The sequence below is a fragment of the Rhodococcus sp. APC 3903 genome (assembly GCF_030407755.1).
In the GTDB taxonomy this organism is placed as follows: Bacteria; Actinomycetota; Actinomycetes; order Mycobacteriales; family Mycobacteriaceae; genus Rhodococcus_F; species Rhodococcus_F erythropolis.
Map to the genome: position 1 here is coordinate 158,194 of NZ_JASDCV010000012.1, position 56,321 is coordinate 214,514.

Consider the following 56,321-nt stretch of genomic DNA (forward strand, 5'->3'; position numbering starts at 1 on the left):
AGGGGAAAACCGCCACTCTGTTGTTTGTTCAGTCCTTGACCTTCGCCATCGCCAGAACGTCGAGACGCTTGTCGAGTTCTTCCTCGCTCAGCTTGTCCGGGACGAGTCCGCGCTCGATGACGACCTGGCGGATCGTCTTCTTCTCTTTGAGCGCCTGCTTCGCGACGGCCGCGGCTTCCTCGTAACCGATCGCCGAGTTGAGGGGCGTCACGATCGACGGTGACGATTCGGCGAGTGTCTTGAGGTGCTCCTCGTGCGCGATCAGTCCGCTGACACACTTGTCGGCGAACAGTCGAGAGACGTTGGCCAGCAAGGTGAACGACTCCAGCAGGTTGCGTGCCATGACCGGGATGTAGACGTTGAGTTCGAACGCTCCGGCAGCGCCGCCCCACGCGATGGCGGCGTCGTTTCCGATCACCTGAGCCGCAACCTGAGTGGTTGCCTCGGGCAGGACCGGGTTCACCTTGCCGGGCATGATCGAGCTACCCGGCTGCAGATCGGGGAGTGCGATCTCGCCGAGTCCGGTCAGCGGACCCGATCCCATCCACCGAATGTCGTTGGCAATCTTCGTCAGTGAGACTGCGATGGTCCGCAGCGCGCCCGATGCTTCGACCAGTCCGTCGCGCGCGGCTTGCGCTTCGAAGCTGTTCTTCGCCGGAGTCAGCGCGTCGACGCCTGTCGACTTGACCAGCTCAGCAACAACTTTGGGGCCGAATCCATCCGGAGCATTGAGACCGGTGCCGACTGCTGTTCCGCCGATCGGCAACTCGCCGAGGCGGGGGAGTGTTGCGTTGACGCGCTCGATGCCGGCCTCGATCTGACGTGCGTAACCGCCGAACTCCTGACCGAGCGTGACCGGCACAGCGTCCATCAGGTGGGTGCGTCCGGATTTGACGACGGTCTTCCACTCGGACGCCTTCGTGGCGAGTGCAGCGTGCAGATGTTCCAGCGCCGGAACAAGATCGGTGACCGCTGCTTCGGTAGCTGCGACATGCGTGGCGGTGGGGAAGGTGTCGTTGGAGGACTGCGACATGTTCACGTGATCATTGGGGTGTACGTCCACACCGGCGGCCTTCGCGATGGACGCGATGACCTCGTTGGCGTTCATGTTCGAGCTGGTTCCCGAGCCGGTCTGGAAGACGTCGATGGGGAACTGATCGTCGTGCTTGCCTTCGGCGATCTCGTTCGCGGCGGCGATGATTGCGTCGGCCTTGTCCGCGTCGAGCAGTCCGAGGTCCTTGTTGACCTGCGCGCACGCTGCTTTCAGCAAGCCCATTGCGCGGATCTGGGTGCGCTCGAGTGGGCGCCCGCTGATCGGGAAGTTCTCGACTGCACGCTGGGTCTGTGCCCGCCACAGTGCGTCGATGGGCACCCGAACTTCGCCCATGGTGTCGTGTTCGATTCGGAACTGTTGATCGTTGCTCTCCGTCATGGCTCCACATTGCCACTTTTGGAGGGCGGGTAGGGGACTACGTCCCCCGTGAGCGGTTAAGGAGTGCAGGGACTCCCTAACCGCTCACGGGGCGGAGCCCATCAGAACGTCGGGGGAACCGCGCCCTCTTCGCCGTCGAAGTCGACGGAGCTGTACTCACGCAGCTTCTCGAGACGGTGGTACGCGTCGATCATGCGAACGGTGCCGGACTTGCTACGCATCACGATGGACTGCGTGCTGGCGCCGCCGCCGTAGTAGCGGACACCGCGCAGCAGGTCACCATCGGTGACGCCCGTGGCGCAGAAGAATACGTTCTCGCCGGAGACGAGATCTTCGGTGGTCAGGATCCGATCGAGATCATGACCGGCGTCGATGGCCTTCTGGCGCTCTTCGTCGTCGGTGGGTGCGAGCTTGCCCTGCAGCGATCCACCCATGCAGCGCATGGCTGCTGCGGCGATGATGCCCTCAGGCGTTCCGCCGATGCCGACGAGCATGTCGGTGCCGGACTCGGGACGCGCTGCGGCGATGGCGCCGGCAACGTCACCGTCGGAGATCAGACGGATACGAGCGCCGGTGTCGCGCACGTCCTGGATCAGCTGGTTGTGACGCGGGCGGTCCAGGATGCAGATCGTGATGTCGGAGACCGACGCCTTCTTGACCTTGGCGACGCGCTTGATGTTCTCGGCGATCGGTGCGCTGATGTCGATGACATCTGCAGCATCCGGTCCGACAGCGATCTTCTCCATGTAGAACACGGCCGACGGATCGAACATCGCGCCGCGCTCGGCAACAGCCAGAACGGAGATCGCGTTGGGCATGCCCTTGGACATCAAGGTGGTGCCGTCGACCGGGTCGACGGCGAAGTCACAGTCGGGACCGTCGCCGTTTCCGACCTCTTCGCCGTTGAACAGCATCGGCGCTTCGTCCTTCTCGCCCTCACCGATGACGACGATGCCGCGCATCGAGACGGAGGAGACGAGCTGACGCATAGCGTCGACGGCTGCTCCGTCGCCGCCTTCCTTGTCGCCGCGGCCTACCCAGCGGCCGGCAGCCATAGCACCGGCTTCGGTGACTCGGACCAATTCGAGTGCGAGGTTACGGTCCGGGGTCTCACGATGAGTGCTGCTGGCCGTCATGTGCGGTGCCTCCTGGCGCGGTCGCGGTCGACGGGGTGTGTCGACGCAGTGGTTTCTTCAGGCGTCATTGTCCCAGATGGGAGCGGCTACGTGCGCTGTCGGGTCGCCGCTGCGACGTTTTGTCTCGCTCGAAGGGGACCGGGAATCGTATCTACTGCGCAGTACCTGGATACTGGGGGTGTGGCATCGAAGAAACCCCGCATTCTCGAAGACAACAAAGACATGGTCTGGTCTCTCGTACCGTTGGTGCTGTTCTGCATCATCATTGCGGGCATCGCCAGCCAGTGCACGTTCAGTCCTGGCGGCCCGACGCAGGGGCCTATCCCGAGCGTCGACGTGGACGCTGCTCTGAACTACGACGCGAAGGAACTCGGATTTCCCATCCGTAATCCCGGTGTTCCGGACGGGTGGACCCCGAACTCCGGCAGTCGCAAAATCATCTCCGGCGACGGTGGCGGAGATTCGAGCACTGTGGGATTCATCACGACCAGCGGTCGCTACATTCAGCTGACACAGAGCAACGCCGAGGAATTCCCGTTGGTGTCACACGTTGCCGGTGGACAGCGATTCGCGACCGGAGTCGAGACCGTCGGCGCCGATACGTGGAACGTCTTCGGCGGCGAAGGTGTCGAGTCGATCTGGGTCACGGACGTCGGGGATGTTCGCCTGTTGCTCACGGGCGCGGCGACGCCGGACGAGTTCCGGATTCTTGCCGAGAAGGTCGGCGCAGCGCAGCCGATCACGCCATAGGATTTCCGGTCGGAGCGGACGTTACTCGTCCGCTTCGGCCAGAGCCTTTTCGACGCGAGCCCTGGCGCCGGCCAAATGCTCTTCACAGCGCTTGGCCAACGCTTCGCCTCGCTCCCACAGTGAGAGTGACGCGTCGAGGTCCAGGCCGCCCTGTTCGAGAATCTTCACGACGCTCACCAATTCGTCGCGGGCTGCTTCGTAGCCGAGTTCGTTGATGTCGGTGTCGGTGGCGTTGCTCATTTTTCTCTTCCAATCACTGCGGCGCGAACGGCGCCGTCTGCAAGTCGAACTCGAATCTGGGTTCCGGGTGGCGCGTCCTCGACCGAGCGCAGAACCTCCGGATCGCCGTCGGCGACAACACGTTGCACGACTGCGTACCCGCGGGCCAGCGTCGCGGCGGGGCCGAGAGTGGTGAGCCGGGCGCGCAGATGCTCGATCGTTCGGGACTCGGAGTCGATCAACCGAGTCACATCGCGTCGCCCGGCGGCCTGGAGCCTTTCGACCTCTTCGGCGCGACGGTCCACCGCGAGCAGCGGTGATGCCATGACCGGTCGAGTGCGCAACTGTTCGATCAGATGAGACTCACGCTTGACCCAGCTGCGCAGTGCCGCAGCGCTGCGGTCACGAAGATCGGCAACCAGAGCAGCTTCCGCAACCGCGTCGGGTACGACGCGCTTGGCCGCGTCGGTGGGTGTGGCTGCGCGCAGGTCGGCGACGTGGTCACTGAGCGGGCTGTCCGGCTCGTGGCCGATGGCACTGACGATCGGCGTCGTGCAGGCCACGATGGCGCGGCACAGCGCTTCGTCGGAGAACGGCAGGAGATCCTCGACGCTACCGCCGCCGCGAGCGAGGATGATGACGTCGACTACCGGGTTGGCGTCGAGTTCCTTCAGCGCTTCGATGATCTGGGGAACAGCAGTGGGGCCCTGCACGGCGGTGTTACGCACCGCGATAGCCACTGCGGGCCAACGACGGTGGGCGACCGAGACGACATCCTTTTCGGCCGCGCTGGCTCGGCCCGTGATCAGGCCGATCGTGCCGGGCAGAAACGGAAGAGGCCGTTTGAGTCTCGGATCGAACAAGCCCTCCGCGGCGAGCAAGGCGCGCAGTCTCTCGATGCGGGCCAGCAGCTCACCGATACCCACGGCGCGAATCTCGGTGACACGCAACGACACCGTTCCGCGTCCGGTGTAGAACGAGAGCTTGCCGAACATCACGACACGCGAGCCCTCGGTCAACGGCACCGGAGAGTTGTGCAACAACTGTGGTGAGCATGTGATCGACAGCGACATGTCTGCCGACGGATCACGCAGAACGAGAAAGGCCGTTCGGGTACCGGGGCGTGCATTGATCTGGGTGATCTGACCTTCGACCCAGATGCTGCCGAGTCGATCGATCCAGCCGGCGACCTTGGCGGAAACCGTGCGGACCGGCCACGGCTGTTCAGCGCTGCTGGCGCCGGACGATCGCTGCGATGAAGCGGGGGGCGTTGCGGAAGTCACTTTGCCTTGGCTGTGGTGATGCGGTTGGTGAGCATGGTCTGGAACGGTGCGCGGGCGAGCGTCGCATTCTCGTAGTCCAGGACGGCGGTCAGCTCGTCGATGCTGAGCGTACGGATGCGCGCACGGAGCTGTGCGAGTGTGAGGTTGGGGTAGTCGAGTTCGGTGACGATCTCGGGCTCTTCGGCAGGTCCGTCCGTCGTAGCTGCCGCGGATTCGGACTCGGCGCCGGGTGCGGGCTCCTCGATGGGGGCAGTCGGCTCGAGCGAGTAGAGCGCGAAGCGTCCGGCGTTGGTCGGGGTGTCAGCGGTGGTCGACCCGGTGGAAGACGCCGAGTCCGCGGGAGCGTCGGCGTCTTCGTCGAAGACCGCCCACTCGGGCTGTTCGTCCTCGGAAGACCAGTTGATCAGTGCAAATGCCTGATCGCCCTTGATCGCCAACGAGGTGATCGACTGCTGCACGCGCATGCTTGTCTGCAGCATCTGGCTCACGGCGGTCATCGGCAGGGCGACAGCGGTGGTGGGCAACTTCTTTGCCTCTTCCATCGCGGTGACGGCGAGTCCCGCGGCAACGCGCGCCACGAACGGTGGTCGGATCATTCCCACAGCTTGCCGCAAAGCTCCGACAATCGGTAGCCGACTTGCCTGTGACGGCCGTACTCGTTTACTTCGGAACCTTCGATCGGAGCCCGAAACCGAGGTGTTCACGTTTGCCGGAGTGTCTCACGTTCGAGGTGCCAGTAGGCTGGTCACATGTCTTCGGCTGTTCCTCTCAATCTCGGTATCGCGCACTCGGCTGATTCGCCGTCCACCCGCAAGGGCAGCGCCAAGCGCGTGCTCCTCGCCGAGCCTCGCGGCTACTGCGCCGGCGTCGACCGCGCGGTCGAGACCGTCGAGAAGGCGCTCGAGAAGCACGGCGCACCCATCTACGTGCGTAAGGAGATCGTCCACAATCGCCACGTCGTCGAGACGCTCGAAGATCAAGGCGTGATCTTCGTCGACGAAACCGACGAGGTTCCGGAAGGATCACTCCTCGTGTTCTCGGCGCACGGTGTGTCTCCGGCCGTCCACGACTCGGCCGCCGAGCGGAACCTGCGCACGATCGACGCTACGTGCCCCCTGGTCACGAAGGTGCACCAGGAAGCAAAGCGATTCGCTCGCGACGATTACGACATTCTCCTCATCGGCCACGAAGGCCACGAGGAGGTCGAGGGCACCGCAGGTGAGGCTCCCGATCACGTCACCATCGTCGACGGCCCGGATTCGGTCGACTCGGTCACGGTTCGGGACGAGGCGAAGGTCATCTGGCTTTCCCAGACCACACTGAGTGTCGACGAGACGATGCAGACTGTCGCGCGCCTGCGTGAGCGTTTCCCCAATCTGCAGGACCCGCCGTCCGACGACATCTGCTACGCCACGCAGAACCGTCAGGTCGCGGTCAAGGCGATGGCCCCCGAGTGCGATCTCGTGATCGTGGTGGGTTCACGGAACTCGTCCAACTCGGTTCGCCTCGTCGAGGTCGCACTCGGGGCGGGCGCTGCCGCGTCGTACCTGGTCGACTACGCCCGTGAGGTCGATCTCGCGTGGCTCGAGGGTGTCCAGACCGTCGGCATCACATCGGGCGCATCAGTGCCCGAGGTGCTCGTGCGCGGCGTGATCGAACTTCTTGCCGAGCACGGATACAACGACGTTCAGCCCGTCACCACAGCCAACGAGACCTTGGTGTTCGCTCTTCCCCGTGAATTGCGAGCAGCGCGCACGTCCTAGAACAAGAAAATGCGGGGCACCTTCCATCTGGAAGGTGCCCCGCATTTTTTGCTACTGGGCTCGTCTGTCAGGGCTCTTCGCGATCGCGATACCGAACTCGCGGCGGCGGATACGCGGGAAGATCGACTCCGGGTGGGCGGCGGCGAGGGGGCAGCGGCGGCGATACGTCGTCACCCGATGCGAAGAAGGGCTCCATCCGCTCCTCACGCCTGGGCGACGGAGCGGGCTCGGGCGCCCGGCGGCGACCGTACGACGGGTAGTCGTCGTCTGCTGTCGGTCTACTGTCCGGCTGAGGGCGACGCGTAGGCGGTTGGTGCGTGCGATCGACCCTGGGCGGCAGGGGGCTTCTCCGGGGCGGCAGCGGGCGATCGTCTTCGATCGGTTCGCGCCGGGGAGCGCTTCGGTAAGCGGGCTGTTCGTCCACCTCGGGGGCGCGGCGACGCGGGGGCCCGGGGACGGGCGCGTCCGAGACTCTGCGGCGACGCCCGGTCTCGGGTGCGGATTGTTCTCGCGTGGCAGCCGCAGAGGAGTCTCGAGTGGCGGTGGCCGAGCGGCGGGAGCGGGTCGAGCGCGCAGGCCCGGTGGGACGCTGATTGAGCAGGAAGTACCGGAAACCGCCGATTATCAGCACGACGACGGTTGCGGCCAACATGATCGGAAAGCGGTTGACCAACGGGTACGCGATGTTGATCGCGATGTCGCGCAGTGCGGTGCTGTTGTCCTTGCCGATGAGCGTGTGCCCGATCGGCACCGCAGCGAAGAGCAGCAACGGAGGTTGGGCCATCGCGGTGAAAAGAGCCTTGTTCGAAGCGGCAACCACAGCGAAGAGACAGCCCAGGAAGTAGAACGTCGAGAACACCGCGGTGAGCTCGCCGCCGCCTCCGGTTGCATCGATCAGTACGCCGACGGCGGTGACACCGGCAGCAAGCAGGATCACTCCCCACCAGGGCAGGCCGGGGACGGTCACGATGAGCGATCGCTTGTCCAGCGGTACCCCGGAGCGAGCACGTTGGGTTGCAGACACATAACGACATTAGCGGTTCTTGCGTTGTCGGCCGTGTTTGTGCGGGTCGTGGCTGGCGCATTTATCGGCGCGATGGCGCGATGGTTTCGGGTTCTTCGCCAAACGAACCGGACGGATTGTGTGCAGGGTCACCGGACGTTCGTGGGTTGGGGCACACCGTCGAAGCCGTCAGCGTGGGAGATCGGCAGTGTCGGTGGGCTGCTCTACCGTCGGATTCATGAAGATTCTGCACACCTCCGATTGGCACATAGGTCGCACCTTTCACGGCGTCGATCTGTTGGCCGATCAGGCGAGTGTGCTCGGTTCCATCGCAGATTCCGTCCGCGAACACGGTGTTGACGTCGTGGTCGTGCCCGGTGACATCTACGACCGCTCAATTCCCAGTTCCGACGCGGTCACGGTGTGCAATCGAGGCTTCGAGGCAATCCGGGCGGCCGGAGCGGTCATCGTCGCCACGTCCGGCAACCACGATTCCGCGGTGCGGCTCGGTGCCGGGGCGTCCTTTGCAGCTGCCGGCGGATTGCACTTGATCACCCGAGTCGGCCAGATCGGTACTCCGGTGATGCTCAGTGATCAGTTCGGGCCGGTCGCGTTTTACGGGATTCCGTATCTCGAGCCGGAGATCACGCGCGTCGAGTTGGACGTGCCCCGGGCTCGTACTCATTCCGACATCCTCGGTGCGGCAATGTCGCGTGTTCGGCGAGATCTCGCCGAACGAACAGCTACCGATCCGTCGACTCGGTCGGTACTGCTCGCGCATGCCTTTGTCGTGGGCGGTGAGGCGTCTGAATCGGAACGCTCCATTTCGGTCGGCGGAGTGGAGACTGTCGCAGTGGGCGAGTTTGCCGGTGTCGACTACGTTGCGCTGGGGCATCTGCATTCGCCCCAGATGCTCTCGGAGAGTGTCCGCTACTCAGGTTCACCGTTGCCGTATTCGTTCGGTGAGCGCAGCCACCGCAAGGCTGCTCTTTTGATCGAACTCGACGCAGCCGGTCTGTCGTCGGCGCAGCGCCTCGATCTTCCGGTGATTCGAGGGCTGAGCCAGGTGACGGGAACTCTCGAGGAACTTCTCACCGAGTCGAAGTACGCCGATTCCGAGCAGTGCTACATCTCCGCTTTGCTCACTGATCCGGTTCGTCCCGTCGATGCCATGAGGCAGCTCCAGGCACGCTTCCCCTTTGCTGTTCACCTCGAATGGCAAAGGCCGGAAGGGCAATCGGATCTCAAGTATCGCGACGCGGTACGGGGTCGAACCGACATGGAGATCGCCCGTGGCTTTGTCTCGGCCGTGCGTAGTGACCCGTCCGAGCGGGAGGTCACGTTGATGGCCGAAGCGCTCAGCGCTGCCGCGCGCGCCGAGGAGTCCACGGTAGAACTGAGTGAAACCGCGTGAGGCTTCACAAACTCGAAGTCAGCTCTTTCGGGCCCTTTGCCGACACTGTCGAGGTCGACTTCGACCGATTGGGTGCAGACGGGCTGTTCCTTCTGCACGGTGACACCGGTGCAGGCAAGACTACGATCCTCGACGCGGTTTCCTTTGCCCTGTACGGGCGGGTTCCGGGTGCGCGCAACGAGGGCAAACGGCTACTGTCCGATCATGCGCCTGCCGGTTCGGTGCCACGCGTGGAACTCGAAGCGACCATCAGTGGTCGCAGAATCAAACTTGTTCGTAGTCCAGAGTATTCGCGCCCGAAGAAGCGTGGCACCGGTTCGATCACGGAGAACGCAAAGGCCACACTGACGTGGTTGGACGGCCGCGGCGAAAACCTTTCGCGCATCCCTGACATCGGTGACGAGATCAACCGCCTCATGGGCATGAGCGCTGATCAGTTCTTCCAGGTGGTGCTCTTGCCGCAGGGTGAGTTCGCCAAATTCTTGCGTGCCGAGAGCGACGAGCGAGGCAAACTGCTCGAGCGTCTGTTCGACACCAAGCGGTTTGTCTCCGTCGAGGCATGGTTCGACGCCAAGCGAAAGGCAAGTGCGACCGCGCTCGCGGCCAGGGAGCAATCCGTGCGGCTGCTGCTCGCGAAGGTCGAGACAGCTGCGGGACTCGAGGTAGGCGCCGAGGCACACCCACTGGAATGGTCGCGCAAACTCCTCGCCGAGGCTCAGGACACCCGCGATGCAAGTCTCGCGGAGCTGGTGACCGCGAAAGATGCAGCAGCCGAGGCTAATCGGGTTCTGTCGGCGGCGCAGCGAACCGCAGATCTGGTAGCTCGCCGTAATCGTGCGACCGCTGAACTCGCAGCATTCAATACGGGCGCCTCCCAAAGAGCTGTGATCGGCGCCGAACTCGAGACCGCCAAGCGCGCACTGCCGGTGGCCGCTGTCGCCGGCGATGTGGACGCTGCCGGCTTGCATCTCGCTGCCGCACTCGAATCGATGACCACAGCGATGTCGACCTACTCCGCACTCGACGGTCCGGAGATTTTTGTGCCGGAGGTGTGGCCACCCACCGACGATGAGCGTCAACGCGTCGTAGCTCGGATCCGGACCTGGCGTGACGAGATCGTTCGCCTGGACGCAATGGCGGAGGACGCTCGCCGAGCCGATGCGGCAGAAGCCGAGATCGAGAAACTCGGAGTTTGGCGAGACTCCCTGTCCGAGCGCATCGATGCCATCGCGGTTGAACGCACACAACTGCCGGAACTGGTGCGCTCGGCCGGCCAACGACTGGAGGATGCGCAACGCGCTCACGCGGCTCTGCCTGGCCTCGAGGCTGCACTCGTAAAAGCGTCGGATGCTGCGACAGCGGCCCATGAAATCGTTTCTCTGCGTGCACAAGCCGAGAAGATTCGTGTGCAGGTGTTGGATGCGCGCGACGCCCATCAGAGTGCTCGCGGGCGCTGGCTCGACCTCGTACAGAAGCGTATCGAGGGCATGGCGGCGGAGTTGGCGAGTTCACTCGCGCCTGGTGACCCATGCCAGGTGTGTGGTTCGCGTGAACACCCTGCGCTGGCTCAGTCGGATGTCGTCACGGTCACCGAGCCCGATCTGGAAGCCGCGTCAGCGGCCGAGCGTGCGGCCGAGAAAGCCCTCAGCAAGGTGGCCGATCGCCAGGTAACCGTCGAACGTGACATCGACCGGGTGATCGCGCGCGGCGGAGACGGCGATTCCGAAGAACTCGACAGGCTCCGCGCCGAGGCACGGAACGCCGTCGACGAGGCGACACACTCTGCCGGTCAGGTTGGAGTGCTGGCACAAAAACTTGCGCAACTCAATGGGCGTGACACCGAACTACAACAGGAATCCGCTTCTCTGACAGCCGAATTGGCGGCACTTGCCGAGCGTAGGACGACTCTGTCAGCGACGGTCGAGCAGATTCGAGCGGCGATCGTTGCTGCGGTGGGAGAAGACTCGACCATCGCTGCTCGGCGCTCGCGGTTCGAAGGCCTTGCATCCGCTGCCACGGCGGCGTCCGAAATGCGCGACGACGCCGTTCGTGCGCAGGCCCGATCGGCGGAACTGTCGGCCAAACTGTCCGCTGCTGCGGCCGCTGCCGGATTCGATTCGGTCGAGGCTGCGATCGGAGGGGTTAGATCGCCTGCCCGAATCGCGGCGATCGAAACGGAACTCGCCAAGGCGCGTGACCTCGAGGTTGCCGCCCGGACTGTCCTCGACGACCCCGAGGTTGTTGCGGTGGGTGAAGTCGAGACCGTCGACGTGGACGGCCCTCGCGGCCTCGCGCTTCAGTGCGCCGAGGTAGTGAACGCGACTGTTGCGGCCGCTTCCCTGGCCGAGAACCGTGTGTCGGATCTCGAACGGTTCAGCGGACAACTCGAGAAGGCCTACGAGGCGGTTGCACCTGAGCGTGAACTGCACGACGAACTCGCTGCCCTCGCAGACGTGATCGCCGGTAAAGGTCAGAACAGTCGCAAGATGTCGCTGCGAGCGTATGTGCTCGCTTCGCGGTTGGAAGAGATCGCCGTGTCGGCATCGGTTCGGCTGCAGCGGATGTCCGGGGGACGGTACGAGTTCGTGCACAGTGACGAGGCAGGATCTCGGGGTCGCCGCGGCGGTCTGGGACTCGACATCCGGGACGACTTCACGGGCGTCGTTCGCTCGGCGAAGACGCTCTCGGGCGGTGAATCATTCTTGGCGTCATTGTCTTTGGCGCTCGGACTCGCCGATGTGGTTGCGGCGGAGTCCGGCGGAATCGTTCTCGACACGATGTTCATCGACGAAGGATTCGGCACCCTCGACGCCGACACCCTCGACTCGGTGATGGCTGTGTTGGACGAGCTTCGCGACGGAGGACGAGTGGTGGGCATCGTCAGTCACGTGGACGAGATGAGGCAGCGAATCCCGAGTCGCCTGCACGTCATTCGCGGACGTGCAGGCTCCTCGGTGAAGGTGATCGCGGGCTGATCAGGCCTTTTTGTTCTCTACCTCTGACTCGGCGTCGTCGTCCTGATCTTCGAGGATGTCCGAGGCATCGCCGGCGGGCATCGGCTCGTTGTCGCTTGCGCGTTCGTCGATCTGCTCTCCGATGTAGCGGATGACAACTGCTGCAACAGCGGCGACGGGCACTGCGAGGAAGGCGCCGACGATGCCGTACAGCGAGCTACCGGCGGCCACGGCAAGCAGCACGATGACGGCGTGGAGTTTCATCGACTTGCTCTGCAGCACAGGCTGAAGGACATTTCCTTCGATCTGCTGAACGGCCAGGATGATGATCAGGACGATGATGGCGGTGGTGAGGCCGTTTGCCACCAACGCAACCAACACGGCCAGGGCGCCGGCGACAAACGCACCGACGATCGGGATGAATCCACCGATGAACGTCAGAATTGCCAGCACCGGTGCCAGCGGGACCCCGAGGATGAGCAATCCGGCGCCGATGAAGACCGCGTCGATCAGGCTCACCAGTGCTTGAGTCCTGATGAATCCGCCGAGCGTGTCCCACATGCGGGTGAGGACCTCTTCGAGATGCCGACCGGCGCGGCCGCCGCCGACAGCGTGCAGCCAGGGGATGAACCTCGGTCCGTCCTTGATGAAGAAGAAGGCGAGAATCAGGACCAAACCGAGCGTGACCAACAACGAGCTCGCCGTGCTCACACCGCTGAAAACGCCTGAAGCGATGGCGGTTCCACTTTCCTGCACCTTCGTGATGACGGCATGGACTGCGTTGTCGATCTGGTCGTCCTTCAGATTCAGTGGCGGACCCTGGAGCCAGTCCTGAACCTGATTGATGCCCTCGGTGGTCTTGTTCGCGAGCTCGGGGGCCTGGCTGACCACTGACGGAACGATGCCTGCGATCACACCGGCCAAGATTCCGATCGAGAGGACCAGGGTGATGCCGGCTGCCGCGGCCGGTGGCATACCGCGCTTGATCATTCCGCGGGTCGGCGGCCACATGACTGTCGCAACGACGATTGCCAGAGCCACCGGCAGGATGATGACCCAGAGCTTTTCGATCAGCCAACCGAAAATCCAGGCGCCCAGCGAAATCGATGCCAACACCAACGACCACTTTGCGAGCCACATACCCCCTTGCCCGATGATCTCGCCGCGGTCGCGCTTTCGCACCCCTGCGGACGTCCCCTTGTCTTGCTCGCTCACTGATCGTCCTTTCCGTCGGCGCAGGGATCTCCTCGCCGATGTGAGAATCCGGTGATCTAGCTGAGCTGATCGTAACGACTGCATGCGATAACTCGTGTGTTGCGCTTCAATACTGTGTTTTGAAGCATGCCAGGCGGACTAACATTTCCGTCATGAGAATCGCAGCAGCAGTCGGGGCAGCAGCAATCGTCGTTCTCGGGCTCACCGCGTGTAGCACCGAGGATCAGGACAACGCGCAGAACAAGATCAGCGAGGCAGTCACGAGCGGGCAGCAGGCGCTCGAGACGGCGAAGCAGTCAGCGGGCAACGCCATCGACCAGGGCAAGACGGCGCTGTTCGTCGCCACCTTCCGTGGGGCTTACGCACCATTGGCGGAGAACCGCGACGACGCAGACATCGAGGAGATCTTGACGACCACGTGCACCGAGGTCGCCAACGGCACGGACGAGGCGGAGGTCAAGTCCAAGATCACCGACCTGGCCGAGAACAACGGCAACAAGCCCACCGACGAGCAGGCCGGCCACATTTACGAACTCGCGAAGGCCACCTGCCCCTGACCGGATTCAGCAGCAGCGGGCGCCCGGGTTGGCGTCGGCTGCTGCATGCCGGCGGCGCCAGAACTCTCGTTCGCTGATCACCGGTGAGTCGGCGTGGTGGCGTCGGGTGTGCTCGACGTAGCGCTGATAGTCGAGATCGCCCATCACCGAGCGAACCCACCACAGCGTTCCGCGGAACGCTGTGGTGAGTTTTGCCGTCATGGTCATGGTCAGTGCCCACCTCCGTGCGCGGCGCCGGGTGCCCGGACTTTCCCGGCTTTGATGAGCTCGTCCCATTCCTTCTGGATTTCCTTCTCCGCGGGCGTCGGAATGAAGCTTGCGGGACCGAAGATCTTCGACGGTTCCTCCGGGGACTCGGTGGTCGGCAGCCCACCGGCCCGGATTGCCTTGGCACATACGATGATCCCGGCGATGACCACGACGATCACCAGAGACGCGAAGATGATCGAGAGCGTGCCCTGAATGAAGGTGTTGCGGATGACGGCATCGATGGCCTCTGGAGTCTTCGCAGAACCGTGCGCCGTCTCACCTGCTGCCTTCGCATCCTTGAACACGTTGTGCTGAGCCCAGTAACCGATCGCGGGGTTGTCGGAGAAGATCTTCTGGTACGACGCGGTCATAGTCACGACCAGGTCCCACACCAATGGCACGCCGGGGATCCAGGCCCATTTGAACAGGCCCTTCTTCATGACGATCGTCATGACCACCGTCAGTGCGATCGCGGCCAGAAGTTGGTTGGCGATGCCGAAGAGCGGGAAGAGCGTGTTGATTCCGCCGAGTGGATCGGTGACACCCATGAGCAGGATCGCGCCCCACGCAGCGACCACGATCAGCGAGCACAGCCACGCACCGATGCGCCACGACGGGTCCTTGAACTTCTTTGCCGGACCGCCGAAGTTGCCGAGCGAGTCCGAGAGCATGAATCGAGCGACGCGAGTGCCGGCATCGATCGTGGTGAGGATGAAGAGAGCCTCGAACATGATCGCGAAGTGGTACCAGAACGATTTCAGCGAGTCGCCGCCGAAGACGTCGCTGAGCACTTCGGACATGCCGAACGCGAGCGTCGGGGCGCCGCCGGTTCTCGAGATGATCGATTCTTCCCCGACGGCCTCGGCTGCCTGCGTCAGCACGTCCGGTGTGATGGGGGCGGTGCCGAGGGGCAGATTGTTGACGTATTCGGCTGCGGTTTCCGGTGTTCCACCGGTCAGCGCCGCGGGAGCGTTGAGTGCGAAGTACAGGTGCTGATCGAGGATGCAGGCGGTGACCAGAGCCATGATCGCGACAAACGATTCGGTCAGCATGCCGCCGTACCCGATCATCTTGGTCTGGCTTTCCTTCTCTAGCAGCTTCGGCGTCGTGCCGGACGCGATCAGCGCGTGGAAGCCCGAGAGTGCGCCACAGGCAATGGTGATGAATAGGAACGGGAACAATGAACCGGCAAAGGCCGGGCCTTCGCCGTTGGAGGCGAACGGCGTCACTGCAGGCATGTTCAGCGCGGGTCGTGCGACCAGAATTCCGATGGCCAGCAATGCGATGGTGCCGACCTTCATGAACGTCGACAAGTAGTCGCGCGGTGCCAGGAGCAGCCAGACCGGCAGCACCGAAGCGGCGAATCCGTACGCGATCATCAGCCACGCAATGGTGACCTTCGAGAGTGTGAACCAGTCTGCGCCCCAACCGGTATCGGCTACCCAACCACCGGAGACGATGGCCAGGAGGAGTAGGACGACGCCGATCAGGGAGACTTCGGAAACCTTGCCCGGCCGCAGATACCGCAGGTACACGCCCATGAACAGGGCGATGGGGATGGTCATCGCGATCGAGAACACACCCCACGGGGACTCGGCGAGCGCATTGACGACCACAAGTCCGAGCACCGCGATGAGGATGATCATGATGACGAACACGCCGATCAATGCGGCGACGCCGCCGACGAGGCCGAGTTCTTCGCGGGCCATCTGACCGAGGCTGCGCCCGCGGCGCTTCGACGAGATCCACAGGACCATGAAGTCCTGCACCGCCCCGGCGAACACCACGCCGACGATGATCCAGATCGTTCCCGGAAGATATCCCATCTGCGCGGCCAGGACGGGTCCGACCAGGGGACCGGCACCGGCGATTGCCGCGAAGTGGTGACCGAACAGCACCCGACGGTCGGTCGGCATGTAGTCGGCGCCGTTCTCCATGATTTCGGCGGGAGTGGCGACGTCGTCGCGGGGCTTGACGATCTTGCGTTCGATCAACCGCGCATAGAAGCGGTAGGCGATCAGATAGGTACAGATTGCGGCCAACACGAACCACACGGCGCTGATGTGTTCACCGCGGACGATCGCAATCATGTACCAGGAGCCCGCGCCGACCAGTCCGAGAACGAGGAAGACGACGCGCGCAGTGGTGGAAATGGGTGTTTTGTCGATGACGCCGACAGGTGGCAGGTCAGGATCGGTTTTCAGGTACTCGACATTTGGTTCCGGCGCAGTCGTCAAGCTCATCGTCGAACTCCGTCCACTAGTGCAGTGTGGCCGCCGTCACAGCGGGCCATCTGTCACTGTAGGACCAGACGGGTGAATCCGCGCGATCTGTGGCGCGGGAGTCGACCGGCGTCAGAATCGGTGAGCGTCGGCGTCGATCCAATCGGTGAGCCAGCTCTGCGGCGGGGAGTCGAGCAGTTCGCCCGGCATCAGCCAGTCGAACAGGTCGGCATAGGTACGCGTGGTGAGACACTCGACGCGGCGGTTGAGCATTCCCGGTTGCAGTTGGTCGAACGAATCGATGCCCATCGACGCGATCATCTGTTGTGCGCTGGCGACAGTTGCCTTCTGGAAGCGGTAGACGCGCTCGCTCTTGTCGGGGATGTCGAGTGCGCGGGTGCGCGCCGGATCCTGAGTGGCAACGCCGACCGGGCAGCGGTTTGTGTGGCACATCTGGGCCTGAATGCAGCCCACTGCGAACATCATTGCGCGGGCAGCCATCGTGAAGTCTGCGCCTTGGATGATGCGTTTGACGATGTCGGAACCGCTCGCCACCTTTCCGGAAGCGCCGACTTTCACGAGAGCGCGCAGACCGGTTCCTACCAAGGCGTTGTGCACGAGCATCAGGCCTTCGGTCAACGGCATGCCCATGTGGTCCTCGAATTCCACCGGACCTGCGCCGGTGCCGCCTTCGGAACCGTCGACGATGATGAAGTCCGGCGTGATGCCGCGTTCGATCATCGCCTTGCAGATTCCGAGGAATTCGCGACGCGAGCCGACGCACAGTTTCATCCCGACCGGCTTGCCGCCCGACAGTTTGCGCAGGGTCGCGATGAAATCGACCAGTTCGACCGGGGTGCTGAACGCGGTGTGCGCGGGTGGCGAAATCACGGTCTGGCCGACGGGTACCCCGCGGGTTTCGGCGATTTCGGGGGAGACCTTGACTCCGGGAAGCACGCCACCCAACCCGGGTTTCGCACCTTGCGAGAGCTTGATCGAAATGGCCTTCACCTGATCGAGGCCGGCACGCTCGGCAAACCGGTCAGGATCGAATCGGCCGCCCTCGGTTCGGCATCCGAAGTATCCCGAGGCAATTTCCCAGATCAGATCGCCGCCGTGTTTGCGGTGATACGGACTGATCGCGCCTTCGCCGGTGTCGTGGGCGAAGCCGCCTTTGGCGGCGCCGGCGTTGAGGGCCTCGATTGCGTTGGCGGACAACGACCCAAAGCTCATCGCGGAGACGTTCAAGAGAGCGATGTCGTACGGCTTCGTGCAATCGCGTCCGCCGAGGCGAACTCGCGGAACGGTGTCGGGGGCGGTCCGTGCGCGAATCGAATGCGTCATGAACTCGTAGCCGATCGCATTGACGTCGCGCTCGGTCCCGAAGGGCTCTTCCGCCAGTGTTCCCTTTGCACGCTCGTAAACCAGATCTCGCGTTTCGCGATCGAATGGCATTCCATCGGTGGATGATTCGACGAAGTACTGCTGGATCTCCGGTCGAATCTTCTCGAGGAGGAATCGCGCGTGCCCCAGGACCGGATAGTTACGGAGGATGCTGTGGGACTTCTGAGTGAGGTCGCAGGTGCCCATCGCCGCCAGCGCGAGAGTGACGACAGCGATCACCCACCATCCGGGCGAGGCGACAATTGCGAGCGCGGCGGTGCCGAGACCCACTATCCATATCAAGAGCACGATCAGCATCCGAGTCACCTCGAGAGCGTAGGCGCCCACTGTGACACGGCAGCGGTAAGTCTCCACTAGGTTCTGCGATAGAGAACCGAATCCGACTCTTTGGGGGAATGATGACCGAACCGCAATATCCGACCGACCCGCAGGATCCGAAGGAGCAGCAGTATCCGGCGGGCCAGCAGTATTCAGCCGGTCAGCAATATTCAGCAGGCCAGGAGTATCCGACGGGCCAGCAGTACCCGACCGACCCACAGTACTCAGCCGGACAGCAGTATCCGACCGGTCAGCAGTACAGCGCGACCCAGCAGTACAGCGCCGCACCCACGTACGCGGCGCCTCAGTACGGTCCGCCGAAGTCCAACGCGGGATGGGCCGTCGCGTCGATCATCTTCTTCTGGCCTATCGCGTTCGCCGCGTTCAACCATCTCCACGACATCTACCCGAAGTGGGCGATGGGCGATCACCAGGGCGCGCAGTACGCGTCCGAGCGCGTGAAGAAGCTCGGGCAGATCTCGCTCCTCATAGCCGTCATCTGCTGGGTGCTGTTCATCGCGTTCTACGTCATCTTCCTGGTTGCGATCGTGTCGTCCGTCGATTCGTATACCTACAACTGATCACCTGCCGCGACGTGACGGTGGGGCGAGTACCCGTCACGTCGCTGCGAGGCCGTAGAATCCACAGACCGTGAGCCTTACCCTCGGAATCGTCGGACTGCCCAACGTCGGCAAGTCCACCCTTTTCAATGCACTGACCAACAACGACGTGTTGGCAGCGAACTACCCGTTCGCGACCATCGAACCCAACGTCGGCCTGGTCGAGCTGCCCGATCCGCGGCTGCAGAAGCTCGCCGAGATCTTCGGCTCCGAGCGCATCCTCCCCGCGACCGTGTCGTTCGTCGACATCGCGGGAATCGTGAAGGGCGCGTCCGAGGGCGCAGGCCTTGGCAACAAGTTCCTGGCCAACATCCGTGAAGCGGACGCCATCTGCCAGGTAGTTCGCGTCTTCGCCGACGACGACGTCATCCACGTCGACGGCAAGGTCGACCCGGCCTCCGATATCGAAGTCATCGAGACCGAGCTCGTGATCGCCGACATGCAGACCTTGGAGAAGGCGCTCCCGCGTCTGGACAAGGAAGCTCGCAAGAACAAGGAGCTCAAGCCGGCCCACGACGAGGCACTCAAGGCTCAGGCCTTCCTCAACGAGGGCACGACGCTGTTCAGCGTCAAGGACAAGCTCGACTTCTCGCTGCTGCGTGAACTGAGCCTGCTCACCACCAAGCCCTTCCTGTACGTCTTCAACGCCGACGAGTCTGTGCTCACCGACGCAGCGAAGGTTGCGGAATTGCGCGCATCCGTCGCACCGGCCGACGCTGTGTTCCTCGACGCGAAGGTCGAGCAGGAACTCCTCGAGCTCGACGAGGAAGACCGCCAGGAAATGCTCGACTCGATCGGTCAGACCGAGCCGGGCCTGCACGCTCTCGCGCGCACCGGCTTCCACACCCTCGGACTGCAGACCTACCTAACGGCTGGTCCGAAGGAAGCTCGCGCCTGGACCATCCACAAGGGTGACACCGCGCCCCAGGCTGCCGGCGTCATTCACACCGACTTCGAGCGCGGCTTCATCAAGGCTGAAATCGTGTCCTTCGATGACCTCGTCGAGGCCGGTTCCATGGCCGCAGCCAAGGCTGCAGGCAAGGTCCGCATGGAGGGCAAGGAATACGTCATGGCCGACGGCGATGTGGTGGAGTTCCGCTTCAACGTCTAAATCCGGCTTCTGGTCCTCACCCCACGGGTAACTCGCTGAGCGTCCGACGTGTCACAAACCGCCGCGCTCTCCCAGTCAACGGGTCGGTGAATTCGAGTTCCCTCGCGAGCAATTGGAGTGGGAGGGAATGATCGTCCGGGGCGTCGGGAAGCAGGTCGGGGTATCGCCGGTCGCCCAGGATCCCGGCGCCGAGAGCTGCCAGATGCACCCGTAACTGGTGCATCCGTCCGGACTGCGGACGTAGAACCGTGTGCAGCACAGTACGTCCGGAGGCGCTCACGCCCATCCCTCGCGCCTCGATCATGGTCTCGGAGTTGGGTTCACGGCTGTCGTCGACGACGACCCGCAACTCGCCGCGTCGAGCTTCGATGTGGTTGCGGTAAACGAGAGGGACGTCGAGCGCTGGCGCATCCTGGCCCCACCGGGACGGTCGCGCCGACACCGCCTCGTAGACCTTCGTGACCTGCCGCTTCTCGAACAGTGACTGGTACGCGCCGCGCGTCGCGGGGCGGGCCGAGAACATCACCACCCCTGCGGTGCCGCGGTCGAGTCTATGGATCGGGGTCAGATCTGGGTTGTCGAGCCGGACCCGCAGTCGGACGAGCGCCGACTCGCGGAGGTAGCGCCCGCTGGGGGTGGTCGGGAGAAAATGGGGCTTGTCGATGACGACGAGATCGTCGTCGAGGTGCAGGATCTCCTCGCGGAACGGCACCGGGTCCTCCGCCGGTAACTCGCGGTAGTACCAGACGAACCGGTGCGCGCTGAGCTCGGTGCTCCGGCAGATCGGGTGGCCGTCGATACCCACGAACTCGCCGTCGTCGAACCGCCGATACAGGTTTTCGGCGTCCAGATGGTCGAACTTGGCTACGACGTACTCGGCGATCGTCGTCCATGGCCCAGAGAGCGGGATGCGTAGACGCGTCGGGCCAACCCCGTTCTTGACGGGCAGCGGTGGGGACATGGACACACAGGTAATCATCCCATCGACTGCTGGTCAGCGGTGATTCGGTGCGGCCTGGCCGGAGACGTCCCCGCGGGGACGTGGGGACCAACTCGGAGCGGTGATCACCAGAGATCGTCGAGTCGAAAATCAGTAGCGCAGGCGAGATGTGGGCCCGTATGGTTCGGCAGAGAAAGGTCGCAGTCGAAAAGCACTGCGGTCCATACCTTCTGTAGCTCAATTGGTGAGAGCACCCGACTGTGACTCGGGCGACGGCGGATCGTAACCGCCCAGAGGGACTCAGTTCAGATACGGCTGACGTGAGGACTCTAGGCGCAGAGACCGGCAGCCCTTTGCCTGCACAGTTGTCGAACGAGCCTCAGCCGGTATTCCCTGAATCGCCGAACAGCATTCCAGTCACCCGCCATTTCCGCGTCGGCAAGTAGGTATTCGCAGTTGTCCAACTGATCCTTCAAAGACATCATCAGAATTCACCTCCGATCGCCCGAGCAAGTACCTGTCCAGGATGCGTCCGGCGACACCCCGCGGACATCGGCCGAAGTACCTGTTCAGGTACCTGCTTCGGTGTGCGGTGGAGGTTACTTCTTGACCGCAGGCGCTGGTAGCGGCATACCGCGCTCGGACAGGACGGCGCGGAGACGGTCAGGGTAATCGGTGATGATTCCGTCGACACCCAGGTCTATGAGGGCGTGCATGGTGGCGGGATCATCGACGGTCCACGGGATGACCTTCATGCCACGCGCATGTGCGCTCGCGATCATGTCGGCTGTCGGGTACAAGGCGAAGCCGGGGTCGCCGACCTTTCCACCCTGGGGAGTTCCTTGGACAGGGGAGTAGGCGGAGGCGCCGAAGGTTGCCACCGCCGAGATGCCGTCGCCACCGAAATCATCGATGTCCAGACCGCCGAGCCACGGTGACGCTCCGTCCTTGCCTACCTGGAGAAAGTCACCGTTGGTGAGCGCGACCACGGGCACACTCGGCGCGAGTTGACGGGTGAGCATGAGCGAGCCCCAGTCGAAGCTCTGAATGGTGACGCTGTCCAACAATCCGGCTGCCCGGATCGTATCGAGGACTACAGAGACGAACTGCTCACGCGGGGCGGTCTCGTGGGGCGCTCCCGCTTCCACCTTGGTCTCGATGTTGAGCTTGATTCCGGGTGCGTTGTACGACTTCACCAGAGCGAGCACTTCTTCGAGTGTCTGCATATTCGCTCCCGGAACATTTTGCTGCTCAGGGTATCCGGCAAGGGGGAGCGTGCCACAGTCCATGGTCTTGATCTGTTGCAGGCTCAGCGTGTTGACGAATTTGCCGACGTACGGGAACTCCGGGTCGCCGGTAGTGGCGGGCTTGGTGTCGAGGCATTTCTTGTTCGAGATCTTACGATCGTGCGTGACGACAGCGATCCCGTCTTCGGTGATCTGGGTATCGAGTTCCAGTGTGCTGACGCCCATTTCGAGAGCATTGGAGAACGCGGCCAGGCTGCTCTCCGTGTACAGGCCGAGCCCGCCGCGGTGGGCTTGGACGTCGAACGTCGAAACCGGTTGGGGTGCTGAACTACCGAACGAACCGGACCAGTCGAGACTGCCGGTTGGCGATGCGCCGGCCGGGGTCGCCAGGGCGGTGAGGGGGAGTGCGACGGTCACGGCGGCACACGACAATATTCTGCTCAGTTGCATGAAAGGAACGTAAGGGCGTCGAATGGCTCGCCGGGGTTCGTTAGGTAAACTAACGGTAAAAGTCAGGCTGCGTGAACGCGCTGCTCGACGCCGTTTGCCTGGACCTTCATCCACGACGCCAGAAGCTCGCACCCGGTCAGTCCGCTCTCGTCGAGAGGTTCGATCGCGTAGCTGATGTGTCTACCGCCGCGAGGGTTCTCCAGCTGAAAGCGGTTCAGGTTCAACCGCGTCGGCAGATAGCCGAGGACTTCGAGGAACGCGGTGCGAATGCGTCGTAGATCGGTGCGCCACTGTTTCGGACTGAAACGAGTCTTCTGCGCATTCTGGAAAGCATTGCTACGAAGTAGTTCCCAAACTTTTTGTGCCCACACGCGTGCCTGGGAGAAGGACATCCAGCGCGTCAAGTCTGCGATGTCGCGAATGTAGCTGTCGTCGCTGGCATTACAGATCATGTCCTGTGGGTGCCCGATCCACTTGACCGGAATCCACGGCTGGACTTGGGGTCCGTCGCCGGCAACTCCGTGTCCCTCGCAACCTTCGATGACGCCGGTCGGTTGTTGTGGATCGGAGATCAGTCCGACTCCGATGATGTTGGCGCCGTTCAGCGTCGGAGAAGTCGTCGGAGAAGTCGATGTCGGGAGTGCCGCGCGGATCACGGTGCATCCCTGTGAGTATCCGATCAGCATGACTGGGCCGTCTGTCTCTGCGATTGCGGTCGAGAGGGCCTTCACACCCATCGCGGTGCTGTGCCGAAAGCTCAGGCCGCCGTCGGCGACCGGGCCATACGACGCGGGATAGGCGACCCAGCGAGAATCGAATCGACTGTCGAGTTCGTCGGTGACGGCACTGAGGAGTCCGCGCACACGCGCGCCGTGGTCGCCGACGTGGGATTCGCCGGTGCCGCCAACTGCAAGAACGGTTACCTCAGCCATGCCAGCGATGATCCACGTCGATTCTGAGAGGCCGGCATCCAAACCCTGAGAAGAGGCTGGCAATCCGTTGTGCTGCGAAATCGTTATCGAGCGAGCACCATTTACCCATGACGACGCCGAATCGTTCATCCAGGCGAAAAGTGTCCGTTGTCGGTGCGGGAAGCGTCGGCACTGCGATTGCGTACGCGTGCTTGATACGCGGATCAGCCGACGCGCTCGCCCTCTACGACACCAACAGTGCAAAGGTCCGCGCCGAAGTTCTCGATCTCAACCACGGAACCCAGTTCACACCGCCGTGCACCGTCGAGGGAGGTGATGACATCTCGGTCACCGCGGGATCCGACTTGGTCGTCGTCACCGCGGGCGCAAAACAGCATCCCGGCCAGTCGCGGCTCGAACTTGCCGCGGTGAACGTCAAGATTGCACAGACTCTGACCGAACAACTATTGGCGGTGTCACCGGACGCGGTTCTACTCTTCGTCACCAACCCGGTCGACGTGGCGACCTACGCAGCGATCCAGGCTGCGGGACCGTCGTACCGCAGCCGAATTTTCGGATCGGGGACGGTGCTCGACACGGCCCGATTGCGATTCCTGCTGGCCACCGAACTCGGAGTCGCGGTCGAGAACGTCCATGCCTTCATCGTCGGCGAGCACGGGGACTCCGAGATTCCGCTCTGGTCGAGCGCAACCATCGGCGGAGTGCCGGCAACCTCGTTCGTGGGACCGTCGGGCGGCGTCCTCGGCCCCGACTTACGCGCGAGTGTCGCGAAGTCTGTGGTCGAGAGTGCCTACGAGATCATCGAAGGAAAGGGTGCGACCAACCTCGCCATCGGATTGTCGAGCGCATTCATCGCGGAAGTCGTGTTGCGGGACGAACAACGGGTTCTTCCGGTATCGACCTTGCAGACCGGTGTCCACGGACTCGATCGCGTTTGCCTGTCCCTTCCCACGATGGTCGGTCGTGCGGGTGCCGGTCGAGTCCTCGAGGTACCGCTCTCAGAAAAAGAGGCTTCGGGGCTCCGATCTTCTGCCCGTACATTGCGAGAGGTGCAGGAATCTCTGGGATTGTGAATATCTGTTCTGCTCGATATCCGACATATAGGATCAACAAATGATCAGCTTCCTGATTCGCGCCGCGATCTTCCTGGGTTCTGCCGCTGTCGGGCTTCTTGTTGCGTCGTTGATTCTTTCGGGCTTCTCGGCGCCCACATCCGGATTCATCGTTGCGGTCGTGATCTTTGCGATAGCGCAGTCGGTCCTGGCGCCGTTCATCGCGACAGTGGCAAAGCGCCACGCACCAGCATTTCTCGGCGGAATCGGATTGGTGTCGACGTTTGTCGCTCTGTTGGTGGCGTCGCTTTTCTCCAATCTGTCGATCTCCGGTGTCTCGACGTGGATTCTGGGAACAGTCGTCGTGTGGCTGGTAACAGCACTTGCGACGCTGGTGCTTCCGTTGTTGTTCGTGCGTAAGAAAGTTCAGGAGAAGAAGGCTCAGTGACGCGTCCGAACATCGGTATGGACTACTCAGTCCTGGACTGCCCGGATCCGGCTGCATTGGCCAACTTCTACGTCCAGGTCCTCGACTGGAAAAGCGTTCGGGACGAAGATGATTGGCACGTGATCGAAGGACCCGCCGGCGAGCGGCTCGCGTTTCAGCTTGCTCCGGATTTTGTTCCGGTCGACTGGCCGACATCCGGCGTCGGAATCCATCTGGATCTGCTCGTCGATTCTCTCGACCCCGCGGAGGCTTGGGTGATCAGCCTGGGTGCGCAGCGGGTGACCGGCATCCCGGAGCATCAGACTTTCCGCGTCTACCGCGACCCGGTCGGTCACCACTTCTGCCTGTGTCTGCGCGACTGAGTGTCGACTCGCCCCGATCTCGTCGACCGTGGATAATTCCGAACACTTGTCACGCCCGAGAATTGGAGATCGACGATGGCTTCGCAGAATTCCGACGAATTCCTGGTAGAACGTACGACGATCGTCAAGGCAGAAGCATCGGTCGTCTTCGCGTTGATCAACGATTTCCACCAGTGGACGCAGTGGTCGCCCTGGGAAGGTCTCGACCCGGCAATGCAGCGCACGTACGCGGGTCCTGACGCGGGCGTCGGGGCTTCGTACGCCTGGGCCGGCAACAAGAAGGCAGGTTCCGGTTCGATGGTGATCACCGAATCCGTCCCAGACGAACGCGTAGTTTTGGACCTGGTCTTCCTCAAGCCGTTCAAGGCACAGAACGTCACCACCTTTCTCATCTCTCCGAATGCCGGAGCCTCTCCCAATGCCGGTGAAGTTCAGGTGACGTGGAAGATGACTGGAAAGAAGAATCTGTTCTTCAAGATCTTCGGTTTCATCTTCAGCATGGACAAGCTCGTCGGAAAGGATTTCGAGAAGGGCCTGTCCCAGCTGAAAGCTGCTGCCGAAAAGGGCTGACGAGCCGGTGGTACCGTCTCCCGGTGTTACGGATGACGCCCACCGATGCCCAAACCTTCTGGATTTCGGAGAAGATCCCCAACGATCAACTACTGCTCTACTGTTTCGACGGGCAGAGCCAGTCGATCGACGAGGTACGACGCTCGGTGGTGGAACGAGCGTCGCTCATTCCGGATCTCAATGTTCGGATTCGTGAATCACCGTGGCATCTCGACTATCCGCTCTGGGATCCCATGCCGGTCGATGCCTCGTTGGTGAGAGTGCATGAGCTGCCGGATGACTCGTGGCCATCGTGTATTCACGGAATCGAAAAGCTTCTCGAAAACCACGTCGACCCGCGTGAGTCCCCGTGGACGCTTCACCTGTTCCACGGCGTCACCGGCGCGCCGCGTTGTAGCGGCCCGGCGCTGATCGCAGTTCTGCAGGTCGCGCATTCTCTGGCGGACGGCAAACGCGCGTCGGCGATTGCTCGCCAGCTGTTCTCGCCGCAACCGCCCGCAAAGCAGAAGACGGACGTGCGGCGTAGCGGATCAGCCGAGATTCTGGGCCGCGCCGCCTTGCGCCTGCCGGGTCAGCTCGTTTCGCTGTTCCGCGACGGACGGGCTGGGCACCGAGCGCAGTTACAGCTGCAGTTGGACACCGAATCGGGAGTTGTTGCGCCGCAGGCGGCGAGCCGTCCCAAGGTGCGCTCCAACATCCCGCCTGGACCTCACCGACTGGTGCGCATGGTCGTGCGGGACAGCGCAGATTTCCGTGGCGACGGCGTATCCGTCACAGTCGGAGCGATGACAGCCATCTCGGTAGCGATGGCGAATTACCTCACCCAGCGAGACGGCTCGGTACCGCCGGAACTGGGAGCTGAGGTGACCATCGCCAAGGTGGGTACACCCACAGCGCGCAACCACTTCCGCAATGCAGGTGTCGGACTGTTCCCGGATATCGATGATCTTCGTGAGCGAGCCCAACGGATCAAGGCGTCGATGGACGAGCGTCGCGCACGGGCATCCCATCCGTCGAGCGCAGCGTCGGATCTCGCGCTGAACGCGGTTCCCGGCCCGCTGGTCCGTTGGGGCGTGCAGCAATACGATTTCACGGCGGTGCCCGACGAGGTCACCGGCAACACCGTGGTGTCGAGTGTCGCGCGCGGTGACGCGGATCTGGTGCTCGGAGGCGGCGTTGTTCGGTTCACAGCCGGCTTCCCGAGTTTGTCACCGGTCATGTCGTTGACCCACGGCGTACACGGGATCGGGGACACGGTGACGATCAGCATCACCAGCAGTCCGGCCTCGATCGCGGACATCGACGTGTACGAGCAGATGATGCACGACGCGATCGACGAGGTACGCGAAGCGCTGTCGTGACGGCCTGATGTACTGGCAGCATGGGATTCACGCGCGCCGAACTGGAATCGTTCCGAGACGCCGAGATCGAGGATCTGATCGGGTCGAATTGTCGGCTGTTGTTCGTCGGTATCAATCCGGGACTGTGGACGGCGGCGACCGGCGCGCATTTCGCCAGGCCGGGTAATCGGTTCTATCCGGCACTGCTGCGGGCAGGCATCATCGAGCGTGCGATCGATCCCTCCGCGGGTATGTCGGACGCCGATACGCAGCACCTGATCGATCGCGGCGTCGGTATCACCAATCTCGCCGTTCGCGCGACGGCCAGAGCCGACGAGTTGACGGCGGAGGAGCTTGCCGCCGGGGGAGTGCGGGTGCGGGCGGTCGTGCGTGCGACAAAACCGAAAGTAGTTGCCTTCGCCGGGATCACCGCCTATCGAACAGCTTTCGGTGACAAGAAGGCGAAGGCCGGGCGCCAAGACCGTGATTTCGAGGGGGCAAAACTGTGGATCGTGCCCAATCCCAGTGGCCTCAACGCACACGAGACGGTGGACACCTTGGCAGCGAAATATCGTTCCGCCGCATCCGAAGCCGGACTTCTCTGAGAGAAGCCGCAGTTCCGTTCGGCCAGAACAAGGTACAAGTTAAAGTGCTTGTATGTCTGTTCTATACAACGTCTTTGTAGTGATTCACCTATTCGGTATGGCTGCCCTGGTCGGTAGCTACTTCACCGTCCTCAAGGCTCCTTCGGTCACCGAGGTCATGGTGTGGGGTGCCAGGATGCAGTTCGTGTCCGGCCTGATCATCGTCGGGTTGGGCGAAGGCGCCCTGGACAAGAATTACATTCACGCGAAGATCGCTGTGAAGCTGGTGCTTTCGCTGGTCATCGTGGCGCTTGCCGAGATCACCCGTGCGAAGCAGAAGAAGGGGCAACCCAATCCGAATCTGGTGCACGTCGTCGGCGGGTTGTCGATCGTAACCGTATTCGTGGCCGCGCTCTGGACCTGACAAAGACACAAACGAGCCCCGGCGATCGAAACTCGCCGGGGCTCTTTGCTGTTGACGCGTCTACAGGCCCGGACGCTTACCGATCGTCAGGGTCACTTCACCGGTATGGGCGAAGAAGTCGTTGCCCTTGTCGTCGACGACGATGAACGCGGGGAAGTCCTCGACGTCGATCTTCCAGACGGCTTCCATACCCAGTTCGGCGTACTCGAGGATGTCGACCTTCTTGATGCAGTCGAGTGCCAGACGAGCCGCCGGTCCACCGATCGATCCGAGGTAGAAACCTCCGTGGGTGTTGCAGGCGTCGGTAACCTGCTTGGAACGGTTTCCCTTGGCCAGCATGATCATCGAGCCACCGGCGGCCTGGAACTGCTCGACGTACGAGTCCATACGGCCGGCCGTGGTCGGGCCGAACGAACCGGACGCCATACCGTCGGGCGTCTTGGCTGGGCCGGCGTAGTACACCGGGTGATCCTTGAGGTACTGCGGCATCTCTTCACCTGCGTCGAGACGCTCTTTGATCTTGGCGTGCGCGATGTCGCGTGCCACGACGAGCGGACCGGTGAGCGACAGACGAGTCTTCACCGGGTGCTTGGAAAGCTCGGCGAGGATCTCGGCCATCGGCTTGGTGAGGTCGATCTTGACCGCAGCACCCTTGCCGGTACCCGAAATGCCATCGGTCTCTTCGTCGAGCTGAGCGTCCGTGACCTCGGGCAGGAAACGGCCCGGGTTGAATTCGAGCTGTTCCAGGAACACGCCCTCCGGCGTGATTTTGGCCTTCGCCTGTCGATCGGCCGAGCACGACACCGCAATGGCGACGGGCAATGAAGCGCCGTGGCGGGGGAGTCGAACGACGCGGACGTCGTGGCAGAAGTACTTACCGCCGAACTGTGCGCCGATGCCGATCTTCTGCGTGAGCTCGAAGACCTTCTTCTCGAGTTCGTGATCGCGGAAGCCGCGGCCCGTAATGGCGCCTTCGGTGGGGAGCTCGTCGAGGTAGTGCGCGGACGCGTACTTGGCTGTCTTCATCGCGAACTCGGCCGACGTGCCGCCGACGACGATTGCAAGGTGGTACGGCGGGCAGGCAGCGGTACCGAGCGAGCGGATCTTTGCCTCGAGGAACTGCATCATCGAGTCGGGGTTCAGGATCGCTTTGGTTTCCTGGTACAGGTAGGACTTGTTGGCGCTGCCGCCGCCCTTGGCCATGAAGAGGAACTTGTACGAGTTCTCATGTCCGGCAGCAGTATCGGCGTACAGCTCGATCTGCGCGGGCAAGTTATTGCCAGTGTTCTTCTCGTCCCACATCGTGATGGGGGCGTTCTGCGAGTAGCGCAGGTTCAGACGCGTGTATGCGTCGTAGACACCGCGGGCAATGGACTTCTCGTCGTCGCCGGGGGTGAGTACGTGCTGTCCACGCTTGCCCATGACGATGGCGGTTCCGGTGTCCTGGCACATCGGCAGAACGCCGGCAGCGGCGATATTGGCGTTCTTGAGCAGGTCGAGCGCGACGAACTTGTCGTTGTTCGACGCTTCGGGATCGTCGAGGATGCTCGCGAGCTGCGTCAGGTGATCCGTGCGCAGGTAATGAGAGATGTCGTGCAGCGCCGTTTCGGTCAGCAAGCGCATCGCTTCCGGCTCGACCTGAAGGAAGGTGCGGCCGTCCGGTCCCTCGACTGTCGACACCCCTTCGGTGGTGAGCAATCGGTACTCGGTGGTGTCATCACCGATCGGCAACAGGTCCTCATAGAGGAAGTCGGCCATCATCTCTCCTGAACAAGGGTGCGTGCGAAGGTCGCATTCAGGTTATCGTTGGGGGTTTCCTTCTCCGAATCGGGGCGGGTGTGAGCTGGAATTATCCGGATGCCACTGGCTCGATCAAGATACTTCGACCAGTTCGGAGAGCTCGGCGCCGCGAAATTCGGCAAGTATTTCGGCCTGCTCGGCCACTGCTGCACGGGCCGATCGTGACCACGTTCCCCACGGGGTGATCGCGACCTTCAGCTTCTTTCCGGACGCCCGCGGTCGCCACAGTCCGGTGATCGTGCCGCCGACCACCACCGTGCCCGGTCGCCCGAGGGTCGGCCACACCGTCTTCTGGGCGGCCGGATCGGGCACCAGGGTCTCCCGATCCTTGAGCTGTACATACGGATCGAAAGGCCCGAGCAAACGCGTACTCGAATCGGAGGGGGAGCCGAGCAAGTCTTCGCGGTCTTGTTCGAGAATCCACCGCTTCTCGCCGTTCACCTCGATCTCCTCGGCATCGACGGGCCAGTGGGCTTTGACGTCCTTGACCGGGGCATCGAGAAACGACGCGACGTGAGCAGGAGTGGCGGGGCCGTAGAAGCGCAGATACCCGCGAATCACGTCGAAGCGGGGATCGGCGTCTGAACCTGAGGCTGTGTACGGGCGTCGGCGCCAACCCGGAATGCGTTCGAGCACTGGGGGAGATGTGCCCGGCTGTAGCTCGAGGCCTGCCTGAAGTGCCGCGAGCCGGAACGGCATCTCGTACAGATGAGTGGCGTTGCACGGGCGGCAGAATCTCAGAAAGGGCTCGGTGACCCGCGTGGTCAATTGCGCGGACATCTCGCCCTTGACGGTTGGTTTCGAGACGATGTCCCGCATCGCAGTAGCAACTGTTTGCAGGGCACTCAGCGTCGGGATGCCAGCGGCCTTCAGGGGCCGATTCGCGTCGTAAATTCGCTTGGCTGCATCAGCCTCGCTGAACGGCGACGTGGCGACGGCGATGGCAGGCAGGTCGCCCCGACGGTAATAGTGGGGAGCGCCGCGCAACGTCCAGGCGAGAGCGAACTCAGTGACGTCGCCGCGGACGCCGCGGATCCGTAGGGCCCAGGCGGCTCCGTCAGGTCCGGTGTTCTGAATCCCGAGATCGAGAATGCTGCAATCGCTGTGATCGGCGTCACCGGCAGCCGCTCGGTCGAGTTGATGGCGGTGCCACCGGAAATTATCTACCTGCGTGAGTGAGGTTGCGCTAGACATGATTTCAGTTTACTGGTGGGTAACCGCAGGATTTGGGACAGTTGATCAATGCGACGACAGAATTGGTGAAATTCGACCGATTGTCCGGAATTTTTTCAGTAGCAGACCTTATTAGTCGAAATAATGACCCCATTGTCGGAATCCTTTGCCAACTGGTCGTTCGTATGATTACTGTTACCCACGTCACGGATACATTACAGATGTGACGCAGCTGTCACAGCACTGTCGGGTGCTTTGGGTAGCTGACCTCTGACTTCTCTAGGAGATTCACATGGGTTCACTGATGTCGATCGTCGAACTTGCACTCAAGGGCCTCGGCTCGGTCGGTGCCGGCGACCAGTTGTTCGAAACCTTCATCGGTTCGGTTCAGACGAACACGGGCAGCCTCAAGCCCCTCCTCTGATCCTGCTCGCTGGAATCGGATCGTTCGACCACACAACTTCCGCTCGGGTGACCGAGACCTAAACAACTGTAGGAGTTTTCATGGGATCCTTCGAAATCGTGGGGAACGTCATCACGGCTGTCAACAACGTCGGCACCGCATTCTTCAATTCGCTGACCGAGCTCAGTGGCGGCACGGTTACGCCCAAGTAAGCGTCGTCTGACGAGAAAGGCTCACGCACTCGGTGCGTGAGCCTTTCCGTGTCGACCGGATCGAGTTTTTCCGATCACGTCGGGTTTGCCTCTTTCAGCCGGTACCGTTCGAAAGGTTCCGCTGCCGAAGAGAGTGACCCGGATGATCGAGACTCGTGCTTTGCGAACGGTTTTCCGCGTCTTCGTGGCGTTGGCCACGGCAGTATGTGGGCTCCAGCTCCTCACGGCACCGGGTCACGCTCAGTCGGTGGACAGCAGGCTGGTCGACATCTCGGTGTACTCACCGTCGATGGGGCGCGACATTCCGTTGCAGGTCTTGCGGCCGGCTGATACCTCCACGCCCGCTCCGACGCTCTACCTACTCAATGGAGTGGACGGAGGAAAAGACGACGCGACGTGGTCGGTGCGGACCGATGCACCGAAGTTCTTCGCGGACAAGCACGTCAACGTGGTCACCCCTCTCGGTGGAGCATTCAGCTACTACACCGATTGGGAGCGGCCGGACCCCGGCCTCGCGAAATCCGGCAACAACAACGGGGTCAACATGTGGACCACGTTCCTGACGGAAGAACTACCGCCAGTCATTGATTCGACGTTCGGGACGACCGGCGAGAACGCACTTGCCGGCTTGTCGATTGCAGGCACGTCGGTACTGGATCTGGCTATGGCGGCGCCCGCGCTGTACAACAGTGTCGGGTCCTTCAGCGGGTGTGCGATGACGAGTCCAGGCATCGGTCAGGACTTCGTGAAACTCGTGGTCGCAGTGGGTGGTGGCAACGCGGAGAACATGTGGGGTCCGTACGATGGCCCGGGTTGGCCGGCTCACGATCCGGTTGTCAACGCGGACAAGCTACCTCGAATCCCGATGTACATCACTACCGCAACCGGGATTCCGGGTCCGTACGACACGCTTGCCGATCCACGGATCGACAACGACGTCACAGATTTGGCGTTGCAGCTTGTACTCGGTGGCGGAATCGAGGCGGCAACTCACTACTGCACCACCCAGCTTGCGGACAAGACGAACGCATTGGGTATGAACAACATTCGCTACAACTTCAAGCCGGCAGGAACGCATTCATGGGGATACTGGGAAGACGACTTACACGACTCGTGGCCGATGATCGCCGCGTCGCTCGGCGTGTGAGGCCCCATCGAGCAAGCCTTCGAAGCGTCGTTCTCGTCGGCGCGCTCGCCTTGATTTCACTACTTGCGTTGCCCTCGACCGCGCTCGCCGACGAGACCCCGAAGATAACGAGTGTCACCGAACTGTCTTCGCGCTTGGTTCTTCTCGACGTCGCGAGTCCCGCCATGGGGCGCACCATGCAGGTGAAAGTGCTGCTTCCTGCCGACCGCTCGGAACCGCGCGGGACGCTGTATCTCCTGGACGGCAATTCCGGGCAGATCGAAGAGAACAACTGGCTGGCTCCGGCTAACGGCGATATCGTCCCGTTCTTTGCCGACAAGAACGTGAACGTCGTACTCCCCATCGGTGGAACCGGCACCATGTACACCGATTGGCAGGAAGACCACCCGAAATTCGGTCGTCTGAAATGGGAGACGTTCCTGACGAAAGAGCTTCCCTCACTGATCGACACGAGGTTCGCAACCAACGGGCACAACGCAATCGGCGGGATCTCGATGGGTGCAGAGGCCGCGCTGATCCTGGCCCAACGCTCGGCCGGGTTGTACGACGCGGTCGCGGGCTACAGCGGCTGCTACACAACCGTCGGAGGATTCGGCAAGGCGTTGACCGATCTTGTGGTCATCAACGGAAATGCCCGTTCGGAGCAGATGTGGGGTCCGGCCGGCAGTGAGGCTTGGCAAGAGCACGACATTTTCGCCAATGCCGACAAGCTGCGCGGCACCAAGGTGTATCTCGCCTCGGGATCGGGACTACCAGGCCCGCACGAAACTCTCGATACTCCTGCCCTGGGCCGGGTACTGGTCGTTGGCGGGGTCATGGAACTGGGATCGAACCTGTGCACCGACCAGATCACGCAGGTGTTGCGCGATCGCGGAGTCGATGTCACCCGCAGCGCTCAACCGGTGGGGACGCACGGTTGGCCGTACTGGCGCGACGAACTCGTTCGCTCCTGGCCGATGCTCGACTCTGCGTTGTCGGCTTGAGTAATTCCTTGCGATGAGTTTCCGCTTCGGGCCGGGTCTATAACCCTGTACACCTGATTCGTAACCTCATCGACAAGGACAGAACATGCCTTCCATCACTCCCTGTTTGTGGTTCGACAACCAAGCAGAAGAAGCAGCGAACTTCTACATCTCGGTGTTCGGTTCCGGGCAGATCCTGGGAATCGAAAGATACGTCGAGGGATCGCCTTCCGGAATGCCGGCGGGATCGGTGATGACCGTCAGCTTCGCGCTCGGTGGTCAGCGATTCACCGGATTGAACGGCGGACCGATGTTCACGTTCTCGGAAGCAGTGTCGTTCGAGATTCCGTGCGTCGATCAGGCTGAGGTCGATCACTACTGGTCCAGGCTGACCGAAGGTGGGGAAGAGGGCCCGTGTGGATGGGCCAAGGACAAGTTCGGATTGTCCTGGCAGGTAGTCCCGAATCGTCTTCTCGAACTGATGAAGGATCCGGATCGGGCCAAGGCACAACGCGCCACGGACGCGATGATGAAGATGAAGAAGATCGATATCGCGGAGCTCGAACGGGCCGCAGACGCGTCCTGAACACGATCTGGCCGATGGGCGACAGTCTTCGTTAGCTGATGCTAGCCTTCCCTAATTCTCGCTGGAGCGTTGGAGGAGTGCTGGTAACCATGCGAATCAAAGTCTCTCGAATGAAGATTGCAGTCACGGCCTTGGCGGCCTCGCTCGCCGTCGCCGGGCTTGCCGGCTGCAGCAGTGACAGCGCTGACGCACCCGCGGAGGCGGGAGCAACCGTCTCGACCATGTTCGGTGACGTCGAGGTCCCGGCCAACCCGCAGCGCGTCGTCGCGCTCGGTTGGTCGGACGCCGAGACGGCACTTGCCCTCGGAACACAGCCGGTCGGTGTCGCGGACTGGATGGCGTTCGGTGGCAAGGGCGTCGGACCCTGGATTGCGGACGAGTTCACCACAGACCCGAAGATCCTCGGAACCATGGACCTGAGCATCGAGGACGTCATTGCTCTCGACCCGGACCTGATTTTGTGGACGAGAAGCGACAACACGCAGGCCACCTACGACAAGCTCAGCGCCATCGCGCCGACGGTCGGGCCGCCCCCGGGTCTGGCCACTGCGTACGGGACGACGGTCGAGCAGCAGACCGAACTCGTCGCGAAGGCTCTCGGCAAGGAAGCAGAAGGAAAGGCGCTACTGTCCGGCCTCGACGCCAAGTTCGACGCTGCAATTGCCGCCAATCCGAGCTTTGCGGGTAAGACAGCGGCCGTCGGCGCCTACAGTTCCGATGGTTACGGCGCGTACGTACCCGGCGACGCACGCGCAGACTTCATGACGCGCCTCGGCTTCACGATCCCGACGGCGATCACCGAAAAAGCCACCGGAAACTTCTACATCCCGGTCGCCAACGAGAACCTGAACTTGTTCGACGCGGATCTCACGGTTCTGTTTCCGATCTTCCTCGACAGCAGTGCGTTTGCGAACGATCCGCTGCTGCGCGCAATCCCGTCGGCCCAGGAGGGACATCTGTTGATCCTCGATGACCCGGCACTCGTCAATGCGTTCTCGAGTGGCTCGGTACCGGGGTTGACCTACGCAATCGACAACGCCGTTCCGAAGTTTGCGAGCACGCTCGGCGCCTGATCAGAGGTGTTTCGGGACCTGCCCGTCACTGTGAGCGTGTTCGCAAACAGTGGCGGGCAGTTCTCGTGCGTCAGTACACTGGAAAAAGTGAACTTTCAGCTAACGAGCGGCGGCCCAGTGGAGATCGCTCCAGTGGAGATCGAAGCGACCGCTCCTCGTTTTCCGCGGATGCATGCATACGTGGATATCGCTGTTGTGATCGTGGTGCTGGTGGGAACCAATCTGATCGCGCATTTCACCACCGCCTGGGCAAGCATCGCGACGGTACCCATCTCTGCTCTCGTCCTGTTGGCGCTCACCAAGCGCCGGGGAATGGGTTGGGCGGAATTGGGGCTGTCCCCTCGTGACCTGCGGCGAGGTTCGAAGTACGCGCTTGCTGCCGTCGGCCTGGTCCTGACCGTTGTCGCCGTCGGCGCTCTGCTTCCGCTCACACGTCCTTTCTTCATGGCGGATCGCTACGCCACTATTTCCGGCGCGATCATCGCGTCGATGATCGTGATCCCGCTGCAGACCGTCATTCCCGAAGAGTTGGCTTTCCGTGGCGTCCTGCACGGCACGTTGAACCGGGTCAGTGGATTCCGCGGCGTCGCCGCTGCCGGTTCTCTGATGTTCGGACTGTGGCATATCGCGTCGTCGATGGGTTTGACCAGTGGTAACGAAGGGCTGTCCGGCTTTCTCGGTACCGGAGTCGTCGGCCAGGTCGCCGGCATCCTCGGAGCTGTTCTCGCCACCGCTGCGGCCGGTCTCGTATTCACCTGGCTTCGTCATCGCAGCGGCAGCCTGATTGCGCCGATTGCTCTGCATTGGTCGTTGAATGGTGCAGGTGCACTGGCTGCGGCGCTTGTTTGGCATGCAACTCTTGCTTGATCCCAATATCTGACAAAAAGGACAGCATTCGCCGCGCGGCGCCGGGTAGTTTTGTGCTTTGCTCAGTAAGTGACGCACCTTCATCGAGGCCATGTCTTCCACATTTCCGGTCGTCCGACGGTTGAGGATGCGGCGCAGTCGCTCGTCTCGATCCCCGACGGCGTCTTGGCGATCGACGATGCCGGAACGATCGTCTACTGCGGAGAATTCGAATCGCTCCCCGGAGACCTCGCGGGCGGCGAAATTCACGATCATCGACCGGGTTTCCTGCTGCCCGGATTCGTCGATGCCCACATTCATTTCCCTCAGACCTACGCCGGCGATGCGTACGGCGGCGGCCAACTCCTCGAGTGGCTCGACCTGTGCGTCTTTCCCTCCGAATCGAGATTCGCTGATCCGGAGTTCGCCCAGCACGCTGCCGAGGCCTTCTGCGCTCGCCGAATCGCCACGGGAACGACGGCCGCGATGGTGTTCGGATCGGCCTTCCCGCACGCGCAGGACGCATTGTTCAGTGAAACTCTGAATCGCGGCCTTCGAGTGGTCAGCGGCCGCGGGATTCAGACCACCGGCCCGGCGTCCGCTGCCGCGCTGATCACCTCGGAAGAGGACGCGATCAGACTCACCCGCGAGGAGATCGACAAGTGGCACGCGGCTGACACCGGCGACGTGAACACCGCACTCATTCACGTTGCAGTGGTTCCCCGCTTCTCCCTCGCGGTGACAACACGGACGCTGAAAGACTTGGGGGAGTTGTACGACTCGGTCCGTGACAGAGGCGTCTACTTCCACAGCCATCTCAACGAGAACAATCGGCCGGGAACCGGCGAGGTGGCAACCACACTCGCCGAGTACGAGGTCGAGACCTATCTCGATACGTACGACGGCAAGTTCCTCCCCGGCTCACAGGTCGGCGGAAAGAGCTTTCTGGGTCCGCGCGCGATACTCGCGCACTCGGTGCACTGCCAGGACTCCGAACTCGCACGCATGGCCGAGACCGGAACCTCGATCGCACATTGCCCGACGTCCCAGCAGTTTCTCGGCTCAGGCACCATGCCGTGGAAACGAACCGTTGCGTCAGGGGTCAACATCGCGATCGGATCGGACTTCGGCGGCGGCGACGAGTGCCTGCTCACCCGAGTCCTCGGCGACGCCTTCAAGGTTCATATCTCCGAAGCCGGCGACGACGGAGTGTCGATGCACCCCGCCGAACTGCTGTTCACCGGAACACTCGCCGGTGCTCGCGCGCTGGACATGGAGAACCGGATCGGCAACTTCGACGAGGGCAAAGAGGCCGACTTCCTGGTGATCGATCCCTCCGGGTGGCTGCCGCTCGCCGGGCTCGTCAACCACGGAACGCGTTCGGATGATCCGATACTCGCCCGTGACCAGACGCTCTTCGGCCTCCTGATGGCGATGCGCGAGCCCGCGATTGCGCACGTATACGTGCAAGGGCGCCGGGTGTCGGGCTGACGTGTCCGCAACCGCCATCACCGGGTATCACCGAACGAGTTCGGGATTCCGGGCGTGGGTCGAGCGTGCGGCCGAGACCGCCGGTCGATTCAACGGCTACCTGAGCTGTGGCATCAGTGATCAACCGGAACCGGTGTCGCACGGCATGTCTGTCACATTCGACAGTGCCGACGATCTTCACCGCTGGCTGGAGTCGGGTGATCGCCGCGATCTCGAAAGAGCCGCTGCGGCAACGGGAATTCTGGCACAGACGAGTGATCTGGTCCTCGTCGACGGAGTTCTGCCGCCGCCCGGTATCGGCGTGTACGACCACGTCGTCGTCGTGGGTAAGGAGAACGAGTTTCTGCGAACGCAACGCCATCTCATCGATCTCAGTTCGCGATTCTCCGGCTACGAGTCGGTGATGTTGTTGCGGTCGGTCACCGACTCCACCCAGTGGAAGTCCGTCCTTCGGTTTCGGACCGAGCAGCAATTGGCGGAGTGGATGGCGTCGCCCGAAAGGGCCGCGGCACTGCCGAAACTGCGAGCCGAGTTGGCCGAGGACTTCACCGAGACCACGCGGTCGACACCGTTCGGCACGATTCTGCGCACGGAGAACGGGCAGACCCGTGCGACGCCGAATTGGAAAACGGCGATGATCATCCTGCTCGTTCTCTATCCGACAGTGATGACGCTGTCACGATTTCTCGGTCCGCTGCTCGACGGGATCGGAGCGCCGCCGTGGCTGTCGATGTGGTTGAGCCAGATAGTCAGCGTCGGCGCCATGACGTGGTTCCTGATGCCGACGGTCACCAGGTGGTTCCGCCACTGGCTCGACCCGGTCGACGGCGCCGTTCCCCGCACCAACTGGCGCGGTGTCGCAGCGGTAATTGCGGTGTACGTCGTGACTCTGACGCTCTTCGCCTCCGTGAAGTGGCTGCAGTTCTGGGACTACTTCGACTGAATCCGGCCTCGGCGGAAGTAGGTGAGCGGCCCGAAGAAGTTGACGAAGATGATCGCCGCCCACTTCTTCTTGCTGCCGTTGACCGTATCGGCAGGGCGTCGCGCCAGGTCTGTCCACGCGGCGATCGCCAACAGGGACTGAATCGTTGCGAGCAGGGCGGCGACGCGGCGCTGCGCGGGTGACAGCTCACTCCAGGATTTCTTTTTTGTGAGGTTCATGAACTCCACTGTGCCCTCGAACGTCCGATTGGTGTCGAGATAGGGCTGCTATCGGTGCCTGGAGTTCCGCAAATCGGTGTGAATAGCGTCACCATGATGACCGCTAGGTACGGTCCCGCGGTCAGTCGGGATGGTCGTTTTCGGCGTAAAGATCTCGCTAACTCGAACTGTGGCTGAATGTTTGCGCCCGGACTAAGCTCGCGTGGCCACATTGCCGCGGGGGATTTGGCCAATCTGCTGGTACGCGCTCTAGCGGGAGCAACGCCCCCTCTGTTAAGTAAGGCTTGCCAATCTTGTGGTCCGCCTACAGGTTTGATGCTGCGAGATAGCTGTTATCGGGAACGATGTTCGGAATACGTCAATAAATCGTCCGTAGGTGACAGTTTGATCACTGCCGGTGGGCGTCACCTGTGTGTATGTCCGTGTCCCGAAGGGGTCGAAATGTAACGTCCCGGACACATTTGGTGTCGCGGAAGTAACGGAAGACCTCTACTCTTATCGCCAGCAGCCACTCACGTGGCGGCAATCCTCTGGACCGTATCTTCGACAGGAGCACATCGCATGAGCAGCGCAGAATTCTCGGATGCCTTCACCTTCCTCAACGACTTCTTCAGCAACGCGTCTGATCTCTTCAGCGCTCTGAGCTTCTTCACCTCGCTCAGCTGATAGCTTCCGGCCGCTAGGCCGACTCAGTGGCCCCCGAAGACGATGTCTTCGGGGGCCACTGTTGTCTGTTTGACTATCTGTCTAACGTCCAATTTGGTGACAATGTGAGCATTGTTGGCCAAGTGCATGGCGGGGTTGATGTGACTGTGGTGGAATGCGAGCGAAAGAAGATAGCTTGCCTGCCCGCCACTTCCAGCGGGACACGCCGATGATCGGAGCTTTGTGCACGTCTCGCGAAGAAACCTCTTCAAGTACGCAGCTGCTGGATCGGCAGCTGCCGGACTCGCTGCATTGAGCGGTACGACGTCGGTGGCCAATGCCGGTTCACTAGGGACCCTGCTCGATTACGCCGCCGGTGTGCCGTCCGCTCAGGCAATCAAGGCCGCCGGGTATGCAGGCGCCATTCGATATGTCTCGGACAGGCGCCCGGGAGCCGATTGGATGGTCGGTAAGCCCGTACTGGCGCGGGAAACCGACGCGTTGACGGCGGCCGGACTCCAAGTCGTTTCCTGCTATCAATTCGGCAAGGGCGGAACGGCGGACTGGCGCGGGGCTCGCGAGGCAGGCAAGCGTCATGCTTCCCGTGGCCTCGAACTACATGCTGCGGCCGGTGGGCCGTCCGGTCGGCCGATTTACGCGTCGATCGACGACAACCCGACCAGTACCGAAATCACCACCCTGATCGCGCCGTACCTCGAGGGGTGGGCCTCGGTCGTCGGCAACGGAGCACTCGGTATCTACGGAAACACTCGCGTGATCGACGCAATGATCAGCGCCGGCGTCGGAACCTGGTTCTGGCAGCACAACTGGGGGTCGCCCGCAGGATATGTGCACCCGAGGGCAAACCTGCACCAGTTCGAGATCGACAAGCGCAAGGTCGACGGCGTGGGCGTGGATCTGAACTCGATCCTCACTCGCGACTACGGCCAGTGGTCGTTGGCCGGTGCGGTCGGTCCGGTCCAGCCCGTCGGATCCTCGTTGCCGACAGGATCTATCGCACCATAGCGCCGAATTTGGCGAGCCAGGCTTTGGCGTCATCGGGGAGGGTGCCCGCCGCTTCGGCGGCGAGGCACCATGCTTTTGCCATCGACAGGAAGTTCATCGGGTTGTAGGCGTCTTCTTCGCGAGACCACAATCCGTTGCCGGCGTAATGCAGGATCGTGATGTTGGCGGCTCCGTGCTTGGATCCGTCGCCCGGATCCTCCATCGGGTTGTCGATCTCGCACACGATCCATCCGCGCTGCTCGTCGACGACGAACCAGTTGGCCGGGAATTCGGTCATGCGGTGCCCCGGGAACTCTGTCATTGTGCGAGTGACCCACTTGCGTACAGCCTCTCGGCCATTGAGGGTGCCGAAAGCGTGTTCCACGTAGACGACGTCCTCGGTGAACATGTCCGCGAAGGCGTTCCAATCGCCGGAACGAGTGCACTCGACAACGGTGTTCTGGTACCCCGCGAAGGCGTCTTCGAGTTCGGTACGCGTCCAGGTCATGAAAGGCTCCTCGGGTAGTGGTCGCCTCAAATTAGAACACGTTGCAGAATTGATTGTCGGCGATTCGATGCAGACGAGTTCTGCGGTACCGTCGTTGACGGGTCGGGGACCCAATATGTGAGAGGGCAACGCGTGGATACCATCATCAGTTTCATCTACACACTTTTGTCGAAGTTGCAGACTGGCAGCATCGAAGGCTCTTCGGAGAAGTGAGTCCTCTGCCGGGTTGATTCCCTTACGTGACTTTCTGTTTGGGAATCAATCCGGCGAACACCATCGTCACAACGGCGGCTGCGATGGAAATCAGGAACGTGGCACGAAACGCCTCGAACGAGGGGATCACTGCGGTGCCGACGGTGATGGTCATTCCGGCCAGAACGACGCTCACGATCGCGGCAGACGTCGATGTGCCGATCGATCGCATCAAGGAGTTCAGTCCATTTGCGGCCGCAGATTCCGTGATGGGCACAGCGCCCATGATGAGGGCGGGCATCGCCGAGTACGCCAGTCCGACGCCTGCACCGATGATCATTCCGGCAGCGGAGACCTGCCACACGCTCGAAACCGTGAAATACGCAAAGGTGTAACCCAATCCGATTATCAGCGCGCCAAGCATCAGCGTGATTCGCGGGCCTTGCCACGCCGAAATTCGAGCGGACACAGGTGAGAGTGCCATCATGACGAGTCCACCGGGAGCCAGCGCGAGTCCTGCTGCGACCATGGACAATCCGAGTCCGTAGCCGGTGGATGTCGGTGCCATGAGGAGTTGGGGGAGCGTCAAAGAGTTGCCGTACATGGCAAATCCGACGGCGATCGACGCGAAGTTGGTGAAGAGAACCTGCGGCCGGGCCGATACTCGGAGGTCCACTAGAGGTGCGTTGCGTCGAAGCTCCCACCATCCCCAAACCAGGAAGCTGAGGGCGGATACGCCCAAGAGCCCGAGCGTTTTTGCGTCGCCCCATCCCCAAGTCCCGCCTTTGGTGATGGGCAGCAGCAGAGTGATCAGGCCGACTGTGAGGCCGAGGGCTCCGACGAAGTCGAAACGGCCCGGGCGTCGTACCGTTGATTCGGGAATGACGAACGCAACAAGTGCGACGCAGATCAATCCGAGTGCCGCCGCAGTGACGAAGAGGAAGTGCCAGTTGGCATGCTGAGCGATGACCGCGGCGATGGGCAATCCGATCGCACCACCGACGCCGAGGGTGGCGCTCATGACCGCCATTGCCCCGGCTACCTTTTTCGGCGGCAGTACATCGCGAATGATGGCTATGCCCAATGGAATCGCCCCGATAGATGCTCCTTGAAGTGCACGTCCGATAATGAGCACCACGAGTGAAGGTGCGATCGCGCAGATGGCCGAGCCCAGAACGACCAATCCGAGGCTGACGAGCAGCATTCGCTTCTTGCCGAACATGTCGCCGAGCCGCCCGCTGATCGGCGTGATCACCGCGGCAGCGAGGAGTGTTGCGGTGACCGCCCACGAGGTGTCGGTGGGGGTGGAATTCAGTAGGTGAGGCAACTGCGGGATGATCGGGACTACCAGTGTCTGCATCAGTGCGACGACGATTCCGCACAGTCCGAGGACTGTGAGCACGGGACCCGAAGGTGCGTAGTTCGTGACCGTGGTTTTCTTGTCCGGGGATTTCTCGTCGACGTTCGACGAATCTGCGTGCACGGACATGCGGCTCCCGCCATGGATTGTTTCTGATTTGGTGCGTTCGCCCCAATGTGCACGCTACACATCGTGTGTATTCTGCACAATATGAGTATGGATCGAGAACCCGAACTGGTGAACATCGAGTACGAGTTGACCCTGCTCTCGCGTTACCACGCGCTGGCTCAAAGAGCCGAACTTCTTCTGGACCGGTCCGCGTATCTGTTGCTCGGACGACTGGAATTGCAGCAGCCCATGAGCCTCAAGGAACTCTCTTGTGCTTTCTCGCTCGACATTTCGACCATCAACCGGCAGATCGGCGCTCTGAGGCGGCAGGGTCTGGTGGAGCGGGTGGAGGATCCGGACGGTGGGCTGGCTCGAAAAGTTCGGCCGACGGCGCAGGGTCTGGCGAAACTCCGTGCAGACCGCGCACATTCGACAGCAGGAGTCGCAAAGGCGCTGCGTGAGTGGACGCCGGAGCAGCGCTTCGCGCTCGGTGACCTACTGCGGCAATTCAATACCTCGGTCGAGTCCTTGGAAGGCCGCGAATGGCCGCGACCGAATCAGGTCTGAGAGTGCGAGACGGACCGCAGTGATCGGTCCGGATCGCTCGAATCCGATTCCGGCGCAATGACAACAAGTTTCGGATGTTCCTCGGGGGCGGTGTGATTTCCCCGCCAGGAAAGCAGTGACCAGCGTGAGAGTCCGGACAGTGCCGACCCGAGGCTGGCGAACGAGCCCGAACTCAGCACCGATGCCGTAGACCCGATGCTCCCGATCGAAAGGAAAGAGCCGACGCTACCGATCGAGAGAATCGAGTACGCCGATCCGATCGAGAGAATGGACCCCTCGGATCGGATGGACAGTATCGATCGACTCGACTTGTGAGACCGTATCGACTGGTCGTCTGGCCTTGACGTCTGCTCTGGACGGCCATGCGTGATGTCCACTCGTAGATGTCCCATCTATCGGGTCTATCACGGTGATCGGAGATGCAAAAGGGACCCGCCGGAATTCGGCGGGTCCCTTTCACAAGACTTCGATCAAGCGACCGCGAACATACCCACGGTCGGGAGGAAGCTGCAGGTGATGCGATCTGCGCCTTCCGGCTGGGTGGTCAGCGAACCGCTGATCACCGAGAGGACGCGTCCCGGACCCGTATCGGCAATAGCCGACAAGGTGGCGGGACCATCCGGGTTGATGCGCGACGCGTTGGTCAGGTTCTGGGTGGCGCTGCGCTGGTTGTCGATGTTGACCCACGTCACGGTCATCGGCACCGGCTGGTCGTCGACGGCGGGAGCCGTACCGAGAGCGGTGAAGACGAACCCGGCCTGACCGGCAGCGGGGCCGGGAGGGGGCAGGTGAGCCGGGCCCGGAACAGCAAGCGCGGTTCCGACCGAATCGGCGGTGGCCGAGATGCAGCCCTTGCCAAGCGTCGGGTAGAGGAACTGCGCGATGACGGGGGCGTTCTCGTTCGGGATTTCCGGTCCGCCGCCGCCGCTGCCGTCGAGGAAGGTGATGACCTTCTCGAGGGTGGCTTTGATCTCGGGCGGAATGCCGGGAGAGTTCAGGATCGCGCGAGCTTGGTCGAGCAACGCTTGCTGCGGGCCGCCGGCGACGTCAGCCGGACCTGCAGCGGCGCCGATGATGGCGGGCGCAAACGATGCGAGGAACTCGATCGGCACACTTTCGGGTGCGGGCGGTGCTGCCGGATCGGCCATTGCCTGTGCCGGCAATGCCAGTCCTGCTACTGCGGCAATAGCGACGGCGGTGAACGCCTTTCGCATACCTCGGGTTCGAAGCACTGTTTCCCCATCCTTAGTCATACCGCGCGGGCGCCTAGGCGAGCTCCGCGTTTGACGGCTCGAGGGGTCACTCTATGTACAGAGCCCCCGGGTTGTACAGCTGTTCAGTTGCTGAGCAGCTACGCACCGGGGGGGAGTCTATGGCATGACCGGCCTCGATCGTGATTTACGGCGACCATACCTGTGACTGAAGTGATCTATGTGAAAGTTGATGCAACTGTTACGTCAGATTGCGAGGTTTGTTTACTCGGAGATCAGTCGAAACGGACCGAATCGTCGACGAGTACGTCAATTCGACGGGCAAGGTCGAAGTCCAGTTCCGTGAGACCGCCCGCCGAGTGTGTCGAAAGCGTGTACGTGACCTTTCGCCAGCGAACGTCGATGTCAGGATGATGATCTGCGGCCTCGGCGACAGCCGCGATGCGTTGAAGAAGCGCGATCGCATCCGGGAAAGTCGCGGAATCGACGGTACGAGTGATCGAGCCCGGCGACAGCTGCCAGGCCGGCAGTTCGTCGAGAGCGCTTTGGATCGCGGAGTCGGACAACAAAGTGGCCATACTCCATCATGGTGCGATGAGTGATGTGCCTGCAAGGGATCGCGAAGTTGTCGCCGGTGCGATCTTCCGTGGGGGAAGGCTGCTCCTCGCGCAGCGGACGAGTCCGCCGGCGTTGGCCGGTCGCTGGGAACTGCCGGGCGGGAAGGTCGAGGAGTTCGAAACGCCGCAGGCTGCGTTGGCCCGCGAGTTGCGCGAGGAGCTTGCGGTAGAGGTTCGATGCGGAACAAGAATCGGCGTCGACGTGCAACTGTCGGCCGGGTTGGTCCTGCGGGCGTACCGGGCGGAGTTGGTGTCCGGCGAACCGGTCGCGCTCGACCACGCTCAGTTGGCATGGGTCGATGCCGAAGAACTCTTGTCGATGGATCTGGTCGACAACGATCGAGCCTGGATCCCCGAATTGCTCGAGGAGTTGAGGGCGCTTACGCCGCGCGGGCCTTCTTGAGACCGGCTTTCAGTTCCTTCTTGGATGCGCCCTCGTTCTCGAGCTTCTTCATCCGCATGATGACGACGGGGCACTTGATGCACCGTGTCTTCTTCCGGCAGCACTTCTTTTTCGGCTTGAGCTTCGAGACCTTGCTTGCCTTGATTTTTCCCATGTGACGCTGCGGCTTTCCTGTTTCACTACGGCGGAGAGCCCGCTCTTGGAACGAGGTTAGCGTACCCTTAAACACCCTGTTTCTCCAGGTCGTAATCCTACTCGCTTCAGCGTGGTGCAGATCACTATTGGCTGGTGGGGGCGGTGATAGAGGCCGCACAATGCAGGAGTATCCGCTCGGAGCGAGTAGTATTTACTAGGCCGCGGTGCCTATTCAGGCGATTCGTGCCCTGATTCGGATCACACACTCGTGCAGCGGCCACCAGAAGAGCCGTGCGACTTGACTTTCGCGTGGCCGAATCAACTCAGCCAGGAGAGCCATCGCGTGACCACCACCAGCTTCCGTAACGTTGCCATCGTCGCACACGTCGACCACGGCAAGACCACCCTCGTCGACGCCATGCTTCGTCAGTCCGGCGCGTTCGAGGAGCGCGCCGAGCTGGTCGATCGCGTCATGGACTCCGGCGACCTCGAACGCGAGAAGGGCATCACGATCCTCGCGAAGAACACCTCGGTGCACAAGCGCAACGAGGATGGTTCGGTCACCGTCATCAACGTCATCGACACCCCGGGCCACGCCGATTTCGGTGGCGAGGTCGAGCGCGGTCTGTCCATGGTCGACGGCGTCGTCCTGCTCGTCGATGCGTCCGAGGGCCCGCTTCCGCAGACGCGTTTCGTGCTGCGTAAGGCACTTGCTGCCTCACTGCCCGTGATCTTGGTTGTCAACAAGACCGATCGTCCCGATGCTCGCATCGAAGAGGTTGTCTCCGAGGCTCAGGACTTGCTCCTGGACCTCGCGTCCGATCTCTCCGACGAGGCCGCCGAAGCCGCCGAGCTTGCGCTCGGGCTGCCGGTTCTCTACGCCTCCGGCCGCGAGGGCAAGGCTTCGACGGTGCAGCCCGAGAACGGTCAGGCGCCCGACGCCGAGGACCTCACCGCTCTGTTCCAGGTTCTGATGGAGTACGTCCCGGCCCCCAAGGGCACGGTCGACGCGCCGCTTCAGGCTCACGTCACCAACCTCGACGCGTCGGCATTCCTCGGTCGCCTCGCGCTGGTTCGCATCCACAACGGCGAGCTGCGCAAGGGCCAGACCGTGTCCTGGTGCCGCGAGGTCGACGGCGAGCCCGTCATCACCAAGACCAAGATCACCGAACTGCTCACCACCATCGGTGTCGAGCGTGTTCCCGCCGAGGTTGCGCTTGCCGGCGATATCTGCGCTGTTGCGGGCTTCCCGGACATCATGATCGGCGACACGCTTGCCGACCTCGACAACCCGGTTGCGCTGCCTCGCATCACTGTCGATCAGCCGGCTATCTCGGTCACGATCGGTACCAACACCTCACCGCTGGTCGGCCGCGTCAAGGGTCACAAGCTCACTTCGCGCATGGTCAAGGCTCGCCTGGACCAGGAGCTGGTCGGTAACGTCTCGCTCAAGGTCCTCGACATAGGACGTCCCGATGCCTGGGAGGTCCAGGGTCGTGGAGAGCTCGCGCTCGCCATCCTCGTCGAGCAGATGCGTCGCGAAGGCTTCGAACTGACCGTCGGAAAGCCGCAGGTGGTCACTCAGACTGTCGACGGTAAGATCCACGAGCCTTTCGAAGAGCTGACCATCGACAGCCCCGAGGAGTACCTCGGCGCCATCACTCAGCTTCTGGCCAACCGCAAGGGCAAGATGGTTCAGATGTCGAACCACGGTCAGGGCTGGGTTCGTATGGAGTTCATCGTTCCTTCGCGTGGTCTTATCGGCTTCCGTACGGAATTCCTCACGGATACCCGCGGAACCGGCATCGCCAACGCCGTCTTCGACGGGTACGGCCCCTGGGCCGGCGAGATTCGTGCACGCCACACCGGTTCTCTCGTGTCGGACCGTTCCGGCACAGTGACGCCGTTCGCCATGATCCAGCTGGCTGACCGCGGAACCTTCTTCGTCGAGCCCGGCGCAGACACCTACGAGGGTCACGTCGTCGGTATCAACCCCCGTCAGGAAGACCTCGACATCAACGTCACCCGCGAGAAGAAGCTGACCAACATGCGTCAGTCGTCCGCAGACGTGATGGAGACCCTCGCGAAGCCCATCAAGCTCGAGCTCGAAGCGGCCATGGAATTCTGCTCCGGCGACGAGTGCGTCGAGGTCACCCCCGAGGACGTCCGCGTCCGCAAGGTGCATCTCAATGCAACCGAGCGCGCTCGCGAGCGTTCGCGTAGCAAGTCTCGCGACAAGGCTGCTCTGTAGTCTTTCGTCGGTTACCACCTGACAGGCGGATGTGCCTTTCAGCCGAGTTTTCGGCGGAAAGGTACATTCGCCTTCATGGTTTCCGGGTGAAAGTTCTGCCCGGAAATCGAGTGCGAAGGGGCGACGCGGCCCCGTACGGAAGGAATTGTCTGTGGCCTCAGGACGTCGCTACCTGGCGTTGGCAGTGGCAGTGACGGCGTTGTCGCTGACTGCGTGTACGGCCGATCCGCCGCCTCCGGTCGAGAGCACCGAAACCGTCAAGCCCACACCGACTCCGGTCGTTCCGGCGATGAAGCAGGTCACTGTGGCGATCGACGAGGTAGGAGGCGGATTCAACCCGCACCTGCTCGCGGATCAGTCGCCGGTCAACTCCGCAGTCGGCAACCTCGTGTTGCCCAGTGCGTTTCGCCCGATCAATTCGCCGACGCAGCCTGGTGCGACGGAGTGGGCGATCGACGATTCTTTTCTCGTTTCGGCTGAAGTGACGTCAGAGGCTCCGTTCACTATTCGCTACCAACTGCGCAACGAAGCCCAATGGTCGGACGGCGCTCCCATTGCGGCAGAGGACTTTCGCTATCTCTGGCAGCAGATGATCTCGGTTCCCGGTGTGGTCAACCCCGCCGGCTATCAGATGATCGACGACGTGAACTCGTCCGGCGGTGGCAAGACGGTCAACGTCGTGATGCGTGCGCCGTATCCGGCGTGGCGAGAGTTGTTCACCGATATTCTTCCATCCCACCTGATCAAGGACACTCCCGGCGGTTTCAGCACCGGTTTGAGTGAGGGGATTCCGGTGTCTGGAGCCCACTTTCACGTGCGCTCGGTCGACCGTGGTCGAGACGAAATCGTGCTGGAACGCAACGACCGATTCTGGGGCAAGCCTTCAGATCCGGATCAGATAGTTCTGCGACGCGGAGGAACGGCTTCGCAATTGGCGGATGCACTGCGTACCGACGATGCTCAAGTGGCGCAAGTTCATTCGGGTAGTGCCACGGATATTCAGCTTTCTGCAATCCCGGGTGTCAGTACTGCATTCTCCTACGTTCCGCGCACTCTCGACATCAACGTCAATGGGCGCAGCAAGAACTTCGCGGACGTTCGGGTGCGTAAAGGTGTTCTGGGACTGCTCGATCCGGACCTGCTCGCCGTAGTGGCGGCCGGGAGTGAATCGGCGTCGGCCCCGGTGAAAGCTCAGATCCTCGCTCCGTCGGATCCGGGATATGCGCCAACCGCGCCGCCGAAACCGACCAGAGAGCAGGCGCTCGGCGAGCTGACCGCAGCCGGTTACTTGACAGCACCGCCAACCGGAATCGTCACTGGCACTGGAACGGTCGGATCGATCGTCCGGGACGGCGCTCAGTTGACGCTGCTGATCGGCGCTCCCGAAAACGACGACATCGCGATCGCCGTGGCAAACACCGCTGCCGACGAATTGCGTGACGTGGGGATCCTGGCGACCGTCGAATCGGTGCCGCCGGAGGAGCTCTACGGCGAGGATCTGACTACAGGGCGCGTCGACATGATCGTCGGTTGGAGCCGAGCAGGCGCTGACACCGCAACTTCACTGGCCTCCCGGTTCAGTTGCCCTACAGCGCCTTCCACTCCTGCGACAGGTTCGGCGGTGCCCACACCCACGCCGTCGCAGTCTCCGGAGCCTGTTCGAACGACAAGCGTCGAGGCTCCGAGCAACCTGTCCGGGCTGTGTGATCCGGCGTTGCAAGGTCGGATCGACGAAGCGCTCAGTGGCATCGGGGATCTCGGGTCGTTGATCGCCGATGCGGAACCCAAGCTGTGGGATCTGGCGGCGGTTTTGCCAATCGTGCAGAGCCGAGCGCTGGTTGCAGTCGGGACCGGAGTCGAGGGCGTGGTCCTCGACGGGCCGGTGCAGGTGGGGATATTCGGAAACGCTACGGACTGGGTGAGGGTGGCAAAGTGACCGCGTCGGCGAAGCGACTTCTGTTGGTGCACGCACATCCGGACGACGAAACGATCACCACCGGTGGCACCATCGCGCGTTACGCGTCCGAAGGCGCCGACGTCACGGTCCTCACCTGCACGTTGGGGGAGGAAGGCGAAGTGATCGGTGATGCGTGGGCAGGGCTCGTGGCTGCCGAGGCCGATCAACTCGGGGGCTACCGGATCGCCGAATTGAGCGCTGCTTTGTCGGCTTTGGGCAGTGCCGCTCCTCGCTTCCTCGCCGGTGCCGGTCGTTATCGCGATTCCGGAATGATCGGCACACCTTCGGCCGCCAATCCCCGTGCTTTTGTCAATGCTCGACTCGACGAGGCAGTCGGCGCGGTGGTCGCCGTCATTCGTGAGATTCGGCCGCACGTCGTGATCACGTACGACCCCAACGGAGGCTACGGGCACCCGGATCACATCCAGGCACACGCGATCACGACAGCGGCCGTGGAAGCTGCAGCAACGACCGCATATCCCGAGACCGGCGAGCCGTGGTCGACTCCGAAGTTCTACTGGACCGTGACCGAGCGCAGCGGACTCGAACGCGGCATCGCGGCGATTTCCGAGTTCCCGGAGAACTGGCGTCTGCCCGAGCCCGGTGAATTGCCGAGCGTCGAGGACGCAGACGTGACGACGGCAATCGATGTTCGAGGCGTCATCGATGCGAAGGCGAGGGCATTGAGCGCCCACGCCACTCAGGTGACGGTAGCCCCGAGTGGAGCCGAGTTCGCATTGTCGAACAACGTGGTCCAACCGATCCTGACGGTCGAGCATTTCGTATTGGCCGCCGGCACGCTCGGTCCGGTGGGTGAGGACGGTCGCGAGCGCGATCTGTTCGGCGGGCTGCACAGCTGACCTGGGCGTCGGCTCACAGGCATTGCGATCGACGCCGTAGTGGTGTGTGATGCGTGTCACCGGATGGGTGGTCCTTTCGGTAACAGCAAAGCCTGGGGGCTGAAGAAATGTACAACTGGGACCTGCAGAACCAGATCGTCGCCTTCGTCGATTCGTTGCGTCCGATGGCCGGTTACTACCACGACATGTATTACGGATCGCTCTACGCATTTGCAGATCAGCAAAGTCATCTGCTGACGCTGCTCGGGTTCCCGCCGGTTCCCTGATCGACTTCGTGCTTTTCGGGCGCGAGCCGGGGTGCTTGTCGGGAGGGACCCCGCGCTCGCGCGTTGGCCGTCGATAGACCACTATCAAAACCATGATCACGGCCGAGAACAACACAGACGCTTCGACAGAAACGTCGCTGTCGTGGCTCGACCCCATCATCCTCGGTGTCCTGATTTTCGACGGGTTCTTGTGCGCGGTGTTGTCCGTCCTGTTCTTGCCGACTCATCTCGGTACGACGGCATTTCCGATCAGCATTCTCGTTGCAGCGACCGCGAACCTCGTATTGGTGATCGCCGCCCGCACGGTTACGACGCCGGGTCTGGCCGCATTGCCGCTCGCCGGTTGGATCGTCGGGTTCTTGGTGTGCATGGTCGGCGGTCCAGGCGGCGACGTGCTGGTGCTCTCGTCCCCTCTGACGTTCTTATTGCTGGTCGGCGCAATCGCTCCGGCCGCGGTTTTCCTCTTCAAAGTAGCGATCAACAGGCTTGCCACCCTCAGTTCGCAATAGTTCTCGGCGCGCGCGTAGGAAAGTAACCCATCCATAAGGGACACTCAGCCTGTGGCTGAAGATGATCTGGCGGGCGCGACTATCGCCTTGACCGCAGAACGGCGTGTCGAAGAATTTGCGACGCTCCTCGAACGTCGAGGCGCGGAGATCGTGCGGACACCGGTGATCCATGTGCTGCCGTTGGTGGACGATCGGGACCTGCGTACTCAGACGTCCGCGTTGATTGCCGATCCACCGGAATTGGTCGTGATCAGCACCGGAATCGGCTTTCGGGGTTGGCTCGACGCCGTCGCGTCGTGGGGTTTGACCGACGAGTTCCTCGGAGCTCTGGCCCGGACGCGCATCATCGCCCGCGGCCCCAAGGCGACGGGCGCCATCCGGGGCGCCGGACTGCGCGAGGAATGGTCGCCTTCGGGTGAGTCGTCCGAGGAAGTTCTGGCGCACCTCGGAAGCGAGGGAGTGGCAGGCTTACGCGTCGCAGTCCAGTTGCACGGCACCATCACCGAATGGGAGCCGTTGACGGACCTGAGCGCCTCCCTCGCCGACATCGGCGCGGTTGTCACCCCGGTGTCGGTCTATCGGTGGATCCGGCCGCCGGATCAGTCGCCAGTCCGCGCGTTGGTCGCTGCAGTTCGTTCCGGTGCAATCGACGCGCTGACCTTCACCAGTGCCCCCGCGGTGTCCTCGATGCTCAGCACGGCAAAAGAGATGGGCGAGCTGGAGCGGTTCGTCGCAGCTATGCGCGGACCGGTACCGACCTACTGCGTCGGACCGGTGACGGCCGCCCCGCTGGAACTCCTCGGTGTTCCGACCATCCAGCCGGAGCGATCGCGTCTCGGTTCGCTGGCGAGGCTCATCATCGACGACCTGCCCAAACGTCGCCACCGCCCGGAGTGACGGCTTCGATCAATGCCCACGCGTTCTCGGCGGGGAGATCGATCACCTCGTAGCTTCCGGTGCCTGCTGGCGTCGCGGCGATGACGGTTGCCACGCCTGCGCGTCGTTGGAAGAACGTCTCGCGCACCGTCCATCCGATGACACCTTCGGATTCGAGGCTGTGACGCTGGCGATCGAGCGAGCCGCTTCGGGTGATCAACCATCCCGGCAGGACTGCGTGGCCGAGGCCGTTGTATCGGTCGTAGGCGAGGGCAGCGCCAGCAATGGCGAGTACGGCGACCCCGAACCACGCGTAGATCGGTACATCCAGACCAGAAGCCGCGCACGGCACGCAGACCAGAAACGCCACAGTCGCGAGAAACAGTGCCCTGGTGTACCGGCGACGCCGCGCGGCTGGCCCGTGCGGGATCAGCGGGGCGGACGCCTGGCGTGAATCACCGATCACGGTAGCCATCACTCGCTCGGCTTCTCTGCGTGGTCCCTGCGGGAGCAGCAGCGAAGATTCCTTCTTCTCGGCGCTGACCCCGGTCATGATGGCGTCGAGCCGCGCGCCGCGGGCCAATCGCAGTAGAAGCGGTTCTTTGAGGGTCGTGCCGCGGAGGCGGGCGCGGTCGAGTGTGGTTTGCCGAGTTTTCAACAGGCCGTGACTGACATGCAGGATGCGGCCGTTGTCGGTGAGTTTCATGTTGCCGAACGCGATCAGGTACTGGACGCAGGCGAGTGCACTCGACAGCACCAGCAGCACGACGAGTGCGATGACGATCATCAGCGCGATGCCGAGGCTCTCGAGTGAGTCGAAGCTGTCGCTTACTGCCGACGATTTCGCGACGGCAGTGCCGATGCCGTATTGGAACGAGATGCCGATGATCGCTGCGATGATGGCGATTCCGGTGAACGAAAAGGGAGCGTAGCGAACCCAACTGGGCTCCCAGTGACCGATCTCGGTGTCGACCGGTTCGGCGAAGTTCTCGACCGGTGTGCCCGGGGTTTCCAGTCGCCGTGCCTGTTGCGCGCCGGCCAACAGTGCGGCACGTAGGTCCGGAACCAGGGCAGTCGAGAGGGCATTGAGTTCGAACTTGTTCGAATCGTGGCCGATCCCGGCGCGCTGGCCGGTCCCGATGCGCACGATCGACAGCCCGAGCAGTCGGTGCATGACCCCGGCCTCGACGTCGACGGATCGGATGCGGCTACGCGGGACGGAGAGCAGCTTTTTCTGGAATACCCCGGTGCGCAGTTGTACGTGAACGGGCCCGATTCGGTACGTGGTGGTGAAGTACCGCAACAGACCGAAGACGACGAGCAGAGTGACGACGCCGAGTCCCCACCAGTGGTTTCCGGATTGGCTGCCGAGAACTACGGAGACGAGCAGGACCGGGAGCAGTTTGACGACTTCGTTGACGGGGTGGACCAGAAGCATGCGGCGGTCGAGGCGGAGCCAGGGCTGTTCCTCCTCGGCTGCCTCGGCAGCTGCCGTTTCCGCCTCGACCGGGATTTCGATCGCGGTCGGGTCGCCCAACTGCTTCTCGTTCACGTTGCGTCTCCCACGTTGGTGCCCGCGATCTCCGTCAGTTGGGCCACTGTGCGGTCGGCGATTTCCTGGTCGAGCGCGGAGATCTTCACAGCCCCGGCAGACGACGCCGTAGTGACGGTCACGGTTGCCAGACCCAACATGCGGTCGATCGGTCCGCGTTCGGTGTCCACGGTCTGCACGCGCGATATCGGTGCGATCCGTCGTTCCTGGGTGAACCACCCCGAGCGTGTGTACACCGCAGTGTCACTGATTTCCCATCTGTGTACGCGATACCGCCACGCCGGAACCATCAGAATGTAGGTGGCCGCGAATAGGACGGTGACTGCGAAGACCAGGCCCACCACCCAGGACGGGATTCCGGGTATCAAGACGGCACAGACGATTTCGGCGACGATGACGGGTACCCAGAACAGCGAGGCAGTGATTGCCCACAGCCTCGGGGCTTTGGCGCTGGGTCGCCATAACGGGTCGGCCATGGTCAGCGGTTGCGGGGCAGTCATGGGCACTACTTTGGTCGAGTGAGGGGCGATCTGTCGACATCGGCCCTATCGTGGAGTGTGGCGACTGCGAAGGGAGCACGTGATGACCGAACAAGATGCGACATTCGACCCGGAGGCTCCGGAATCAGATGCGCTCGAACAATCGACACCCGTAGATCCGAACGCCCCCGAAGAACCCGATCTGACCGACATTCCACTCGACGCGCCAGTGGCTGACGTGGTGGATCAACGAGTCGAGGTCGCGGTCGACGACGACTACCGGCCGTCGTGATCGAGGCCGCGTCAGGGCGGTAAGGCCTCCTACTTCTGGCACCGGGTGGCACTAGTCGTCCAACATGGCGCATGATCGCTAGGTGAACCGAACTGGTGATGACTCCGGCAAACCCACCATGCTTCCGATGCCAGGCATTTCCGCGTCCGCCTCGTCCAGTCCGTCGCCCGGCCCGTCAGCGTCGGCGATGCGGCGAGTTCTCCGTCGCGCACGCGATGGAGCGACCCTGAACGTCGACGAGGCGGCAACGCTGCTGCAGGCGCGGGGAACCGATCTGACCGATCTGTGTTCCTCGGCGGCCAAGGTTCGCGATGCGGGTCTGCTGGCAGCGGGTCGGCCGAACACCGTGACGTATTCGCGGAAGGTTTTCATTCCGCTGACCCGTCTGTGCCAGGACAAGTGCCACTACTGCACGTTCGTGACGGTGCCCGGGAAACTGCGTGCCGCTGGGCACGGCATGTTCCTGGAGCCGGACGAGGTTTTGGACATCGCTCGGGCAGGCGCCGAATTGGGCTGCAAGGAAGCGTTGTTCACGCTGGGTGATCGCCCCGAGGCTCGCTGGCCGGAAGCAAAGCAGTGGCTGGACGAACGAGGCTACGACTCCACCCTCGACTACGTGCGGGCGATGTCGATCCGGGTACTCGAGGAGACCGGACTGCTCCCGCATCTGAATCCCGGTGTGATGAGCTGGCAGGAACTCTCGCGGCTCAAGCCCGTTGCTCCGTCGATGGGCATGATGCTCGAGACGACCGCAACCCGCCTGTTCACCGACAAGGGCGAATGCCACTACGGCAGCCCGGACAAGGACCCGGCGGTTCGGCTACGCACCCTGACCGACGCAGGCCGACTGAACATCCCGTTCACCACGGGAATTCTTGTGGGCATCGGGGAGAACTTCCTCGAGCGTGCCGAATCGATCATGGCGATACGCAAGTCGCAGAAGGCGTTCGGGCACATCCAGGAAGTGATCATCCAGAACTTCCTGGCCAAGCCTGATACCGCGATGCGCGATACCCCTGACGCAGGACTCGACGAATTTCTCGCGGCCATCGCTGTCGCACGACTGCTGCTCGGGCCGACGATGCGGATTCAGAGTCCGCCGAATCTCGTCTCGAACAGCGAGTGCCTCGCGCTGCTCGGCGCCGGTGTGGACGACTGGGGCGGGGTGTCACCGTTGACCCCCGATCACGTCAACCCGGAGCGTCCGTGGCCGAATCTCGAGACCTTGGCGGAGATCAGCGCCGAAGGCGGCTTCACCCTGACCGAACGCACTGCGGCTCAGCCGGCCTATGTCCTGGCCGGGGCTCCGTGGATCGATCCGCGCATTGCGGGCCACGTGCAGGCACTGGCGGACCCCAAAACCGGCCTCGCCCTGCCCGACACCAAGCCGGTGGGTCGGCCGTGGCAGGAACCGGACGAGTCGTGGGAATCGAGCGGACGCGTCGATCTCAATACCGAGATCGACACGGACGGGCGCAACACCGAGACCCGCAGTGACCTGGGCAGTGCGTTCGGCGACTGGGAGACCGTGCGCGAACAGGTCCTCGAGTTGAGTGCTCCGATTCGCGTCGACACCGATCTGCTGGCTGCGCTGCGCAGTGCCGAACGCGACCCGGCCGGATGCTCCGACGACGAGTACCTGGCCCTTGCCACGGCGGAGGGCCCGGGCCTGGAA

General features: G+C 62.5%; 57 protein-coding genes and 1 tRNA gene (1 of these 58 running past the window's edge). 34 read left to right on the plus strand and 24 right to left on the minus strand.

What is annotated here, in order from left to right; genetic code table 11:
* Positions 1–28: 28 nt before the first annotated feature.
* A complete protein-coding gene (locus QMA15_RS18705; protein WP_290285797.1) occupies positions 29–1,432 on the minus strand; it encodes a class II fumarate hydratase in 1,404 nt (467 codons plus the stop codon).
* 101 nt (positions 1,433–1,533) lie between these two features.
* Positions 1,534–2,568: a class II fructose-bisphosphatase gene (gene glpX / locus QMA15_RS18710; RefSeq protein WP_019744581.1), complete on the minus strand. Its 1,035-nt coding sequence runs from the start codon at positions 2,566–2,568 to the stop codon at positions 1,534–1,536.
* A 180-nt stretch (positions 2,569–2,748) separates the two neighbouring features.
* Here glpX and QMA15_RS18715 point away from each other — a divergent pair, with 180 nt between their 5' ends.
* Positions 2,749–3,318: a DUF4245 domain-containing protein gene (locus QMA15_RS18715; RefSeq protein ID WP_029255848.1), complete on the plus strand. Its 570-nt coding sequence runs from the start codon at positions 2,749–2,751 to the stop codon at positions 3,316–3,318.
* A 21-nt stretch (positions 3,319–3,339) separates the two neighbouring features.
* Here the strand turns inward: QMA15_RS18715 and QMA15_RS18720 are convergent, their stop codons facing one another.
* From QMA15_RS18720 to QMA15_RS18730, 3 genes are read right to left on the minus strand one after another with little or no spacing between them, the layout of a single operon-like run.
* A complete protein-coding gene (locus QMA15_RS18720) occupies positions 3,340–3,558 on the minus strand; it encodes an exodeoxyribonuclease VII small subunit (RefSeq protein WP_003945276.1) in 219 nt (72 codons plus the stop codon).
* Positions 3,555–4,820, minus strand: a complete 1,266-nt coding sequence (gene xseA / locus QMA15_RS18725; protein ID WP_290285802.1) for an exodeoxyribonuclease VII large subunit — start codon at positions 4,818–4,820, stop codon at positions 3,555–3,557. Before xseA ends, QMA15_RS18720 begins: the two co-directional genes overlap by 4 nt.
* Positions 4,817–5,416 carry a lipid droplet-associated protein gene (locus tag QMA15_RS18730; RefSeq protein WP_113683167.1) on the minus strand — a complete coding sequence of 200 codons (600 nt, stop codon included), beginning with the start codon at positions 5,414–5,416 and terminating at the stop codon, positions 4,817–4,819. Before QMA15_RS18730 ends, xseA begins: the two co-directional genes overlap by 4 nt.
* Positions 5,417–5,569: 153 nt before the next feature.
* On the opposite strand from QMA15_RS18730, the gene QMA15_RS18735 reads away from it, so the two are divergent.
* A complete protein-coding gene (locus tag QMA15_RS18735) occupies positions 5,570–6,583 on the plus strand; it encodes a 4-hydroxy-3-methylbut-2-enyl diphosphate reductase (protein ID WP_021332759.1) in 1,014 nt (337 codons plus the stop codon).
* A 67-nt stretch (positions 6,584–6,650) separates the two neighbouring features.
* Here QMA15_RS18735 and QMA15_RS18740 read toward each other — a convergent pair whose 3' ends face one another.
* Positions 6,651–7,607, minus strand: coding sequence for a DUF6542 domain-containing protein (locus QMA15_RS18740; protein ID WP_172933073.1), 957 nt, complete (start codon positions 7,605–7,607; stop codon positions 6,651–6,653).
* A 217-nt stretch (positions 7,608–7,824) separates the two neighbouring features.
* On the opposite strand from QMA15_RS18740, the gene QMA15_RS18745 reads away from it, so the two are divergent.
* Positions 7,825–9,000: an exonuclease SbcCD subunit D gene (locus QMA15_RS18745; RefSeq protein WP_290285809.1), complete on the plus strand. Its 1,176-nt coding sequence runs from the start codon at positions 7,825–7,827 to the stop codon at positions 8,998–9,000.
* On the plus strand, positions 8,997–11,975 hold the full coding sequence (locus QMA15_RS18750) for an SMC family ATPase (protein ID WP_290285811.1): 2,979 nt from the start codon (positions 8,997–8,999) through the stop codon (positions 11,973–11,975). The genes QMA15_RS18745 and QMA15_RS18750 overlap by 4 nt, the downstream gene beginning before the upstream one ends.
* Here the strand turns inward: QMA15_RS18750 and QMA15_RS18755 are convergent, their stop codons facing one another.
* Complete coding sequence (locus QMA15_RS18755) at positions 11,976–13,169, minus strand: AI-2E family transporter (protein WP_003945249.1); 1,194 nt, start codon at positions 13,167–13,169, stop codon at positions 11,976–11,978. It lies immediately after the preceding gene.
* 152 nt (positions 13,170–13,321) lie between these two features.
* On the opposite strand from QMA15_RS18755, the gene QMA15_RS18760 reads away from it, so the two are divergent.
* On the plus strand, positions 13,322–13,726 hold the full coding sequence (locus tag QMA15_RS18760; RefSeq protein ID WP_019744573.1) for a hypothetical protein: 405 nt from the start codon (positions 13,322–13,324) through the stop codon (positions 13,724–13,726).
* A 6-nt stretch (positions 13,727–13,732) separates the two neighbouring features.
* Here QMA15_RS18760 and QMA15_RS18765 read toward each other — a convergent pair whose 3' ends face one another.
* The 3 genes from QMA15_RS18765 to QMA15_RS18775 all read right to left on the minus strand — a co-directional run bounded on the left by QMA15_RS18765 (position 13,733) and on the right by QMA15_RS18775 (position 17,907).
* Positions 13,733–13,933, minus strand: coding sequence for a YbdD/YjiX family protein (locus QMA15_RS18765; protein WP_019744572.1), 201 nt, complete (start codon positions 13,931–13,933; stop codon positions 13,733–13,735).
* A 2-nt stretch (positions 13,934–13,935) separates the two neighbouring features.
* A complete protein-coding gene (locus QMA15_RS18770) occupies positions 13,936–16,218 on the minus strand; it encodes a carbon starvation CstA family protein (protein ID WP_019744571.1) in 2,283 nt (760 codons plus the stop codon).
* Positions 16,219–16,329: 111 nt separating this feature from the next.
* A complete protein-coding gene (locus QMA15_RS18775) occupies positions 16,330–17,907 on the minus strand; it encodes an FMN-binding glutamate synthase family protein (protein WP_290285815.1) in 1,578 nt (525 codons plus the stop codon).
* Positions 17,908–17,996: 89 nt separating this feature from the next.
* On the opposite strand from QMA15_RS18775, the gene QMA15_RS18780 reads away from it, so the two are divergent.
* Both QMA15_RS18780 and ychF read left to right on the plus strand, forming a co-directional pair.
* Positions 17,997–18,500, plus strand: a complete 504-nt coding sequence (locus QMA15_RS18780; RefSeq protein WP_019744569.1) for a CD225/dispanin family protein — start codon at positions 17,997–17,999, stop codon at positions 18,498–18,500.
* Positions 18,501–18,570: 70 nt separating this feature from the next.
* Positions 18,571–19,650 (plus strand): redox-regulated ATPase YchF, encoded by a 1,080-nt coding sequence (ychF, locus tag QMA15_RS18785; protein WP_019744568.1) that lies wholly within the window; start codon positions 18,571–18,573, stop codon positions 19,648–19,650.
* 16 nt (positions 19,651–19,666) lie between these two features.
* Here the strand turns inward: ychF and QMA15_RS18790 are convergent, their stop codons facing one another.
* The gene (locus tag QMA15_RS18790; RefSeq protein ID WP_290285819.1) at positions 19,667–20,629 is read right to left on the minus strand and encodes a pseudouridine synthase; all 963 of its coding nucleotides are present in this window, start codon (positions 20,627–20,629) and stop codon (positions 19,667–19,669) included.
* Positions 20,630–20,816: 187 nt separating this feature from the next.
* On the opposite strand from QMA15_RS18790, the gene QMA15_RS18795 reads away from it, so the two are divergent.
* Positions 20,817–20,889 (plus strand) — tRNA-His (locus tag QMA15_RS18795).
* Between the two features lie 300 nt (positions 20,890–21,189).
* Here QMA15_RS18795 and QMA15_RS18800 read toward each other — a convergent pair.
* A complete protein-coding gene (locus QMA15_RS18800; RefSeq protein WP_290285821.1) occupies positions 21,190–22,254 on the minus strand; it encodes a glycerophosphodiester phosphodiesterase family protein in 1,065 nt (354 codons plus the stop codon).
* A 95-nt stretch (positions 22,255–22,349) separates the two neighbouring features.
* Positions 22,350–23,219 carry a PE-PPE domain-containing protein gene (locus QMA15_RS18805; RefSeq protein ID WP_290285823.1) on the minus strand — a complete coding sequence of 290 codons (870 nt, stop codon included), beginning with the start codon at positions 23,217–23,219 and terminating at the stop codon, positions 22,350–22,352.
* A 107-nt stretch (positions 23,220–23,326) separates the two neighbouring features.
* Between QMA15_RS18805 and QMA15_RS18810 the strand changes: the two genes are divergently transcribed.
* From QMA15_RS18810 to QMA15_RS18840, 7 genes are all read left to right on the plus strand, one after another.
* A complete protein-coding gene (locus tag QMA15_RS18810) occupies positions 23,327–24,292 on the plus strand; it encodes an L-lactate dehydrogenase (RefSeq protein WP_021332766.1) in 966 nt (321 codons plus the stop codon).
* Positions 24,293–24,332: 40 nt separating this feature from the next.
* Complete coding sequence (locus tag QMA15_RS18815) at positions 24,333–24,719, plus strand: phage holin family protein (RefSeq protein ID WP_019744552.1); 387 nt, start codon at positions 24,333–24,335, stop codon at positions 24,717–24,719.
* Positions 24,716–25,081 (plus strand): VOC family protein, encoded by a 366-nt coding sequence (locus tag QMA15_RS18820; RefSeq protein ID WP_019744551.1) that lies wholly within the window; start codon positions 24,716–24,718, stop codon positions 25,079–25,081. The genes QMA15_RS18815 and QMA15_RS18820 overlap by 4 nt, the downstream gene beginning before the upstream one ends.
* A gap of 75 nt (positions 25,082–25,156) precedes the next feature.
* On the plus strand, positions 25,157–25,651 hold the full coding sequence (locus QMA15_RS18825) for an SRPBCC family protein (RefSeq protein WP_069146339.1): 495 nt from the start codon (positions 25,157–25,159) through the stop codon (positions 25,649–25,651).
* Between the two features lie 32 nt (positions 25,652–25,683).
* Entirely contained in the window at positions 25,684–27,012 is a 1,329-nt protein-coding gene (locus tag QMA15_RS18830) for a WS/DGAT domain-containing protein (protein WP_290285829.1), read from the plus strand.
* 20 nt (positions 27,013–27,032) lie between these two features.
* Positions 27,033–27,596 (plus strand): mismatch-specific DNA-glycosylase, encoded by a 564-nt coding sequence (locus tag QMA15_RS18835; protein ID WP_042952471.1) that lies wholly within the window; start codon positions 27,033–27,035, stop codon positions 27,594–27,596.
* 52 nt (positions 27,597–27,648) lie between these two features.
* The gene (locus QMA15_RS18840) at positions 27,649–27,999 is read left to right on the plus strand and encodes a hypothetical protein (RefSeq protein ID WP_290285833.1); all 351 of its coding nucleotides are present in this window, start codon (positions 27,649–27,651) and stop codon (positions 27,997–27,999) included.
* 60 nt (positions 28,000–28,059) lie between these two features.
* On the opposite strand, the gene QMA15_RS18845 is transcribed toward QMA15_RS18840, so the two are convergent.
* Positions 28,060–29,757, minus strand: coding sequence for a fumarate hydratase (locus QMA15_RS18845; RefSeq protein ID WP_003945198.1), 1,698 nt, complete (start codon positions 29,755–29,757; stop codon positions 28,060–28,062).
* A gap of 114 nt (positions 29,758–29,871) precedes the next feature.
* Positions 29,872–30,993 (minus strand): winged helix DNA-binding domain-containing protein, encoded by a 1,122-nt coding sequence (locus tag QMA15_RS18850; protein ID WP_290285834.1) that lies wholly within the window; start codon positions 30,991–30,993, stop codon positions 29,872–29,874.
* A 271-nt stretch (positions 30,994–31,264) separates the two neighbouring features.
* Between QMA15_RS18850 and QMA15_RS18855 the strand changes: the two genes are divergently transcribed.
* The 8 genes from QMA15_RS18855 to QMA15_RS18890 all read left to right on the plus strand — a co-directional run bounded on the left by QMA15_RS18855 (position 31,265) and on the right by QMA15_RS18890 (position 38,635).
* A complete protein-coding gene (locus QMA15_RS18855; protein ID WP_255246888.1) occupies positions 31,265–31,396 on the plus strand; it encodes a hypothetical protein in 132 nt (43 codons plus the stop codon).
* Positions 31,397–31,729: 333 nt separating this feature from the next.
* Positions 31,730–32,734 carry an alpha/beta hydrolase family protein gene (locus QMA15_RS18860; RefSeq protein ID WP_290285836.1) on the plus strand — a complete coding sequence of 335 codons (1,005 nt, stop codon included), beginning with the start codon at positions 31,730–31,732 and terminating at the stop codon, positions 32,732–32,734.
* On the plus strand, positions 32,731–33,717 hold the full coding sequence (locus tag QMA15_RS18865; protein ID WP_020908496.1) for an alpha/beta hydrolase family protein: 987 nt from the start codon (positions 32,731–32,733) through the stop codon (positions 33,715–33,717). The genes QMA15_RS18860 and QMA15_RS18865 overlap by 4 nt, the downstream gene beginning before the upstream one ends.
* Positions 33,718–33,802: 85 nt before the next feature.
* Positions 33,803–34,282, plus strand: a complete 480-nt coding sequence (locus QMA15_RS18870) for a VOC family protein (protein ID WP_290285839.1) — start codon at positions 33,803–33,805, stop codon at positions 34,280–34,282.
* 89 nt (positions 34,283–34,371) lie between these two features.
* Entirely contained in the window at positions 34,372–35,355 is a 984-nt protein-coding gene (locus QMA15_RS18875; RefSeq protein WP_020908495.1) for an iron-siderophore ABC transporter substrate-binding protein, read from the plus strand.
* 168 nt (positions 35,356–35,523) lie between these two features.
* A complete protein-coding gene (locus QMA15_RS18880; protein ID WP_020908494.1) occupies positions 35,524–36,222 on the plus strand; it encodes a CPBP family intramembrane glutamic endopeptidase in 699 nt (232 codons plus the stop codon).
* Positions 36,223–36,291: 69 nt separating this feature from the next.
* On the plus strand, positions 36,292–37,692 hold the full coding sequence (locus tag QMA15_RS18885) for an amidohydrolase family protein (RefSeq protein ID WP_290285844.1): 1,401 nt from the start codon (positions 36,292–36,294) through the stop codon (positions 37,690–37,692).
* A gap of 1 nt (position 37,693) precedes the next feature.
* Positions 37,694–38,635, plus strand: a complete 942-nt coding sequence (locus QMA15_RS18890) for an antibiotic biosynthesis monooxygenase (protein WP_069146333.1) — start codon at positions 37,694–37,696, stop codon at positions 38,633–38,635.
* Here the strand turns inward: QMA15_RS18890 and QMA15_RS18895 are convergent.
* Complete coding sequence (locus QMA15_RS18895; RefSeq protein ID WP_029255832.1) at positions 38,623–38,853, minus strand: PLD nuclease N-terminal domain-containing protein; 231 nt, start codon at positions 38,851–38,853, stop codon at positions 38,623–38,625. The two genes, QMA15_RS18890 and QMA15_RS18895, sit on opposite strands and share 13 nt — an antisense overlap.
* Positions 38,854–39,741: 888 nt before the next feature.
* Between QMA15_RS18895 and QMA15_RS18900 the strand changes: the two genes are divergently transcribed.
* Entirely contained in the window at positions 39,742–40,524 is a 783-nt protein-coding gene (locus QMA15_RS18900; RefSeq protein ID WP_020908491.1) for a DUF1906 domain-containing protein, read from the plus strand.
* Here QMA15_RS18900 and QMA15_RS18905 read toward each other — a convergent pair.
* The gene (locus QMA15_RS18905; RefSeq protein ID WP_007726289.1) at positions 40,511–41,011 is read right to left on the minus strand and encodes a nuclear transport factor 2 family protein; all 501 of its coding nucleotides are present in this window, start codon (positions 41,009–41,011) and stop codon (positions 40,511–40,513) included. The genes QMA15_RS18900 and QMA15_RS18905 overlap by 14 nt on opposite strands.
* A 235-nt stretch (positions 41,012–41,246) precedes the next feature.
* Entirely contained in the window at positions 41,247–42,692 is a 1,446-nt protein-coding gene (locus tag QMA15_RS18910) for an MFS transporter (protein ID WP_020908490.1), read from the minus strand.
* A gap of 81 nt (positions 42,693–42,773) precedes the next feature.
* Between QMA15_RS18910 and QMA15_RS18915 the strand changes: the two genes are divergently transcribed.
* Positions 42,774–43,238, plus strand: a complete 465-nt coding sequence (locus tag QMA15_RS18915) for a MarR family winged helix-turn-helix transcriptional regulator (RefSeq protein WP_041815101.1) — start codon at positions 42,774–42,776, stop codon at positions 43,236–43,238.
* On the opposite strand, the gene QMA15_RS18920 is transcribed toward QMA15_RS18915, so the two are convergent.
* From QMA15_RS18920 to QMA15_RS18930, 3 genes are all read right to left on the minus strand, one after another.
* On the minus strand, positions 43,229–43,630 hold the full coding sequence (locus tag QMA15_RS18920) for a hypothetical protein (protein WP_232253247.1): 402 nt from the start codon (positions 43,628–43,630) through the stop codon (positions 43,229–43,231). The genes QMA15_RS18915 and QMA15_RS18920 overlap by 10 nt on opposite strands.
* Positions 43,631–43,708: 78 nt before the next feature.
* A complete protein-coding gene (locus tag QMA15_RS18925) occupies positions 43,709–44,452 on the minus strand; it encodes a hypothetical protein (protein ID WP_029255827.1) in 744 nt (247 codons plus the stop codon).
* Positions 44,453–44,724: 272 nt separating this feature from the next.
* Positions 44,725–45,027 carry a 4a-hydroxytetrahydrobiopterin dehydratase gene (locus tag QMA15_RS18930; RefSeq protein WP_029255826.1) on the minus strand — a complete coding sequence of 101 codons (303 nt, stop codon included), beginning with the start codon at positions 45,025–45,027 and terminating at the stop codon, positions 44,725–44,727.
* Positions 45,028–45,043: 16 nt separating this feature from the next.
* On the opposite strand from QMA15_RS18930, the gene QMA15_RS18935 reads away from it, so the two are divergent.
* Complete coding sequence (locus tag QMA15_RS18935; RefSeq protein WP_024487314.1) at positions 45,044–45,469, plus strand: (deoxy)nucleoside triphosphate pyrophosphohydrolase; 426 nt, start codon at positions 45,044–45,046, stop codon at positions 45,467–45,469.
* Here the strand turns inward: QMA15_RS18935 and QMA15_RS18940 are convergent.
* On the minus strand, positions 45,447–45,623 hold the full coding sequence (locus QMA15_RS18940) for a hypothetical protein (protein WP_019744526.1): 177 nt from the start codon (positions 45,621–45,623) through the stop codon (positions 45,447–45,449). The genes QMA15_RS18935 and QMA15_RS18940 overlap by 23 nt on opposite strands.
* Before the next feature lie 324 nt (positions 45,624–45,947).
* Here QMA15_RS18940 and typA point away from each other — a divergent pair, with 324 nt between their 5' ends.
* From typA to QMA15_RS18970, 6 genes are all read left to right on the plus strand, one after another.
* Positions 45,948–47,855, plus strand: a complete 1,908-nt coding sequence (gene typA, locus QMA15_RS18945; protein ID WP_019744525.1) for a translational GTPase TypA — start codon at positions 45,948–45,950, stop codon at positions 47,853–47,855.
* Positions 47,856–48,006: 151 nt separating this feature from the next.
* On the plus strand, positions 48,007–49,791 hold the full coding sequence (locus tag QMA15_RS18950; protein WP_019744524.1) for an ABC transporter family substrate-binding protein: 1,785 nt from the start codon (positions 48,007–48,009) through the stop codon (positions 49,789–49,791).
* Entirely contained in the window at positions 49,788–50,672 is an 885-nt protein-coding gene (gene mshB, locus QMA15_RS18955) for an N-acetyl-1-D-myo-inositol-2-amino-2-deoxy-alpha-D-glucopyranoside deacetylase (protein ID WP_046378912.1), read from the plus strand. Before QMA15_RS18950 ends, mshB begins: the two co-directional genes overlap by 4 nt.
* Positions 50,673–50,779: 107 nt before the next feature.
* Positions 50,780–50,938: a hypothetical protein gene (locus tag QMA15_RS18960; protein ID WP_019744522.1), complete on the plus strand. Its 159-nt coding sequence runs from the start codon at positions 50,780–50,782 to the stop codon at positions 50,936–50,938.
* Between the two features lie 92 nt (positions 50,939–51,030).
* On the plus strand, positions 51,031–51,447 hold the full coding sequence (locus QMA15_RS18965; RefSeq protein ID WP_279164068.1) for a hypothetical protein: 417 nt from the start codon (positions 51,031–51,033) through the stop codon (positions 51,445–51,447).
* 51 nt (positions 51,448–51,498) lie between these two features.
* Positions 51,499–52,344: a uroporphyrinogen-III synthase gene (locus QMA15_RS18970; RefSeq protein ID WP_019744520.1), complete on the plus strand. Its 846-nt coding sequence runs from the start codon at positions 51,499–51,501 to the stop codon at positions 52,342–52,344.
* Here QMA15_RS18970 and QMA15_RS18975 read toward each other — a convergent pair.
* The gene (locus tag QMA15_RS18975) at positions 52,304–53,875 is read right to left on the minus strand and encodes a PH domain-containing protein (protein WP_290285863.1); all 1,572 of its coding nucleotides are present in this window, start codon (positions 53,873–53,875) and stop codon (positions 52,304–52,306) included. The two genes, QMA15_RS18970 and QMA15_RS18975, sit on opposite strands and share 41 nt — an antisense overlap.
* On the minus strand, positions 53,872–54,375 hold the full coding sequence (locus QMA15_RS18980; protein WP_084325348.1) for a PH domain-containing protein: 504 nt from the start codon (positions 54,373–54,375) through the stop codon (positions 53,872–53,874). Before QMA15_RS18980 ends, QMA15_RS18975 begins: the two co-directional genes overlap by 4 nt.
* A gap of 82 nt (positions 54,376–54,457) precedes the next feature.
* On the opposite strand from QMA15_RS18980, the gene QMA15_RS18985 reads away from it, so the two are divergent.
* The gene (locus tag QMA15_RS18985; protein WP_003945217.1) at positions 54,458–54,646 is read left to right on the plus strand and encodes a hypothetical protein; all 189 of its coding nucleotides are present in this window, start codon (positions 54,458–54,460) and stop codon (positions 54,644–54,646) included.
* A gap of 118 nt (positions 54,647–54,764) precedes the next feature.
* A protein-coding gene (locus QMA15_RS18990) for a bifunctional FO biosynthesis protein CofGH (RefSeq protein WP_020970220.1) crosses the window boundary here: on the plus strand, positions 54,765–56,321 show its 5' portion. Its footprint extends 1,002 nt past the window's final position; 1,557 of the gene's 2,559 nt are visible here — the first part of the coding sequence; it begins with the start codon at positions 54,765–54,767; its stop codon lies beyond the right edge, outside the window.

Excerpts from the sequence above, each read along its gene's own strand:
- QMA15_RS18705 (WP_290285797.1), bottom strand. The coding sequence starts at position 1,432 with ATGACGGAGAGCAACGATCAACAGTTCCGAATCGAACACGACACCATG.
- glpX (WP_019744581.1), bottom strand. The coding sequence starts at position 2,568 with ATGACGGCCAGCAGCACTCATCGTGAGACCCCGGACCGTAACCTCGCA.
- QMA15_RS18720 (WP_003945276.1), bottom strand. The coding sequence starts at position 3,558 with ATGAGCAACGCCACCGACACCGACATCAACGAACTCGGCTACGAAGCA.
- QMA15_RS18730 (WP_113683167.1), bottom strand. The coding sequence starts at position 5,416 with ATGATCCGACCACCGTTCGTGGCGCGCGTTGCCGCGGGACTCGCCGTC.
- QMA15_RS18735 (WP_021332759.1), top strand. The coding sequence starts at position 5,570 with ATGTCTTCGGCTGTTCCTCTCAATCTCGGTATCGCGCACTCGGCTGAT.
- QMA15_RS18745 (WP_290285809.1), top strand. The coding sequence starts at position 7,825 with ATGAAGATTCTGCACACCTCCGATTGGCACATAGGTCGCACCTTTCAC.
- QMA15_RS18760 (WP_019744573.1), top strand. The coding sequence starts at position 13,322 with ATGAGAATCGCAGCAGCAGTCGGGGCAGCAGCAATCGTCGTTCTCGGG.
- QMA15_RS18765 (WP_019744572.1), bottom strand. The coding sequence starts at position 13,933 with ATGACCATGACGGCAAAACTCACCACAGCGTTCCGCGGAACGCTGTGG.
- QMA15_RS18770 (WP_019744571.1), bottom strand. The coding sequence starts at position 16,218 with ATGAGCTTGACGACTGCGCCGGAACCAAATGTCGAGTACCTGAAAACC.
- QMA15_RS18780 (WP_019744569.1), top strand. The coding sequence starts at position 17,997 with ATGATGACCGAACCGCAATATCCGACCGACCCGCAGGATCCGAAGGAG.
- QMA15_RS18790 (WP_290285819.1), bottom strand. The coding sequence starts at position 20,629 with ATGATTACCTGTGTGTCCATGTCCCCACCGCTGCCCGTCAAGAACGGG.
- QMA15_RS18805 (WP_290285823.1), bottom strand. The coding sequence starts at position 23,219 with ATGGCTGAGGTAACCGTTCTTGCAGTTGGCGGCACCGGCGAATCCCAC.
- QMA15_RS18810 (WP_021332766.1), top strand. The coding sequence starts at position 23,327 with ATGACGACGCCGAATCGTTCATCCAGGCGAAAAGTGTCCGTTGTCGGT.
- QMA15_RS18815 (WP_019744552.1), top strand. The coding sequence starts at position 24,333 with ATGATCAGCTTCCTGATTCGCGCCGCGATCTTCCTGGGTTCTGCCGCT.
- QMA15_RS18825 (WP_069146339.1), top strand. The coding sequence starts at position 25,157 with ATGGCTTCGCAGAATTCCGACGAATTCCTGGTAGAACGTACGACGATC.
- QMA15_RS18830 (WP_290285829.1), top strand. The coding sequence starts at position 25,684 with ATGACGCCCACCGATGCCCAAACCTTCTGGATTTCGGAGAAGATCCCC.
- QMA15_RS18835 (WP_042952471.1), top strand. The coding sequence starts at position 27,033 with ATGGGATTCACGCGCGCCGAACTGGAATCGTTCCGAGACGCCGAGATC.
- QMA15_RS18840 (WP_290285833.1), top strand. The coding sequence starts at position 27,649 with ATGTCTGTTCTATACAACGTCTTTGTAGTGATTCACCTATTCGGTATG.
- QMA15_RS18845 (WP_003945198.1), bottom strand. The coding sequence starts at position 29,757 with ATGGCCGACTTCCTCTATGAGGACCTGTTGCCGATCGGTGATGACACC.
- QMA15_RS18850 (WP_290285834.1), bottom strand. The coding sequence starts at position 30,993 with ATGTCTAGCGCAACCTCACTCACGCAGGTAGATAATTTCCGGTGGCAC.
- QMA15_RS18855 (WP_255246888.1), top strand. The coding sequence starts at position 31,265 with ATGGGTTCACTGATGTCGATCGTCGAACTTGCACTCAAGGGCCTCGGC.
- QMA15_RS18860 (WP_290285836.1), top strand. The coding sequence starts at position 31,730 with ATGATCGAGACTCGTGCTTTGCGAACGGTTTTCCGCGTCTTCGTGGCG.
- QMA15_RS18870 (WP_290285839.1), top strand. The coding sequence starts at position 33,803 with ATGCCTTCCATCACTCCCTGTTTGTGGTTCGACAACCAAGCAGAAGAA.
- QMA15_RS18875 (WP_020908495.1), top strand. The coding sequence starts at position 34,372 with ATGCGAATCAAAGTCTCTCGAATGAAGATTGCAGTCACGGCCTTGGCG.
- QMA15_RS18880 (WP_020908494.1), top strand. The coding sequence starts at position 35,524 with ATGCATGCATACGTGGATATCGCTGTTGTGATCGTGGTGCTGGTGGGA.
- QMA15_RS18895 (WP_029255832.1), bottom strand. The coding sequence starts at position 38,853 with ATGAACCTCACAAAAAAGAAATCCTGGAGTGAGCTGTCACCCGCGCAG.
- QMA15_RS18905 (WP_007726289.1), bottom strand. The coding sequence starts at position 41,011 with ATGACCTGGACGCGTACCGAACTCGAAGACGCCTTCGCGGGGTACCAG.
- QMA15_RS18910 (WP_020908490.1), bottom strand. The coding sequence starts at position 42,692 with ATGTCCGTGCACGCAGATTCGTCGAACGTCGACGAGAAATCCCCGGAC.
- QMA15_RS18915 (WP_041815101.1), top strand. The coding sequence starts at position 42,774 with ATGAGTATGGATCGAGAACCCGAACTGGTGAACATCGAGTACGAGTTG.
- QMA15_RS18920 (WP_232253247.1), bottom strand. The coding sequence starts at position 43,630 with ATGGGACATCTACGAGTGGACATCACGCATGGCCGTCCAGAGCAGACG.
- QMA15_RS18925 (WP_029255827.1), bottom strand. The coding sequence starts at position 44,452 with ATGCGAAAGGCGTTCACCGCCGTCGCTATTGCCGCAGTAGCAGGACTG.
- QMA15_RS18930 (WP_029255826.1), bottom strand. The coding sequence starts at position 45,027 with ATGGCCACTTTGTTGTCCGACTCCGCGATCCAAAGCGCTCTCGACGAA.
- QMA15_RS18935 (WP_024487314.1), top strand. The coding sequence starts at position 45,044 with ATGAGTGATGTGCCTGCAAGGGATCGCGAAGTTGTCGCCGGTGCGATC.
- QMA15_RS18940 (WP_019744526.1), bottom strand. The coding sequence starts at position 45,623 with ATGGGAAAAATCAAGGCAAGCAAGGTCTCGAAGCTCAAGCCGAAAAAG.
- QMA15_RS18960 (WP_019744522.1), top strand. The coding sequence starts at position 50,780 with ATGTACAACTGGGACCTGCAGAACCAGATCGTCGCCTTCGTCGATTCG.
- QMA15_RS18965 (WP_279164068.1), top strand. The coding sequence starts at position 51,031 with ATGATCACGGCCGAGAACAACACAGACGCTTCGACAGAAACGTCGCTG.
- QMA15_RS18980 (WP_084325348.1), bottom strand. The coding sequence starts at position 54,375 with ATGACTGCCCCGCAACCGCTGACCATGGCCGACCCGTTATGGCGACCC.
- QMA15_RS18985 (WP_003945217.1), top strand. The coding sequence starts at position 54,458 with ATGACCGAACAAGATGCGACATTCGACCCGGAGGCTCCGGAATCAGAT.